The organism is Planctomicrobium mucosum, assembly GCF_051466335.1.
Classification (GTDB): Bacteria; Planctomycetota; Planctomycetia; order Planctomycetales; family Planctomycetaceae; genus Planctomicrobium.
On the sequence record NZ_CP195793.1, the window covers coordinates 3,733,669 to 3,791,339 of the forward strand.

Annotated in this window: 44 protein-coding genes and 1 pseudogene (1 of these 45 running past the window's edge); 20 read left to right on the plus strand and 25 right to left on the minus strand. The window is 52.6% G+C overall.

The features are described 5' to 3' along the window. From SH668x_RS14865 to SH668x_RS14890, 6 genes are all read left to right on the plus strand, one after another. On the plus strand, positions 1-534 hold the 3' portion of the coding sequence (locus SH668x_RS14865) for an MBL fold metallo-hydrolase (protein WP_437185850.1). 267 nt of this gene lie to the left of the window's left edge; only the last 534 of its 801 coding nucleotides appear in the window; the start codon falls outside the window, past its left edge; its stop codon occupies positions 532-534. 336 nt (positions 535-870) lie between these two features. After that, positions 871-1,137 (plus strand): 30S ribosomal protein S20, encoded by a 267-nt coding sequence (gene rpsT, locus SH668x_RS14870; RefSeq protein WP_437185851.1) that lies wholly within the window; start codon positions 871-873, stop codon positions 1,135-1,137. A 174-nt stretch (positions 1,138-1,311) separates the two neighbouring features. Beyond that, positions 1,312-1,785: a hypothetical protein gene (locus SH668x_RS14875; RefSeq protein WP_437185852.1), complete on the plus strand. Its 474-nt coding sequence runs from the start codon at positions 1,312-1,314 to the stop codon at positions 1,783-1,785. A gap of 140 nt (positions 1,786-1,925) precedes the next feature. Next, positions 1,926-3,386: an efflux RND transporter periplasmic adaptor subunit gene (locus tag SH668x_RS14880; protein ID WP_437185853.1), complete on the plus strand. Its 1,461-nt coding sequence runs from the start codon at positions 1,926-1,928 to the stop codon at positions 3,384-3,386. Positions 3,387-3,448: 62 nt separating this feature from the next. Next, the gene (locus tag SH668x_RS14885; RefSeq protein ID WP_437185854.1) at positions 3,449-6,634 is read left to right on the plus strand and encodes an efflux RND transporter permease subunit; all 3,186 of its coding nucleotides are present in this window, start codon (positions 3,449-3,451) and stop codon (positions 6,632-6,634) included. Between the two features lie 223 nt (positions 6,635-6,857). Continuing rightward, positions 6,858-7,844 carry an LLM class flavin-dependent oxidoreductase gene (locus SH668x_RS14890; RefSeq protein WP_437185855.1) on the plus strand — a complete coding sequence of 329 codons (987 nt, stop codon included), beginning with the start codon at positions 6,858-6,860 and terminating at the stop codon, positions 7,842-7,844. A gap of 39 nt (positions 7,845-7,883) precedes the next feature. On the opposite strand, the gene SH668x_RS14895 is transcribed toward SH668x_RS14890, so the two are convergent. The 4 genes from SH668x_RS14895 to SH668x_RS14910 form a co-directional block, all read right to left on the minus strand. Next, a complete protein-coding gene (locus SH668x_RS14895) occupies positions 7,884-9,752 on the minus strand; it encodes a hypothetical protein (protein WP_437185856.1) in 1,869 nt (622 codons plus the stop codon). Positions 9,753-9,875: 123 nt separating this feature from the next. Further along, positions 9,876-10,931 carry a hypothetical protein gene (locus tag SH668x_RS14900; protein WP_437185857.1) on the minus strand — a complete coding sequence of 352 codons (1,056 nt, stop codon included), beginning with the start codon at positions 10,929-10,931 and terminating at the stop codon, positions 9,876-9,878. Positions 10,932-10,956: 25 nt separating this feature from the next. Continuing rightward, the gene (locus SH668x_RS14905; protein WP_437185858.1) at positions 10,957-11,385 is read right to left on the minus strand and encodes a DUF983 domain-containing protein; all 429 of its coding nucleotides are present in this window, start codon (positions 11,383-11,385) and stop codon (positions 10,957-10,959) included. Between the two features lie 32 nt (positions 11,386-11,417). Further along, the gene (locus SH668x_RS14910) at positions 11,418-12,233 is read right to left on the minus strand and encodes a Nif3-like dinuclear metal center hexameric protein (protein WP_437185859.1); all 816 of its coding nucleotides are present in this window, start codon (positions 12,231-12,233) and stop codon (positions 11,418-11,420) included. 165 nt (positions 12,234-12,398) lie between these two features. Between SH668x_RS14910 and SH668x_RS14915 the strand changes: the two genes are divergently transcribed. Further along, the gene (locus tag SH668x_RS14915; protein WP_437185860.1) at positions 12,399-13,199 is read left to right on the plus strand and encodes a sugar phosphate isomerase/epimerase family protein; all 801 of its coding nucleotides are present in this window, start codon (positions 12,399-12,401) and stop codon (positions 13,197-13,199) included. 407 nt (positions 13,200-13,606) lie between these two features. Here SH668x_RS14915 and SH668x_RS14920 read toward each other — a convergent pair whose 3' ends face one another. The 3 genes from SH668x_RS14920 to pyrF all read right to left on the minus strand — a co-directional run bounded on the left by SH668x_RS14920 (position 13,607) and on the right by pyrF (position 16,963). Beyond that, on the minus strand, positions 13,607-14,752 hold the full coding sequence (locus tag SH668x_RS14920; protein WP_437185861.1) for a serine/threonine-protein kinase: 1,146 nt from the start codon (positions 14,750-14,752) through the stop codon (positions 13,607-13,609). A gap of 247 nt (positions 14,753-14,999) precedes the next feature. Further along, positions 15,000-15,800, minus strand: coding sequence for a hypothetical protein (locus SH668x_RS14925; protein ID WP_437185862.1), 801 nt, complete (start codon positions 15,798-15,800; stop codon positions 15,000-15,002). Between the two features lie 218 nt (positions 15,801-16,018). Continuing rightward, on the minus strand, positions 16,019-16,963 hold the full coding sequence (pyrF, locus tag SH668x_RS14930) for an orotidine-5'-phosphate decarboxylase (protein WP_437185863.1): 945 nt from the start codon (positions 16,961-16,963) through the stop codon (positions 16,019-16,021). A gap of 180 nt (positions 16,964-17,143) precedes the next feature. On the opposite strand from pyrF, the gene SH668x_RS14935 reads away from it, so the two are divergent. Next, positions 17,144-19,201: an ABC transporter ATP-binding protein gene (locus tag SH668x_RS14935; protein ID WP_437185864.1), complete on the plus strand. Its 2,058-nt coding sequence runs from the start codon at positions 17,144-17,146 to the stop codon at positions 19,199-19,201. Positions 19,202-19,402: 201 nt separating this feature from the next. Then, positions 19,403-20,944, plus strand: coding sequence for a hypothetical protein (locus SH668x_RS14940; protein ID WP_437185865.1), 1,542 nt, complete (start codon positions 19,403-19,405; stop codon positions 20,942-20,944). A gap of 94 nt (positions 20,945-21,038) precedes the next feature. Here SH668x_RS14940 and aspS read toward each other — a convergent pair whose 3' ends face one another. Next, a complete protein-coding gene (aspS, locus tag SH668x_RS14945) occupies positions 21,039-22,808 on the minus strand; it encodes an aspartate--tRNA ligase (RefSeq protein ID WP_437185866.1) in 1,770 nt (589 codons plus the stop codon). 231 nt (positions 22,809-23,039) lie between these two features. Continuing rightward, a complete protein-coding gene (locus SH668x_RS14950; RefSeq protein ID WP_437185867.1) occupies positions 23,040-23,615 on the minus strand; it encodes a hypothetical protein in 576 nt (191 codons plus the stop codon). Positions 23,616-23,716: 101 nt separating this feature from the next. Between SH668x_RS14950 and SH668x_RS14955 the strand changes: the two genes are divergently transcribed. The 3 genes from SH668x_RS14955 to SH668x_RS14965 all read left to right on the plus strand — a co-directional run bounded on the left by SH668x_RS14955 (position 23,717) and on the right by SH668x_RS14965 (position 27,062). Continuing rightward, positions 23,717-24,595, plus strand: a complete 879-nt coding sequence (locus tag SH668x_RS14955) for an alpha/beta hydrolase (RefSeq protein ID WP_437185868.1) — start codon at positions 23,717-23,719, stop codon at positions 24,593-24,595. A 41-nt stretch (positions 24,596-24,636) separates the two neighbouring features. Then, positions 24,637-25,428 (plus strand): PIG-L family deacetylase, encoded by a 792-nt coding sequence (locus SH668x_RS14960; RefSeq protein WP_437185869.1) that lies wholly within the window; start codon positions 24,637-24,639, stop codon positions 25,426-25,428. 233 nt (positions 25,429-25,661) lie between these two features. Further along, a complete protein-coding gene (locus SH668x_RS14965; RefSeq protein ID WP_437185870.1) occupies positions 25,662-27,062 on the plus strand; it encodes an alpha/beta hydrolase family protein in 1,401 nt (466 codons plus the stop codon). 94 nt (positions 27,063-27,156) lie between these two features. On the opposite strand, the gene SH668x_RS14970 is transcribed toward SH668x_RS14965, so the two are convergent. The 6 genes from SH668x_RS14970 to SH668x_RS14995 all read right to left on the minus strand — a co-directional run bounded on the left by SH668x_RS14970 (position 27,157) and on the right by SH668x_RS14995 (position 35,819). Beyond that, positions 27,157-28,533, minus strand: coding sequence for a tetratricopeptide repeat protein (locus tag SH668x_RS14970; protein WP_437185871.1), 1,377 nt, complete (start codon positions 28,531-28,533; stop codon positions 27,157-27,159). A 144-nt stretch (positions 28,534-28,677) separates the two neighbouring features. Beyond that, positions 28,678-29,793 carry a D-TA family PLP-dependent enzyme gene (locus SH668x_RS14975; RefSeq protein WP_437185872.1) on the minus strand — a complete coding sequence of 372 codons (1,116 nt, stop codon included), beginning with the start codon at positions 29,791-29,793 and terminating at the stop codon, positions 28,678-28,680. 191 nt (positions 29,794-29,984) lie between these two features. Beyond that, positions 29,985-30,683 carry an ABC transporter ATP-binding protein gene (locus tag SH668x_RS14980; RefSeq protein WP_437185873.1) on the minus strand — a complete coding sequence of 233 codons (699 nt, stop codon included), beginning with the start codon at positions 30,681-30,683 and terminating at the stop codon, positions 29,985-29,987. A gap of 252 nt (positions 30,684-30,935) precedes the next feature. Then, entirely contained in the window at positions 30,936-32,558 is a 1,623-nt protein-coding gene (locus SH668x_RS14985) for an HlyD family efflux transporter periplasmic adaptor subunit (protein WP_437185874.1), read from the minus strand. Then, positions 32,545-35,400, minus strand: coding sequence for a TolC family protein (locus SH668x_RS14990; protein ID WP_437185875.1), 2,856 nt, complete (start codon positions 35,398-35,400; stop codon positions 32,545-32,547). The genes SH668x_RS14985 and SH668x_RS14990 overlap by 14 nt, the downstream gene beginning before the upstream one ends. Next, positions 35,400-35,819, minus strand: a complete 420-nt coding sequence (locus SH668x_RS14995) for a MarR family winged helix-turn-helix transcriptional regulator (protein ID WP_437185876.1) — start codon at positions 35,817-35,819, stop codon at positions 35,400-35,402. The genes SH668x_RS14990 and SH668x_RS14995 overlap by 1 nt, the downstream gene beginning before the upstream one ends. 474 nt (positions 35,820-36,293) lie before the next feature. Between SH668x_RS14995 and SH668x_RS15000 the strand changes: the two genes are divergently transcribed. Continuing rightward, positions 36,294-36,641, plus strand: a complete 348-nt coding sequence (locus SH668x_RS15000; protein ID WP_437185877.1) for a hypothetical protein — start codon at positions 36,294-36,296, stop codon at positions 36,639-36,641. Positions 36,642-36,967: 326 nt separating this feature from the next. Here SH668x_RS15000 and SH668x_RS15005 read toward each other — a convergent pair whose 3' ends face one another. Then, complete coding sequence (locus SH668x_RS15005; protein WP_437185878.1) at positions 36,968-38,431, minus strand: FAD-binding oxidoreductase; 1,464 nt, start codon at positions 38,429-38,431, stop codon at positions 36,968-36,970. A 171-nt stretch (positions 38,432-38,602) separates the two neighbouring features. Next, positions 38,603-38,959 carry a 2Fe-2S iron-sulfur cluster-binding protein gene (locus tag SH668x_RS15010; protein ID WP_437185879.1) on the minus strand — a complete coding sequence of 119 codons (357 nt, stop codon included), beginning with the start codon at positions 38,957-38,959 and terminating at the stop codon, positions 38,603-38,605. A gap of 30 nt (positions 38,960-38,989) precedes the next feature. Here SH668x_RS15010 and SH668x_RS15015 point away from each other — a divergent pair, with 30 nt between their 5' ends. Both SH668x_RS15015 and SH668x_RS15020 read left to right on the plus strand, forming a co-directional pair. Continuing rightward, positions 38,990-40,285: an ATP-binding protein gene (locus tag SH668x_RS15015; protein WP_437185880.1), complete on the plus strand. Its 1,296-nt coding sequence runs from the start codon at positions 38,990-38,992 to the stop codon at positions 40,283-40,285. 313 nt (positions 40,286-40,598) lie between these two features. Further along, entirely contained in the window at positions 40,599-41,951 is a 1,353-nt protein-coding gene (locus SH668x_RS15020) for an ABC transporter permease (protein WP_437185881.1), read from the plus strand. Here SH668x_RS15020 and SH668x_RS15025 read toward each other — a convergent pair. The 3 genes from SH668x_RS15025 to SH668x_RS15035 form a co-directional block, all read right to left on the minus strand. Beyond that, a complete protein-coding gene (locus tag SH668x_RS15025) occupies positions 41,926-42,447 on the minus strand; it encodes a thioredoxin family protein (RefSeq protein WP_437185882.1) in 522 nt (173 codons plus the stop codon). The genes SH668x_RS15020 and SH668x_RS15025 overlap by 26 nt on opposite strands. Before the next feature lie 289 nt (positions 42,448-42,736). Beyond that, a complete protein-coding gene (locus tag SH668x_RS15030; protein ID WP_437185883.1) occupies positions 42,737-44,134 on the minus strand; it encodes a serine/threonine protein kinase in 1,398 nt (465 codons plus the stop codon). Positions 44,135-44,353: 219 nt separating this feature from the next. Then, positions 44,354-46,306 carry a hypothetical protein gene (locus SH668x_RS15035; protein WP_437185884.1) on the minus strand — a complete coding sequence of 651 codons (1,953 nt, stop codon included), beginning with the start codon at positions 46,304-46,306 and terminating at the stop codon, positions 44,354-44,356. A 497-nt stretch (positions 46,307-46,803) separates the two neighbouring features. Between SH668x_RS15035 and SH668x_RS15040 the strand changes: the two genes are divergently transcribed. Continuing rightward, positions 46,804-47,808, plus strand: a complete 1,005-nt coding sequence (locus SH668x_RS15040; RefSeq protein WP_437185885.1) for a hypothetical protein — start codon at positions 46,804-46,806, stop codon at positions 47,806-47,808. Positions 47,809-48,026: 218 nt separating this feature from the next. Here SH668x_RS15040 and SH668x_RS15045 read toward each other — a convergent pair whose 3' ends face one another. Further along, positions 48,027-48,692 (minus strand): 3-keto-disaccharide hydrolase, encoded by a 666-nt coding sequence (locus SH668x_RS15045; RefSeq protein ID WP_437185886.1) that lies wholly within the window; start codon positions 48,690-48,692, stop codon positions 48,027-48,029. 255 nt (positions 48,693-48,947) lie between these two features. Here SH668x_RS15045 and SH668x_RS15050 point away from each other — a divergent pair, with 255 nt between their 5' ends. Beyond that, positions 48,948-50,222: an acyltransferase family protein gene (locus SH668x_RS15050; RefSeq protein ID WP_437185887.1), complete on the plus strand. Its 1,275-nt coding sequence runs from the start codon at positions 48,948-48,950 to the stop codon at positions 50,220-50,222. 580 nt (positions 50,223-50,802) lie between these two features. Here SH668x_RS15050 and SH668x_RS15055 read toward each other — a convergent pair. After that, entirely contained in the window at positions 50,803-50,979 is a 177-nt protein-coding gene (locus SH668x_RS15055; RefSeq protein WP_437185888.1) for a hypothetical protein, read from the minus strand. Positions 50,980-51,089: 110 nt separating this feature from the next. Then, positions 51,090-51,233 carry a hypothetical protein gene (locus SH668x_RS15060; protein WP_437185889.1) on the minus strand — a complete coding sequence of 48 codons (144 nt, stop codon included), beginning with the start codon at positions 51,231-51,233 and terminating at the stop codon, positions 51,090-51,092. A gap of 742 nt (positions 51,234-51,975) precedes the next feature. Here SH668x_RS15060 and SH668x_RS15065 point away from each other — a divergent pair. The 3 genes from SH668x_RS15065 (at position 51,976) to SH668x_RS15075 (ending at position 53,620) form a co-directional block, all read left to right on the plus strand. Further along, entirely contained in the window at positions 51,976-52,329 is a 354-nt protein-coding gene (locus SH668x_RS15065; RefSeq protein WP_437185890.1) for a type II secretion system protein, read from the plus strand. Positions 52,330-52,336: 7 nt separating this feature from the next. Continuing rightward, positions 52,337-52,981: a DUF1559 family PulG-like putative transporter gene (locus SH668x_RS15070; protein WP_437185891.1), complete on the plus strand. Its 645-nt coding sequence runs from the start codon at positions 52,337-52,339 to the stop codon at positions 52,979-52,981. A 150-nt stretch (positions 52,982-53,131) separates the two neighbouring features. Next, positions 53,132-53,620 carry a hypothetical protein gene (locus SH668x_RS15075; RefSeq protein ID WP_437185892.1) on the plus strand — a complete coding sequence of 163 codons (489 nt, stop codon included), beginning with the start codon at positions 53,132-53,134 and terminating at the stop codon, positions 53,618-53,620. 304 nt (positions 53,621-53,924) lie between these two features. Here the strand turns inward: SH668x_RS15075 and SH668x_RS15080 are convergent. Both SH668x_RS15080 and SH668x_RS15085 read right to left on the minus strand, forming a co-directional pair. After that, positions 53,925-55,363, minus strand: a pseudogene (locus tag SH668x_RS15080) (cation:proton antiporter domain-containing protein). Positions 55,364-56,042: 679 nt separating this feature from the next. Further along, on the minus strand, positions 56,043-57,500 hold the full coding sequence (locus SH668x_RS15085) for a DUF1501 domain-containing protein (protein WP_437185893.1): 1,458 nt from the start codon (positions 57,498-57,500) through the stop codon (positions 56,043-56,045). Positions 57,501-57,671: the final 171 nt, after the last annotated feature.

The window sequence follows — 57,671 nt, forward strand, 5'->3', positions numbered from 1 at the left end:
ATCATGGGGTTGGATGACCTCAGAATCTTCTGCTTTCGACAGAAGAAACCGATGCCGCTGTACTGTGAAGAAATCGTACAGAAGGCGCTGCGAAACAGCTTTGGCTATGTATTTGAAGCTGGCAACGACTTGCACAATTTCAAGCCGAGCGTCGAATTTCGATCGATCACCGAAGCCCCCTTTGAACTTTGCGGGCTTAATGTGCAGCCAATTCGTCTGATTCACGGCAAACTTCCCATCTTCGGCTACCGGATCGAAGATGTCGCTTTTTGTACTGATGTCAGCGAAATCCCGGAGGGAAGCTGGAAGCATCTGGAGAATCTCCGCGTTCTGATTCTCGGTGCCATCAGGGATGAGCCACATCCAACACACTTCAATGTCGATCAGGCGCTGGAGGTGGTTGCCCGTTGTCGACCCCAGCAAACCTATCTCACTCACATTTCGCATTCGCTCCCGCACGAGGCAACGAATGCTCGCCTCCCCGACCATGTGCAACTCGCGTATGACGGGCTGACAATCGAACTCAGAGACTGATCTGACAAGAAGTTCCAAACCGGTGGACGCCAGCAAACAGGGTCAGATCGGAAGATTTCTCTGAGTTCGAATTGGTTCGATGATAGTGTCAACGAGGCCAGACCAACTCACAACAAACAACACAACACACTGACACAGTTACACTTACAAATACCATCCAAGCCCCTTTGGGTTTGCTGTTTGTCGACCAAATCCGCCTTCCAGCTTTAGCACGAAATCAGTGTATTTTCGCTGGAATCAGTCGCAAAACATGACTATGATCTGCGTTTCCGTTTTGCGGCGGTCGACTTCCGCACGGATGTCCGATTTCAGACTGAACAGAATATCTACAGATCCATGCCCAATACATCCAGCGCTAAAAAAGCTCTTCGTCAAAGCGACAAAAACCGTCTCTTGAACAGAACACAGCGTTCCGCTCTCCGTACGGTCATCAAGAAAGCTCGCGCTGCTGCTGCTGGAACAGATGAAGCGGTAGCTCAAGAAGCATTTCGCCTCGCAACCAAGAAACTGGACCAGGCCGCTGCCAAGAACCTGATTCATAAGAACGCTGCAGCTCGCACCAAATCTCGCTTGTCCAAGCTGATTTCAAAGAAGCCAGCCTAGTTCTGCGAGCGGCTCAAGATCTGGTTTAACGACCTGCTCTAAAGCCATATCAATTCGCAAATTAGAAATACCTCATGCGGTTCTCGATCTTCGAGACACCGCATGATCGCATTTATCGCTGCTTTTTCTGTATTGACTTCCCGGCAGAAAACATCGACCTTAGTGGAAACAACGATGTTCAATCAAACTGCCCACGTGCTGACTCTTCTCGCCTTCGCCTTTCACGTTATTGGCGGATGTTGCTCTCATCATTTGCATGCAGCAGATGCCGTAATAGTCGACGATCACCCGCAGCCCGAACAGCAGAAGCCGACGCGATGCTCCTGCTCCCATTCTTCATCGACAATTCTCGAAGAAGAGCGAACTCGGCAACCGCAAGCTTCACACGATCAGCGCAACGGAACTGCCCCGGACGATGAGAGTCATGGTGAAGAAGCCCCCTGCGAGGGGGGACATTGCCAGTTCATTGGCCAGCACTTTGCATCAGAGTTCCAGTGGCATCCGCTCGTGAAACCTGTTGATTGGCTGCACCTGCAGCAGGACCTCATCCAGGCGTCGGTCGACGTGGAATTGAGGACTCCTCCAATTCTTCAAACGCCCACAACGCCGCAGTTGCGTTGCTCTCTTCTCCAGCTTTGGCTCGTCTAGATCGCTCTCTGATCACCACTGACTTGAAGTCGAATTGTACGTCCCAACAGTGTGCGTACGCGCCCCGACGAGTCGACTCTCAATCGACAGTTTCTCTCTTACTGTCTTCTCCATCAACAGCACGTAAAGCGCAGCAGAACATGTCCACATCCACTCCGACTCGTCGATCGCGTGTTGCCGGTCTCGCACTTGCGGTCGTTGCTATCAGTCTGATCATCCCTGCAGCCATCACCAGTCAGCGCTGGCTTCCCGGAGTGATGCAGCGGCTAGGCATTGCAACCGAAAAAGGAAAGTCCGAGCCAGCAGAACATGATGACCATGATCACGGCCCGGACGACCCAAATTCACTCGAACTCTCTACGCAAGCACGAAAGAATCTTGGGCTGGATGCAACCACGGTTCAGGCAATTCAACCCAGCAACTTTCTTCGCACCATCGCAGTCCCAGCGGTGATTGTTCCTCGCCCCGGTAGGACGATCATCGAAGTCTCGACCCCTCTCACAGGCGTTGTTCAACACGTCCACGCCGTCACCGGTGAAGCGGTCGACACAAACTCGTTGCTGTTCGACATTCGGCTCACCCATGAGGATCTCGTACAAACGCAATCCGTATTCCTGCAAACACTTGGTGAACTTGACGTCGAGAAAAGAGAGATCAAACGACTCGAGTCGATTGCAGATTCCGGTGCAATCGCTGGAAAAACCCTGCTCGAACGCCATTACGCTCACGAAAAGCTGGCAGCGATGCTTGCCGCTCAGCGGGAAGCGCTGAAGTTGCATGGGCTTTCCAGTCGACAGATCGAGGAAATCGAAAAATCCCGCACGCTCCTCAGAGAACTCCACATCAACGCCCCTTCCGTGGATGAGCAAGCTGGAACCGAAGAGTTGCAACTCACGGCCGATATCCTTCAGCCAGTCAACGTGCAATCATCCGACAACTTCGGTGGCAATCAAGCTCCGGCGTTAACGATTGAACAGCTATTCGCCACCAAAGGTCAATCGGTTACTGCCGGCGATCGCCTGTGCACGTTGGCAAATTACGATCGCCTATTCATAGAAGGTCAGGCATTCGAACAGGACCTGGCAGCGATCAATCGCACTATCGCCAGCAACTGGCCCCTCACTGCCCTCTTTGACGATGGATCGCAGAAACGCGAAGTCGCAGACCTGAAATTAGCCTACGTTTCGAATTCGATCGACCCGAATTCGCGGTCGCTCTCGTTCTTCGTCGACCTTCCTAATGAGTTGATCAGCAACACGGTCAACGACAAAAATCAGCGATTTATCTCATGGAAATATCGAGTCGGACAACGATTGCAACTACTCGTCCCCGTTGAGGAATGGAAGAACGAATTCGTCCTCCCGGTAGATGCAGTTGTGCGGGAAGCAGCAGAATCATTCGTGTTTGTAAAAAATGGAGCAAAGTTCACCCGGACCTCTGTCCACGTGAAGTATCGAGACCAACGGTTTGTCGTTGTCGCAAATGATGGATCGATCCAGCCTCGACAACTCGTCGTGATGAAATCTGCACATCAACTTCAGATCGCGTTGAAGAACAAAGCCGGTGGAGGGGTCGATCCTCACGCTGGCCACAACCATTAGTCGTTCATCTCTCGACTTCTAATTAGTTGAACGTTCCTGAAACACTCTGACAGCAGATTCCAATGCTCAATGCCATTATTCGATTTTCTCTCAATCAACGACTGGTTGTGATTGCATTCGCCATCCTCGTCCTGGCTGCCGGCTACTGGCAGGCGACACACATGCCGATCGATGTGTTCCCCGATCTCAATCGCCCACGCGTAGTGATTATGACAGAAGCTCCGGGTCTTGCGCCGGAAGAGGTCGAATCACTCATCACATTTCCGCTGGAAACGGCCCTCAACGGCGCGAACGGCGTTGAGGTCGTCAGAAGCTCATCTGGTGTCGGAATCTCGGTCATCTACGCAGAATTCGGATGGAATACCGAAATCTACACAGCGAGACAGATCGTCACTGAACGCCTGCAAACTGTGCAGGACAGAATGCCCGCTGGCGTCCAACCACAGCTATCACCCGTCTCCTCGATCATGGGGCAAATCCTCATGCTGGCGATGTTCAGGGATTCTGGAGGCGATTCTTCAGACCTTGAACTAAGAACAATTGCAGACTGGGTCGTCCGCCAACGGATTCTCACGATTCCTGGAGTTTCGCAGGTCTACGTGATGGGCGGAGGAAGAAAGCAGTATCAGGTGCTGGTCGATCCAGCCGCGATGCTGCAATACGGAGTCACTCTCGATCAGGTCAAACAAGCAGTCGTCGCGAGTAACGAAAACGGCACCGGCGGCTATCTGGACCAGCAAGGTCCCAATGAACTTCTCGTTCGCTCTCTCGGGCGAATCCAGTCGCTCAATGACCTCAAGAACGTAGTGGTGACGATTCGAAATGGGCGCCCTGTCGCGCTCCAGCAAATTGCCGATGTCATTGAAGCCGCCCAGATTAAGAGGGGGGATAGCTCTGCATTTCTGAGAGACGATCAGGGAGAATTCTATGGTGGCCCTGCTGTCGTTCTCACCATCAACAAACAGCCGACTGCCGATACTCGACTCGTGACACAGGAAATCATGAAGGCGCTGGAAGACCTGAAGGTGTCATTGCCGCAGGGAGTTCACATTGAGCCGGTGTACTCGCAGGAATCGTTCATCGATCGCGCCATCGAAAACGTCGTTGAAGCATTGAGAGACGGCATCATTCTCGTCGTGATCATCCTGTTCCTCTTCCTGATGAACATCCAGACAACCTTCATCAGCCTGACTGCAATTCCGTTATCGCTGGCGATGACCGCTGTTGTTTTTCACTACTTCGGACTGTCCATCAACACCATGACATTGGGCGGTCTAGCGGTTGCAATCGGAGAACTGGTGGACGATGCAATTGTCGACGTTGAAAACATTTTCAGGCGTCTCAAAGAAAACCGTCAGCTCGAAAATCCGCGACCAGCAATCCGGGTCGTATTCGATGCTTCTGTTGAAGTCCGTAATTCGATCGTCTTCAGCACGATGATCGTCATTATGGTTTTCCTGCCCCTGTTTGCATTGGAAGGGATGGAAGGAAAACTCTTCGCGCCTCTCGGTCTGGCTTACATCGTCTCGATTCTGTGTTCGCTTCTGGTCTCATTAACCGTCACTCCTGTTCTTAGCTATTGGCTTCTGGGACGCTCAAAATCGACGCGAGAAGAGCACGATGGTCGATTACTTCGGGGACTGAAATGGATTGCAACGGGGATCATCAATTTCAGTTTGCAACACCCTTGGCTGAACCTTTCCGTAACTGCCATTGGAGTTGGAATTACCGGTTTTTTCTTGATGAATCTGGAACGCGATTTTCTCCCTCCGTTCAATGAGGGGACGGTTCAGCTCAACGTTGTCCTCCCCCCGGGAACGTCATTGGTCACCTCAATCGAGATCAATCAGATCGTCGAAAGGCGACTCTCCGAAGTCAAAGATTTGCAGCGATTTGCCCGCCGCACGGGAAGAGCTGAACTCGATGAACACGCAGAAGGTGTCAACATGACGGAATACCTTCTTGAACTTGATCCACATTCCACGCGAAGTCGCGAACAACAACTCGATGAAATTCGCGAGGCGATGGCGGACATTCCAGGCGTCGTCTCCGCAGTCGAGCAACCAATTGCCCACTTGATTTCGCATATGCTTTCGGGAGTCAAAGCACAAATCGGGATCAAACTCTACGGGGACGATCTCGACATTCTGCGACGTAAAATCCACGAGATGGAAGCGGCGATGAAGTCGGTTCCCGGCGTCAGAGATCTGCTCGTGGAACCACAGGTCATTATCCCTCAACTACGAGTGGAACTGGACCGGGACAAGCTACTTCTCTACGGCCTCACGCCTGCTGAGGTGAATCAATTCGTTGAAACAGCGATGAACGGGGTGGTTGTCTCCGAAGTACTCGAGGGGCAACGCACCTTCGACCTGCTGGTCCGAATGGACAGCGAATACAGAGAAAACATTGATGCTCTGCAACGTCTGACGATTGAATTGCAAGATGGAGGCCGAGTCCCCCTCTCTTCTGTTGCGAAGATCTATGAATCGGGTGGCCCGAATACCGTCAACCGGGAGAACGTCCGACGCCGGATCGTTCTGCAATGCAATGTCTCGGATCGTGGAGTAGTCGATGTCGTCGAAGACATCAAAAAGGCCATCGCCCCGGTCATTCAAACCCTCCCCGTGGGATACTTCGTTGAATACGGTGGACAGTTTGAAAGCCAGCAATCAGCTAGCCGTATGATCGGATTACTGTTCGCACTGACTCTCGTTGGTGTCTTCCTCGTGTTGTACACGATGTTCCGATCAGCAAACCTTTCCTTGCAAGTGATGGCTGCGCTACCAATGGCGTTTATCGGCTCCGTCGCTGCTCTCGTGATCACCGGGCAAACATTGACAATCGCTGCAATGGTGGGATTCATTTCACTGGCGGGAATCGCATCGAGAAACGGAATTCTCCTGATCAATCACTATTTGCACCTCGTCGAACATGAGGGAGAGCAGTTCACCAAACCGATGATCGTGCGTGCTGGTCTCGAGCGTCTCGCCCCGGTGCTGATGACTGCCCTGACTTCCGGGATTGGACTCATTCCGCTTGTCCTTTCAGCAGAAGAACCGGGGAAAGAGATCCTGTACCCTGTAGCAACGGTGATTCTCGGTGGCCTGATCAGTTCGACGCTTCTGGACTTCTTTGTTCACCCTGCTCTGTTTGAACTCTTCGGCCTGAAAGCAGCTGAGCGTGTCGTGAATGAAAACAAGCTGAACGCCGCTGACAGGCCCCCGTCTGTCGAACCAAAACACTGAGACCCGGATCACAAGTTATTGGGCGAGCGTTAGGTGTCCGATCAACGTGACCAAAGCTGTCTCACGAAAACACCTCACGCAACGCAGGAACTTCGCCGCTCGGATCCCCGGCAACCGAGCGGTTTTGTTGCCTTTCGCCCCACATCCATAGCACGCGGAGGCTATAATAAGGATTCAGACTGAAGTTGATGAAGTCTAATCTTGCTGATTGAAGGTCGAGTGCATGGTTCCGCTATCGATACTGGAATTGGGACGTGTCCGCGTCGGGAACGATCGCCGTCTGGCCCTTGATCAGGCTCGCGATCTCGCACAGGCTGCGGAGCAATGGGGATACCGACGTTTCTGGGTCGCCGAACACCATAATATCGGCTCGGTTTCCACAGCGGCCACATCGATCGTCATCGCATATGTCGCTGCTGCGACAAAAACCATTCGAGTGGGAGCGGGAGGAATTATGCTTCCCAACCATGCTCCTTACGTGATCGCAGAGCAATTCGGCACCTTGGCGACACTGTTTCCTGAGCGGATCGATCTCGGCTTAGGTCGTGCTCCTGGGACTGACCAGATGACGCTCCGCGCACTTCGTAGAACACCGATGGCATCAGACTCATTCCCTGAAGACGTTCTCGAGCTTCAGGCGTTTCTCGGACCAGTCCAGCCTGGCCAGCGAATCGAAGCAATTCCTGGATCCAACACGAACATTCCTCTTTGGATTCTGGGATCGAGTCTGTTCGGAGCGCAGCTGGCCGCGAAACTTGGCCTTCCTTATGGCTTCGCCTCGCACTTCGCCCCTCAGGCGCTCGATCAGGCAATGACAATCTATCGCGAGAACTTCCAGCCTTCTGACCAGCTTGCAACATCCTACGCGATGCCCGGGGTCAATATCATCGCGGCGGAAACCGATGAAGAAGCCAAGCATCTGGCAACCTCGCAGCAGATGTCATTTGCAGATCTGGTCAGCGGGCAAAGGTCTCTACTACGCCCGCCAATCGACGACATCGAAACCTATTGGTCAGAGCAAGCGAAATACCAGGCTGGACAAATGCTCGGATGCAGCATCATCGGAAGCCGTGACACTGTTCGACGCCAACTGGATCAATTCATCGATCGGACCGGTGCTGACGAAGTCATCATCGTGTCCGATATCTACGATGCTCAGAAGCGATTTCGCTCGTTCGAGATCATCGCAGAAATCGCAGGACAAACTTGACGCGGATCTTGGTCACCTCCGAAACGCCGCAAACTCGAACTATGCTTTGCGGATAAAATGCTCCGCATAGTTTCGGACCTGCCTCCCATTCAAGACATGAAACATTCGCAATTGCTGAACAGTTTCCTGACTGAAATGTGCGAGGGGAACATGCAACAACCTTTTGCCGAACTTCTTCGCGAGTCGTCTCCAGCCAAGTCCCGGTGGTGCCTGTGACAGCAGGGCGACGTGCTTCTCTTTTGAATGCAGGCAGCCGGCAGCGACCATCCGCTCTTCAATGGTATCTGCAAAATCGAGGCGAGGATCTTCCCAGATGTCCATAATTGGACGTGGCGGGAAGAGGAACATTGCTCCTCCATAGGTTGCCATGGCAATCCCTGGCCCGACCATTTCCTCACCGAGTTGCGTCGCAAAAAAAGCGAGTGTCGATTCATCTTGATGCTCGGCGAACCACGTAATTCTCCAGGGATAATCGCGAGGGTCTGCAGGAGAATCGAAAAGCATAATGACGCAATCGAGCTGCCCGCGGCTGGCTGGCAATTCTTTGACATACAGATTGCCGGTATGCCAGTTCCGGAGTGTCTCACGAACATCCAGACCATCCTTGAGACTCGTTGTAAATTTCTCAGTCTTCGCGAGGTCGTTCCCCAGCATGCTGAGTGCACGGTCTTTGACGTGGGTTCGAAATCGTTCGATCGCCACATCTTCGGGAGGCCAACTACAATGGCTATAAGGATTCCAACGCATTGCCCATTGTTGCTTGTCGATCTCCGGCGGCTTCCGGTTCAAAGAGCAGGTGCGCCATTCAACCGGCGTTCCGGGAAGACGGTTCTTCAACTCGATGACATTTCCATCGGGCAACTGCCCGCGGCCGGTCGACATCTGGAAGTCGCCCAACGGAAGCCATTCATCGAATGGATACTCTCTTGCCACCTCAGCGAGCGACAGTGCAAACTGATCCCCTGCCAATTGCTTGGCTGCCACAATCAATGTGTACAGATCCGGCGTCATCCTCTTTTCGACGAGGCAGAGATTGCGAACGTATCGTAAATACGTCGCGAGGAGATGAGGCGTAATTTTTCGGCCGCGATTCTTCAATTCCTTCCGATAGTGGTCACGAGCCACCAGTAGCATCTCTTTAACACCGTCGACCGAAAGATTTTCATCGCAATCCAGATTGAATCGTGACTGCTCATACAACCCGGTAATGAACGGCAGCTCTCCAAGCAGGAACATCAACGTCTTGGGGTCAACTCGATAGAGTTCTGTTTCGTAAACCTGTGGTTCGGACATCTCATCGAATGAGTTAGTCCGATAAGCATCCCGAATCCAGTGCCACTGCGCGATTGAGCAGATGAAAAGAATTGAGTCATGATTCTTTTCAAGCTCTCGCAATCGCTTCGCCATAAACTGAACTCTGTCGATCTGCTGTTCAGTCGACGGCGAAGAAGTCCGCACCATCACTGCAGCGGCAAACTTCTCGATGGGAACCTGCTTGATGGCGTAGGGATCAGGCATGACGTCGAATTGTTCTTCGAATGACTCCACTTCGACATCAATATAAGACCGAGAAATTCGTTCCTGCATCGCCAGTCGCAACGCTGCAATGACAGGCTGACAAGGATCGATTGGAACATAGCTGCTGATCGCGGGTGCCGGCTCACGTTCTTCCTGAGTCCATTCCGGATTGTGATCAGGAGCAGTTTCAGGCTGGACGGCGATTGTCACATTCGGAAGGTGCAGGATCCCCTCCTCGACCGAACGACGAAACGACTCCGGCAGAGGAACCGCCAGACAGTCGAATTTCTCAGCCAGCATGACCCGACGCACTTCAACAGCGAAGTCACCACTTCCATGCACGACAGGGAGGCAGCTAATGCGTGGACTGAAGCGAAGAATTTCGTGCATAATTTTCATTTCCTCAACGGAAATCTCTGACCGAAAGCGGACAGTCGAAAGGGGCCAACTGTCTCTGATTATTCTAAATGACACTGCCACCAAGGAGGAGAGTCAGGCATAGAGATTGTCCGATTACTGGCAATCGCCCGAGACACTCCGGGCGTTTCGCAGTTGTTCGGAAACATCCGGAAACTGCCGCGACAGATCATTCACTTCCCACTTGTCTTCCGGCTTACGAAACAGCATCACAGTCGGAAAAGGCACTTCTTGACTTACTTTCTGAGAAATCGTGAGCCATTCCGGAGTTCGTAGCGCCTCGACGCGATCGGATTCATATTGAATCTGTTTTCGAGGATGTTTCTCAAACCATTGAGCCGTCGACTCCGGCGTCTCGGACCCAACAATTTCGATCAATGCTGGGAGATCCTCCACAGCGATGAAATTGTCAATGCGATGCTGTTCCTGGTCCCCGACGCGATGAATCATGAGTGGAAGGTGAACGAGCGGTTCGGAGAGAACTTTGAGCCACTCTGGGCGATCGTCACAAAGACGCCGAACATCGCCGGAGGATGCCGTAACGACGATAACGTCCCCCTCTTCCAGAACATTCTCCAGCAACTCCAGCCAGACGCTGAATGCTGCATCGCATTGCCGGACTTGTGCTGAATGAGCGATCAGCGACTGTTGCCATGCGGGTCGACTCGCAAAGCTCTGAACGCTCACTGGTGCGATGGATGCAAGGAGTGCTTCCCCTTCACTTTCAAAATCACAGAAATCATCAGAGACAGAACTCGCAGCGATGTCCCACGCTCCTGCCGTGGCGTCGAGTTCCTCCGGAGTCGGTTCGCCAGCAGTAAAATGAATGAACACATCGGTTCCGGGCAGCTCATTCAAGAACTCGGAAAAATCACTCTCCTCTGGGACCTCTCCCGCACTGATGACGAGTTGGTGAGGAAAGTTGGCGACCTCTTCCGCATCAAGCTGATCACTTCGCACCAAACCCAATTCCGCAGCATCCTCGCGAAACTGCTTCAGCAAGAGTCCAGTCGCCGGGGACATGAAGAAGTTCTCAAAGACATACGAGTGACTTGCGAGAAAGTCAAACTCAGGCGTTTGAATATTCCATTCGCCATAACAGCCAAGTGAACATGCAGGAAGGTTCTCAAAACTCAGGACGATTACTCGCATTCTCGATTCTCAACATCAATGACGGTCAGGATTTCTCAACGTCCGAGTGTTCAACTTCAGTCTCCGCAGTGTCGCTGAGAACATCCGGATCAAGTTGACAATCCAATGCCAACCAATATGCGCGTGCGTGCCTGAAAAATAGCGTGGGGAACACGAGACAGAATGTGCCCATCCCCCACATCAGCGGAACGAGTGGCAATTCGAACCAGATCTTACAAACCACGAACACGATCGTCGTGATCCAAGCTGTCAGACCGTAGTTCACGTACATTGATCCCAGATAGTAGCCCGGTCCGCGATCAAAAAGGAAATTGCACTCTGAACAGCGAGTGTTCATGCGGAACAGTCCAGAGAAGAGTTTTCCCGCTCCGCAACGTGGGCACCTCAGTTGAAATGCACGCCAGAGCAAAGTCTCCGAGGTTGGGCGATCTTCATGTTGTTCGTGAGTCGACAATCAACCAGCCTCCACGCTTCTCAGTTTGTGAATCACAAAACACTCCATTGTACTGGATCTCTCTCCACTTCACTTGCCCAGACGGCCACGCTCGGAAATTGATTTGCGATGATCTTCGCAAGATTTTCAACTGCTGGTCGCTCAGTTCCGTAGTGCCCCCCAAGCACCATCGCGATTCCACGGTCTCGAGCCTCGAGAAACGTATGAAAACGGGCCTCTCCCGTGAAAAAGACCTCGCACCCCAAGTTAGCGGCGTCCTTCAGAAACTCTGCCGCCGATCCACAGGCAACCCCGACGGTTTGAACCATTCGCGAAGGATCACCAGTGAATTGGAGTGGAACTTCACCGAGCGATTGTTCTGACCCACGTAGCACACAGCGAACCTTTTCGATAAACCCTTTCAGAGAAATTGGTTGTGCAAGTTTTCCCCAGCGGCCTGCTCCGACGTCGCTATCCGATACCCCTCTGAGAGGGCTGATTTCGAGCAACTCCAGTGACTCAGCAAGCTGCTGATTTATACCCAACCGCGCACTGTCAAATGCCGTGTGAGGTGAATACACAGAAATTGAATTTTGTATTAATGAAACAATTAGTCTCCCCTCGGATGTTTCACTTGTTAGCTTCTGTATGGGACGAAACAAGATCGGGTGATGTGATATAATGAGGTCGACATCCTTGCTGATCGCCTCCTCTGCCACATCGGCCGTAAGTGTCAAACAAGTCATGACTCGATGGACGTTTCGCGAGGTTTCTCCGACCAGCAATCCCACGTTATCCCATGATTCGCTGATCCCTAACGGAGCAAATTCCGCAAGAAAACCCGAAATCTCATACAATCGAACTTCCATATAAATTTCCTTGCTATCGACCGGAGAAATTGAGCGGCTCCGCAAATCCAAAATGACGTCTACCCTTGATTGACACTCGCAAACTGTGTCATTATGAATCGCCCTCACCCAACAAGAGCTGCATCATTTCAATACACCCTCGCTTTTAAAAGTGGATCGTTTAGCATGCGAGTGAAGATTTCGGTACCAACAAGAACCTTCTCCGTCAACGTACGGTTAGGAATCCGAGCTGCGGTTGAAGCTGGAGCACAGGGCGTACAGTTTGACCTGCGATCTGAACTCCCTCAACATCAGTTCGGCGAATCTGCGCGACGCCAGCTACTGCACCATCTCAGCGAAAATCGACTGACCCTCGCTTCGGTTCACTTTCCGCTGAGAAGTTCTCTGATCCATCCGATCAACCTTCAGGAACGAGTCTACGCGCTCACAGAATCAATTCAGTTCGCTTCCAAGCTGCAAGCCCGAACAATGACACTTCGGATCGGGGCGCTGCCTGATGAAAACGACACTCGCAATCTGGGAACATTGCGCGCGGTTTTGAATGACCTGACAGCAGTTGCCACACGGGTTGGTGTGAATCTCTGCATTTTCACAGGGGCCGAACCTGTGCAGCAGACTCGCGAGTTCTTCACATCCGTGTCATCCGGAAAGCTCATGGTGAACGCTGATGTCGCCGCCTGGGTCATCAATCAGCAATCGATTTCATCACAGATCTCAGAGCTGCACGACATCATCGGGCATTTCGAGGTCCGCGACGCGATCACAGGTGTCGACGGGCGAGGTCGAGAAGTTCCGACGGGCCAAGGGGAAGTGGACTGGAACGAGTTCTTCGCGCTCATCGCGGAGATGGACTACTCTGGATGGCTGAACGTCGATCGAACTGAAGGAAGCGACCGAAGCGGTGATATCGCACGTTCGATCAGCTTCCTCAACTCGCTTCAGCCAAGACCCTCTGCTTCAGTTTAGAGCGACTCTCACAAGAGTGTCACGCACCGGCGGCCATCGACACAGCGTCTGCACGACCTATTGCCTGCATTCGCCGCCACACGTCCCTGAGACTGGGGCGAATCCCAGTCTGCGACGAGCTCCGTAACCGGGGGAATGATGAGTTTGAATCGAATTCGTCTCCCCCTCTTCGACGGAACGTCACTGCTCGAGCCTACCTGCGGCACTCAACAGAGCATACAGGCGGCGAGCTGAGTGGAGGGTGGCTTGCGATCTCGGACACACCATATACCCTGCCTGAACGTCCTACATCAAAGAGGCATTCTCAGACAAAAATGAGCGGAACCGGGACCGAATACATGTCCCAGTTCCACTCATTCGTTTGATTCCGCGACACGTCCCGGCATCTCTCATGGTCAGGCGAACGTTCAACTGACTTTGAGATTGCTGATCGCTGGCTCTGACCGCACCCCTTGTGAAAACTCCTGCATCAGAATTCGCATCTCGTTTTCAACTTCGGTCGTCATGTTCACTTTGACCAGCTGACGTTGAATCTCCGCTGCCCCTGCCGGCGACAAATCGGCATCTTCCAGCGAACCAAATCTGTCGGCAGGATTCGGAGCGATCATCTTGGAAACCAGTTCAACGAGCGTTCCATTCCTGGCCACATCTTTCGGCAGCAAATCCGGAATGCGGTGCCACATCTCTTTCTTCAAGTTAATCAGATCCTGACCATCAGCGACTCCCGCGAATGGGTATTTGCCGGTCAGCAATTCCAGCAGGACGTATCCCAGGCTGGCGAGATCCGACAACGGCGTATGACGTGCTCCTTCCAGCACCTCGACTGCGGCATATCGCGGGGTCCACGTCGGACGAACAGGGAACTCGTCTTTCATAAACGCTGACCCAAGGTCGATGATCTTGCAGTTTCCGGTCTGCTTCACCATCACGTTGGCAGGCTTGAGGTCTGCATGAATGATCCCCTGTCGATGCAGCGCAGCCAACCCAGACAGGCACTCACGGATCAATGCAATCGCCACTCCAGGCTTGAGACGAGACTGAAATCCGGCATCGGTGATGATCACATCGTTGATGTAGTTCCAACGGTCTGGTTCAACGGTCCGCTTCACTTGCTTCAGGAGCTTCGGAGTCGTCAGCTGTCGCAGGTCATAGCCATCGACCCATTCCGAAACCAGAACGAGAATCCCGCCGTACTCGACGACATTGTAGACGTCGACGAGGTGGTCCTGCTGAATTCTGGCCGTCTCCATGATGACGCGGGCCATCCGCGACATCTCAAGTCGATACGTATCGAGATCAGGGTAGCCGTCTGGACGATAGAATTTTAACGCAAGCGGGAAATTGACGCCGAATGCTCCGGAGCGATCAGCAAGAAACACGACCCCCTGCCCCCCTGCCCCGAGACGGGAGAGGAGCCGATAAGTCATTTCCCAAGCAACTTCTTTACTCGTGACAATCTGCTGATATCGATCCATCAATTCCGAAGTGGGATCGATCTTCATCGGCTGGCCGCTGAGCCCTGAGCCGTCGAACAATTGCGTTACATCCAACATAGAGGAGTTGGCATCCCTTTCAATTCCCATCGAGCGTCCATTCGAAAGCAAATTATACAATCCGTGAGACTGAGACACACGGGATCTCAACAAATTGAATGCGCTCCTGCACTCCATTTTCGTAAGCACGGGGCAATCTGCTTACACCTGACTCCCCGGTCAGATTCTAATCCCGTTCACGAGCAGATTGGAGAGCATTTTCGATGAACTTCTGACTTCTTGTCGGAAACGAACTGCGCCAGACACGTTAATTCAGCTCGGGGTCAGAGGCCAAGAGTTGCAAAGAGACCCCAATCCGGCGATCCAACGATCGATACCATTGAACTCGATTCGATTTTTTGAGACGCCCGGCAACCCGGTTTGCGAGACGCAGCGCATTTCTCGCGGGTAACCAATGCTGGAGTTCAAGGAGCCGAGTTGCCAGAACCTCTAAGGACCGCATTGTTTGAAACAAATTTCCAGACCGGCGGAAGTTCCTCCAACATTTGTCCAACCACGCGATCGATTCCTCAGTACTCGCGATCCGAGAGAGTTCAAATTCCACTTTCGCTGCCAGATCTGGATCCGCAATTTGCGACCGCAAATCCACCAAAGCGTTTTGAAGTTCTCGCTGACTAAACTCCGCCCGATGAGCAACGAGGGTCGCAAACTGGAGGGAAAGTGGAATCGATCCGGGCTCAGTTGTTGCAGACTGCTTGAAATAAAGCTTCAGAGCCCGCTGGTAATAATACTTCCCGAGTTCCTGACGCCCGGACCGCGAATGGCACTCCCAAAGCCCCAGAAAAACGCTCAGAAGCTGGCTTGGGTCCAAAACACCCTGGCCGATTTCTACTGCTCGCTCGTAGGCTGAAACGCCCTTTTCAGCATTTCCTTGGCATGCTTGGGACACACCAAGCATCATCCACAGACGAGGATCAGAACTGCGTAAAGCTGCAGACTCGAGAATACGGTCAATCTCGCCAAATCGCGATGAGCGCAAAGCGATCGATGCCAACTCTAAAGTGCGTTCAACACCCTGAGAATTCGCGACTGAAATCTCCAACAACATCCCCAACCCTCTCACCGAGGAGTGACGTACGCGGAGCGATATGTTCATGGACCTGAGAGGTGCCGATTTTAGCGAATGTACCGATTATGTCAATTGTGGCACCCCGGGCAGTTCCTAGAGCATCTCTCACGAGAGTGTGGCGTGCCGGCGGCGATAAACGCGGCCTTGAACGAGTTTTTGCCAACATTGGCTGCCACACACCCCCTAAGACAGTGGGGCTAGAGGTTCAATGCACCTGCTGGAGTATTCTCGGCAAGGTCAGCAATCATGAGCTCAGTCGCTCTCTCGACTGCCGATTCCCAGCGAGATTCGCCAAATTCCTGTGCCAGCGGCCCCTTCTGAAACGCGAACAAAATGCCGCGGGAGCTATTCACCAGTGCGCCGAGTCCTTTGGAATCGAACGCACCGGCGGTGTCCTGTGATGTCCCTCCCTGACTTCCGTATCCCGGTACCAGCAACGGGACATGCGGCATGACATTACGCAGAGTCGACAATTCTTGCGGGTAAGTCGCCCCGACCACTGCGCCGACTAGCCCATATCCCTCCCCTCCAGCAGTTTCTACGGACAGGCGTTCAACGTGGCCAGCGACACTCTCATACAGCGTTTGACCATCCGTCGTCCGATCCTGAAAATCACGCGCCCCCGGATTACTTGTGCGTACGAGAACGTAAAGTCCACCTCCTACGGTCTTTGCACGATCAATAAACGGCTTGAGAGTATCTGTTCCCATGTAAGGGTTGATCGTCAAAGCATCGGCCGCAAACGGGGCAGCTTGGGGATCCTCGCCGGCAAGATAGGCAGCCGCGTACGCCTCCGCTGTGCTTCCGATATCCCCCCGCTTTGCGTCGCAAACAACAATCAGGCCTGCCTTTCGGGCGTACGCAATCACATTTGCCAGCACATGAACTCCCCAATGCCCGCAATCTTCGAAGAAGGCGGATTGTGGTTTCACGGCAGGGACCAACGGAGCGACGACATCAATCACCCGCTTACAAAAATCTTCATAAGCAGCGGCCCGCATTTCAAAGACGTTTGAGTAATTCGCTTCTGCGTTCTTCCGAAGTTCAGACGGTAGCTGTTCCCACCGAGGATCCAACCCGACAAGCGCAGGGGTTCGTTTCTGTCGAATCTTTGTATGGAGTCTTGAAGAGAATGAGGTCATAAGAATCAAACTTCAGAAGTCTTTGAAGTGAACACAGCAATTCGCGGAAACCGGAAATGCAAAGATTAGTCAGTTTCGTTGACACCGACCATTATTCGTCTGGACAGAAAAAGGCGAAACCGAGTTAAATCCCGTCCGGACAACTCAAAATCTGTATTCCTCTCTGTCACGGATGGACACGTGGAAATCTTCCCAAAGCTCTGGCCTTACTTGCAACCGCATCGCACGAAGATTGGCGTTTCGATTGTGCTCGGTTTCATCATCGCTGCTTTGTGGGGAGCGAATCTGACTGTTGCGTTCCCGATCGTGAAGCTCTTGCTTGAAGACACAAGTCTTCATGAATATGTCGATCAGACGATCGCAACCGCCACCGCTGAAAAAGATGAGCTAATCGCAGAGCAGACTGTGATTGCCGGTAAACTCGCTGCTTTGGAAGCAGAGAGTATTGCCAAGAACGATGAGAAAGTCGTGGACCTGCAGCAGTCATTGGCCAAAAAGCAAAATGCGCTGGCAGGGTTTGAGTCAACGATCTACCGGTATAACTACCTCAAGTTGCACCTGATGCCATTCATCCCCAAGGACTCGTTTGAGACCTTTAAATGGCTGGTAATCCTGCTGATTCTGGCGACCGCCGTCAAAGCGGTGCTCATGTACATTCAGGACGTGCTCATCGGGAACGTCGCTGAATCGGCGATTATGGGCTTGCGAAAGGACATGCTCGATCGGACCCTGGATCTCGACTACCAGTCGTTGAGCCACGAAGGGCCAAGTGGCCTGATGTCCCGGTTCACTTACGACGCGGAACAACTTTCACAGGGAATTACTCTCCTTGGCGGAAGAATGATTCGCGAGCCACTGAAGTGCATCGCCTGTATGGTGCTCGCGATTTATTTCAATTGGCGACTGACTCTGTTGTCGCTGATTTTCATTCCATTGCTTGGCCTCTTCCTGAGTCGTGTTGGATGGATGCTCAAACGCGCCAGCCGCCGCATGATGGAAAGCATGTCGCAGATCTACAAAGTTCTGGAAGAAACCTTTGACGGCATTAAAGTCGTCGTTGGATACAACAACGGAAATCACCACCGCAAACTATTCGCCAAACAGTATGACGCGTATTTCGGCAAAGCGATGAAAGTGGTCCGCATCGATGCTGCTGCCAAACCGCTTCTGGAATTGCTGGGAATCATCGCCATGTTCGCGGCGCTTGTTCCCGGGGCCTACCTCGTGATGAGTGGTAAGACTGATATCTGGGGCATCCAGTTGACGAAAAACGTGATGGATGGCGCCGAACTCGGACTCATCTATGCATTACTCGCAGGCCTGCTCGATCCTTGTCGTCGCCTCTCGGGAATTTTCCCGCGCCTGAAGAAATCCGCCGCAGCCCTCGATCGCATCTTTGGCTTAATGAACCAGAAGTCACTGATTGTCGATAGTCCAGAGCCAATCAATCTGGGACGTCACTCAAAGTCCATTGAGTTCCGCGATGTCTCTTTCTGCTATCACCACAAGAATCCGAATTCACAGCGAGGCATGGTCCTTGAACATGTCGATCTGAAAGTGAACTTCGGCGAAGTGGTCGCGATTGTTGGGCAGAATGGCTGCGGAAAATCGACGCTCGTCAACCTGCTCCCCCGATATTACGACCCGGAAGCGGGAGATGTCTTCATTGATGGACACCCAATGAAAGACGTTTCGCTGGATGAATTGCGATCTCAAGTCGGCATCGTCACTCAGGACACCGTTCTGTTTGATGGGACGTTGATGGATAACATTCGCTATGGCAATGAATCAGCGACTCGCGCTGAAGTGGAAGAGGCTGCTCGCCGGGCTCATGTCATGCCCATCGTTCAGTCGCTGCCTCAAGGCTTCGACACCATGCTGGGCGGAAAAGGAAAAGATCTTTCCGGCGGTCAACGACAACGCGTGGCGCTTGCCCGAGTCATACTTCGCAACCCTGCCATTCTCATTCTGGACGAAGCAACATCAGCTGCTGACCCGGAAAGCGAATCCTTGTTACATCAGGCACTCAAAGAGTTCGTTAAGGGACGTACAACGTTCCTGATCTCACACATGATCTCGCAGAGCCTCTTGGATTTCGTGACGCGCATCGTGGTGATGGAGAATGGAAAAGTGGTCGCTTCGGGGAGCCATCAGCAACTGCTGGAAACCTGTCCGCTTTATCATCGGCTGTATCATTCCCCATCTCGTCAGCTCGGAGTGGTCTCCAAGGCTGCCTGAATTGAAAGCTGATTCCAACCAGTTTTTAATCCACACTCAATTCAAAAGCACCGAACAGAGCGATTCTGTTCGGTGCTTTTTTAATGGTTTTATCGCATTTTCGCAAAACAAATAGGGCACTATTGATCTGTCGGGTAGCATCATTCCAGAATTCCGTCATCGCATCATTCAATTCTCCCCATTGAAATCGTGAGGATTCACATGCACACCGTCTCTCCTCTCCTTTTCATCTCGAAGAACTGGATGGTACTCATTCTCGGCCTCGTCTTCGCCGGGTGTCAGAAACAAGCTCCGCCGCACGTAGCCGTTCCCGACGAGTACCATCTGGGAGAGCAAGATGCCGTGATCAGTGCGGAGATACTGAAGATTCCTGTGGACGACCTGAGGAAGTTGGATCTGGTATTGCCGGGATCCGACACTTCAGTGCCGCCCTGGGTCGGAACACGTTCTACAGAGCCATTCGACGTCAAAGCGTTTTTAAAGGAACGTGTTCCTTTTGAGGGAAACGCTGCCCCGATTTATCTCCTCGCCTGCGATGCCGTGACCCCTTTTTTTGTTTACCTGTATCCACCTGAGAAACAAAAGGAGGTTTTCGAGAATCGAAAAGTATTGATGGAACAACGCGAAAATTATTCGAATCTTGACCTGATGTTTGAAGGAGGCTATCCGCTGGAGGAATTAGAAATTCTCCTGCAACAAACCACTCCTGCAATTGCAATGCTTGACTTTGCACAAACGAAGCCGAAGTGCATTTTCATCACCGGGCAATCCGTGCAATCGCTGATTCCGCATGCTCAATCCCAGCGGACGTTTGCACGCTTGGCCGCAACTGAAATTTACGTCGCAATCAAAAAGCATGATTTTGATGATGCCTTCGCTGCTGCCCGACGCATTTTCCGAATGGTTAAAGATTTTCGTCCATACGGTTTCGTCATCGGTGAACTCGTCGGAGTTGCGTGCGAAAATATCGTCTTGAAAGCACTCGCGACTTCGGTGCTCGCAGACGATCAGCTGACCAGTGAGCAATGCGACCAAATCATTAAGTTGCTTCTGGAATCTTCGACTGATTGTCGCGACCGTTTGAGAAACGCGTTGAAGATGGAATATGTCATGTTTGGAAATGTCATTGAAGATGATGCGGCAACTCATCTCATCATTCCGGTCATGAAGTTGTCGGCGACTGAATCCGAACCATTAGCTTCACATCGGGTTAACTTGCCACTTGAACGGCGTACTCTTGACCGGAGATACTCGCTCGCGTTTGCAGAACTTGATCGTCCCGTTCATGAACTAATCCAAGACCTCGCTCACTCTTCGTTATCGAAAGATGTGGAGACGTCGTCGAGCCGATTTCGGAGAGGGAGCGACTACTTCCCCTGGAAGTACTCTGAACCAGTGATCATGAATATTTTGACGCCGGGCATACTTTTGAACCTCCCCAATTTCGCTGAATCAGATGCACTCATGGGGGCGACACTTTGTTTAACTGCGATTCGACGATACCAGATCGTCCACGGTCACTTGCCAGAAACAATTGGTGAGGCCATCAAAGAAGCTGGAATCTTCGAGGCTCCATTGGATCCCTTTTCAGGACAGCCCTTTCTCTATCTGATCCGCGACGGCATGCCAGTCGTCTATTCAATTGGCCCAGACCAAAAGGACGATGGAGGGAGAGACGTTCCCAAGCCAGACCGCGACAGGGATGTCGTTGTGACGTTCAAGCCGATTCAAAAGGCCGAGTAGTGGAATATTCCCTATCAAAAAAGAACGACGAGCCTGTGTGGATGGATTCCATCACTCAGACTCGTCGCATTTCTAGCGAATCAGAATCCGCCGACTATTTGGGAACGTCCACTTTGATATGGAGGTCCCGAAGCTGACGATCGTCCACGTCGGATGGTGCCCCCAACATCAGGTCTGCCGCCTTCTGTGTCTTCGGGAACGCAATTACGTCGCGAATGTTATCACTTCCAGTGAACATCATCACCCAGCGGTCCAATCCCAGTGCGATTCCCGCGTGCGGAGGTGCACCGTATCGAAGAGCCTGCAACAGGAAGCCGAATCGATCTTCTGCCTGCTCAGGGGTAATCTTGAGAAGATCGAAGATCTTCTGCTGAATAGCTGGATCGTGAATACGAACGCTTCCACTCGCTGACTCGTATCCATTGCAGATGAGGTCGTAGGACTGAGCACGAACACGGCCCGGATCGGTCGTGAGGTACTCAACGTCTTCTGGGTGGACGGCGCAGAATGGATGGTGTTCTGCGTCCCAGCGGTTTTCTTCTTCGTTCCATGTACAGAGAGGGAAGTCGAGAACCCATGCGCAGTTGATCTCAAGTGGATCGTACAGCTGAAGGTCTTTTCCAAGGAAGCTTCGCAGGGCAGCGAGTGCCGCTGAAGAAACTTTGAACGTGTCTGCCACGAAGAGCAGCAAGTCGCCGTTCTCGGCTTCCATCCGTTCAATGATGGCCTGATGCTCAGCTTCTGTGAATCGCTTCGCGATTGACGAATCGAGCTTGCCATCGGTCACTTTGAAATAGGCGAGCCCCTTTGCTCCGTAGTCGCCGACGAGATTCTTGAAGTCGTTGTCGAGAATACGGCGGCTGTACTTCTCAGCACATCCCTTCACGCAAAGACCGCGAACTTTATTGCCGGCTTCAATGGTTCCTTTGAACACTGCGAAATCACAGGTGGCTGCGATGTCCGAAATGTCTTTGATCTTCATTCCGAAACGGAGGTCTGGCTTGTCAGACCCGTAGTCTCGCATCACTTCCGCGTGGGTGTAGCGAGGAAGTGGGAGTTTGATCTGCTTGCCCTGTAGGCGTTCCACCAGACGACCGACGAGCCCGTCGACCATGTTCAGAATGTCTTCCTGCTCGACAAACGCCATTTCGAGATCGATCTGTGTGAACTCTGGCTGGCGGTCTGCACGAAGGTCTTCGTCGCGGAAGCAGCGTGCGATCTGCATGTACCGATCGTATCCAGCCACCATCAGAATCTGCTTGAATAGCTGAGGCGACTGTGGCAGTGCGTAGAACGCTCCTTCGTGAACGCGGCTAGGCACTAAATAATCGCGAGCCCCTTCTGGAGTGCTACGACCCAGAATTGGAGTTTCGATGTCGAGGAAGCCATTTTCGTCGAAGTAATCGCGGACAACCTTTGTCAGCTTGTGACGAAGAATAACCTTTTCCTGCAATGCGGGACGGCGGAGATCGATGAATCGATACTGCAGTCGCAATTCTTCGTTCGCCACATGTTCGCTACGTGGCTCGAACGGAGGTGTCTTGCTCTTGTTGAGAATGGTCAGAGACGCAGCACGCAATTCGACATCGCCGGTTGCGAGTTTTGGGTTCTTGTTTTCGTCACCACGAGCAACCACTTCACCAGTGACCTGAATCACGTCTTCGTGGCGCAATCCGCTCGCCTGAAGCTGGATATCGCTCGATTCATCCAATCGGAATGCGATTTGGGTGATTCCGTATCGATCGCGCAAATCGATGAAGACAACCCCGCCGTGATCGCGATACTTGTCGACCCAGCCGCACAGCGTCACTGTCTGGCCTACTAGATCCGAGCGAAGTTCACCACAAGTTCGAGTGCGTAACACGGAACGGATATCCTTATACTGCTTTACTTTAAGAAAGCACGTTCGGCTTTCATTGCTGCCGGTTCACAGATCATTTCTGAAAATGCCCTGCAGCTGAAGGAATTTGAAGCGGGCATTATAGAGAACTCCCGTTCACTCACAACATCTCAGCCTGAATCCTTATTTCAGGTGAGAATGACGAGGTTTCCTCATTCAATCTGAGGAGTGGACGCAATCAGAGGAGTGCACGAGTTACCGGTAGAAGTCTATGAACTGAATCTCAATCGTCGCTGGATTGGATTTCAGGAACGCCGACGGAATTGTGACTTCGAAACACTTACTCATTCGTTCTGCTTCGGGACAACAGCTCTGATTGAGCCGAACCTCGGCGAAAAGAGGGTCTGCCGCAGCAACCTCCGATTCATCCTGACTGGGGAGAAGCCGTTTCCGTGCGCTGAATTCTCCAGTTCCCTCGCCGGCCAATCCGTGCCAACTCCACAGGAGGGAGATTTTCTCTGTCGATAGCTGCAACGACTCCATCCCGTTCAGATGCAGCCGTAAAGTTGTTCGCGGCCGACCCTCCTCCGGACGATGAATCACTCCGCGACCGATTCCGGTTTTGCTCTTGATAGAAATGAGTTGGCCGTCCGTCGCTTCTAGCGTTTCAGCCTGGTCTGAATCCTTCTGAAACTCCACCATCGACAGAACTGATTTCTGGACCGGTTTCGGTGGAAGTGTGGCCTCCTGAATCTCGTCTGCGATGACAGCACTCCTCAGGAGAAGCAAGGCCCCAAAAACGACCGCCAAGTGCAGACGAAACAATTGCATTTCCATTGCCTTTCCGCGAAGCCCACCGCCTCTGTCACTGGATACAGACTTTGGCGATTCCATAAACTGTTGCAGGTTCCATTTTCACCAGAGAGGGCGTCATGTTCAATCACATCAATCTGAAACGTGCGATTTCCGCATTTATCGCATTGCTCGCGTTGTGTGCAACTTCCGCTGATGTCGTTGCAGAGGCCCCAGCGTCAATCAAGGTTGTCCGCAATATCGAATACCGTGAAGGCGCGAACAAAGGGGATGCCTATGCACAGTCACTTTGCAGACTGGACATTGCATTCCCCACCAACCAGAAGGATTTCCCAACAATCATCTGGCTGCACGGCGGAGGATTAACTGGAGGTGCCCGCGAAATTCCACAACCATTCATCGATGCCGGATTCGGTGTCATCGGTGTGAGTTATCGTCTGAGCCCGCATGTGCACGTCGACGACTGTGTCGATGATGCCGCCGCCGCGATCGCGTGGGCAGTTCGCCATCTGAGCGAATACGGGGGATCTCCGGACCGGATCGTCGTCAGCGGGCATTCAGCCGGGGGATATCTCGTCTCACTCGCTGTCCTCGATCAGAGTCGCCTCAAAAAATACGGCGTTGATCCCAATCGAATTGCCGGCGTCGCGCCGCTTAGCGGGCAGGCCATTACTCACTTCACTGCACGCAAAGAGAACGGAATTCCAGAGACGCAGCCAACCATCGATCGTCTTGCTCCGATCTTTCATGTGCGGGCCAACGCTCCACCGATTCTCATTCTCTCTGGCGACCGCGAACTGGAATTGCTCGGGCGATATGAAGAAAACGCGTATTTTGCTCGGATGCTGAAAATTATGAAGAACTCGGACGTTACGCTGATCGAATATCCCGGAACCGATCACGGATCAATGGTATCTGCTGGGTTTCCAGACTGCATCAAATTTGCGAAACGTGTTACAAACTCGTCTTCCGAATCAGAAGTGAAGACGCAAAACTGATTTCAGTGAAACCAGCGGAATCGTTGCCAAGAATCAAGCTCATGTCATCAACTCCCAAGACACTTCCTGAACCACTCGACGTGATAGCTGTTGGAGCACACCCGGACGATGTGGAAATCGCCGTCGGTGGAACTCTGGCGCGGCTCGTGCAACAGGGATATCGAGTAGGAATTGTCGACCTGACCGATGGGGAACCGACTCCGAATTCCCCCGGACCCGAACACCGACTTGAAGAGGCTCGGCTTGCTGCCGAAATCCTGGGAGTTCACGTACGAATCACACTCCCACTGCCGAATCGGCGATTGTTCGACTGCTACGAAGCACGAGTGGCGCTGGCGAAATTCTTTCGAACCTACCGTCCGAAAATCGTCCTGGGCATCGCAGACAAAACTCCGCTTGCATCTCCGGACCATTGGCAAGCGATGCAGATTACCGATGCTGCAGTCTTTTATTCTCGCCTGACGAAATGGGATGGGGAGTTCGATGGACTTCCAGTCCATACAGTCAAGCAGTTGTTATGGTATCCGCTCGGATTCGGAGCATCTCCACATGCTGAGGGCGCGGGAACGATGATTGTGGACATCACAGAATCGTTGCCATTAAAGCTGAAAGCCATTCGAGCCTATCAGTCCCAGTTTCCCACGAGCAAACAGCGTGTCTTTGAACTCGTCGAAAGCCAAGCGAAGGTTCTTGGCCTTTCAGCGGGATTCGGAGCAGGAGAAATCCTGATTTCTCCGCGTCCTGTCGTAGTACGAGATCTGATCGATACCTTCGCAGGTCCAGATTCCCCTGTGACAAATCTCGACCCATCCGGTCAGGCAGCCGGACCCTGATTTCATCAGATCAGCCCCCACGTCAGTTCGATCACATTTGATTGAGTCGTGATCGCTCGCTGCGCCCTCGCACCAAATCCTTGCGAATATTCGTTCAAGAACGGCGGCGACAGGTGAGGTGCCCATCAATTCAATCATGCGACCTTGAATTCACCCGCTGCTACGTCTTCTGCGCCCTATATTGAACGCAGACAAGGTCATCTCCACTGAACTCAGAGAAAGTCGCTGCGGGCATGCAGAATCAACCAAAGCCGATCCGTTGTAAACACCCGGTTTCTAATCCTCATCCGGACGACTGTTCGTCTCTCTCCCGTCGACGCTTCTTAAGCGGACTTGGCGCGGCAACGACTCTAGCTTTCGTCGAACAGTCGGCTTCATCAGCGACGAAAGACTCCAACCGTTCCGCACCCAGTTTTCGATTGGAAGCGAAAGCCAATGTGACCGCAACTCGACTGGATGAAGAGGTCAAAAATGCGTTCCCGCTTTTCAACAAAGTGTCCGTCCTTCCCGACTTCGATTTGAAGTCACAGGGTGGAAAACGCGACGTCACCCTGCATCGAATTGTGACGACAACGACCATTCCGGAGACCAACGAGACTGTCGATGTCACAGGACTCTTGGCAATTCCAAGCGATGCGGTTGGAGACCTGCCAGTCGTTTCCTGGCAACATGGGACGATCCTCTCTTTCGATCAAGTTCCATCAAACCTGACCAAACTTGCTTCCCCGACGTATTCGCTCAGCGACGACGAGGACTCGCTGGAAACGTTGTTCAACATTCACCGATTCGCATCTCACGGATACGCGGTGATCGCCGCGGACTATCTCGGAAAAGGTCCACTCCGAAATGGTCGCGGTGAAGCCTACGTCGTGAAAGACGCGTCGACACAGACCTGCATCGACATGCTAAATGCCGGGCTGGAAGCAATTCGCAGCCTAGACCTCAATCCGACAAAGTTGTTTCTCAATGGCTGGTCACAAGGAGCCATCAATACGCAGTGGCTGCATCAGGCCCTGCGCACATCTGGAGTGGAAATCGCAGCAACTGCAGTTCATAGCCCGTTCAACGATCCCGGTGAAGCGTGGCGTTTCTGGAGCGGACGTGTGACGTTTCCACTTCCAGAAGGAGTCGAACGCTATCCCGACTCTCCGATGTGGTTACCGCTTTGCATGATGGTCGTACTCGGGAGTTACGAACAGTATTACAAACTGGATGGATTGATTGAGGCGGTGGTGAAACCACAATTTCACGACATGACTCGTCGCTATTTAGCCAAATACGATCTCAACGACATTGACCTCAGTGCGCTTCCCGGAAGCAGCGATTTTCTGGTAGAAGGATTCACGGAACGATTCACCGATCAGCGTAACAGCGCGTTCCTTCGCCAACTCTCAACGAACGCGGCGTCCTATTGGAACTACGATCGGGAAATTCGCTTCCACTACGGTCTGGTCGATGAAGCCATTCACCCGGAAATGGTTGGCCGGGCTCTTTCTGCTGGAGGCAAATTCACAACGGGCGTCCCGGTTGCAAACGCCAATCACCGGACGACGTTCCTCGCAGGTCTCTATGGAGATCCATCGACACTTTCGGGACATGAAAATGTTCTGGAATGGTTCACTGCGAAAATCTGACCGCAATCCTCAGCACTCACCTGAAGGCTCAGAGGAAACGCAGTCGGCTGTCGATTCACTTGGAACCGACAACCGAATCAGACCGCATTGAGTCTTAAGCCTTACCGGCCTGGAGTGCTTCCAGTCGCTTGATGGCGTCTTTGTAGTCGTAGTCCAGCACAACGATTTCTCCGTAGTGCTCTTCTGCCTTCGCTGTATCGTTGAGTTCTTCGCAGATGCGACCGAGCAAATAATGACACTCTTTGAATGTTTCCGGTTCGTTTTCCGGGTTGAGTTCAGGCAGGGCCCGTTCGAACTGCCCCCGAGCAAGGCTTGGCTTCTTGTCGTAAACAAAGCACTTGCCCAACGCAACGAATGCTTTCGCCTTCAAGCGGGGATCCTGAGTCGCTCTTTGTAGCAAAGGAATTGCGAGGGACCATTGCTGCAACTGCATTTGCAACGTGGCCAATTCGTACTTGAGAGTCAGATTCGAGGGATAGCGATCAACTCGTTTGGTCAGAACTTCAATCCGACGATCTCTGAACGCCACCGACATTTCGGCAGCTTTCTTGCGATCTTCATCCTGTTCGGTCTTGGTGGCCCGTTGCTTTGCATCATCTAATGAGTACTTCATCAGCAGCAACTCAGCATCTTCCATCTGCTCGCGCACCGCTGGCTCGTTATTCGAGATTTCAACGGCCTTCACGAGTGTTTCGAAAGACTCCTGGAACTTCTTGACCCCTTTGAGATGGGCAGCAAGCTTGAGGTAGTTTTCGATGACCTCTGGGGCTTTGCGAATCGCATGTTTCAGGTCAGTTTCAACAGATTCTCCCGGAGCAGGACCACCGTTGGCTCTGCCTGCAGCGGCGAGATTTCTATTGGCCATCACATCTTTTGTGTTCTCTGCATTTTCGTAACCACCGCGATGAGTCGTTTTCTCTGTCTGCAACTCGGTGATCTTCCTCATCGCGGAGAGATCAGAAGGATCGAGCTTGGAGACACGTTCGAAAATCTTGATGGCGTCGTCATACTCGGCCCGTTCGCGAAGAAGTTCCCCGAGTGCGATAAGATGCGTCTTGTTTTTTGGATCCGCTTTGATCGCTTCCATATAGGACCATTTCGCGATTTCCCCACGGTTCAACTTGATTGAAACTTCGGCCAAATCGACGTTGAACTGAACATCCCACGGATTGAGGTACAGCCCCTCTTCAATCGCCTTTGAGGCATCTTCCCAGTTCTCAGACGCCTTGGCCTTCTTAATGCGACTGCGAATTCCCATCAGTTTGGTCATCGCAAACGTACCGGCACCTTTGCCGTTGTCGTTGTACTTCTTTTTCGCGCTGTTTCGCAAAAATTGGCGGTAGAGGAGGTTATCTGGAACGAATTTCACGCAGGTACTGAACATTTCGAGAGCGAGATCCCAGTTCTGCTTCTGCATCGCGTCGTTTCCACGGCGATAGCAATCTCCAGCCCATCGGTTTTCATCAGCCACAATACAGCTCCTGCAAACTTGATCGCTCCTTCGCGGTCGATTGCGAAGGGAGGCACTTTGCCGTCGTATCCGAATTCAATTGTATGCCAAAGAGTAGCAAACAATGGAGCCCCGGAATATCTACCGTTTGAATCTCGACTGAAATCACACCCGTAAACATCGATCCCGTGCCGTGACTTTCCATTCATCAACGATTTCTCCATTCTCGATGACTGTGGCACTGGAATAGAGAGCACTCGTTGGACAGATATGACGAGGTATGACCAAAGTCCAGTCCCCCGGACGGAATTTTGAAGCCTGACTGGTCTCGATGACCAGATGCTCCTCATTGTGCAAAACCTGAATCGCATCCGGAATTTCAGGAAAAACCACTCGCTGCCCCTGTGCTGGATCACTCGCGACTGCTTTCGTCCCGACATCGAACGTCACTCGCGACTCAGTGGGGCGACTTACCACTCTGGTCAAGACGTAGGCCGCTTGGGCAAACTGCTGCAAATCCTCATAACGCTCACCATACCCGACATCATGGAACAGGCAGGTCCCCGGACACAGTTCAACATGTGGTTCCCGAATCGCAGCGTAGGCGGTGAACGTTGGTGTTCCGCCACACAAAACTCGCGGCACTGAGAGTCCTGCCCGAATCACCGAGTTTCGAAACTCTGACAACTTCTGCCACCCGACGTTCACAGCGGTGGCACGCTCCAGCGGCGACGATGCAGTCAGATGGCCGTCGTAGAAATGAAAGCCATCGACAATCAGCCCGGGTGTCTCTGAAATCCTGCGGTAAAGCGAACCAGCCACGTCACCAGGAGCGACTCCAGTGCGATCGCGACCTGGGTTGATGTCGAGCAAGACTCGCACCGATGTTCCAGCAGCGGAGACGGCCGCTCCAAGCTGATCGATGCAAACCGGATCATCTGCGGTCACACTCAATGTCACTTCCGGATATTGCTGGCGAAATTGAACAATTCGCTGCAGGTTCGGCCCGACCATCGGATACCCGATTGCAATGTCCCGTACCCCGCAGTACGCCAGCATTTCCGCTTCCGCAATGGTCGCAGCTTTATGCTTATGAATTCCTGATGCCAGTTGAAGCTTGATAACCGAAGCCATCTTATGTGTTTTACAATGCGGACGAAGTCGATCGGCGTGACCTGCCACGTGAAGCATTGTCAAAATGTTCTTGCGAACTCTGTCACGGCAGACGATGAGTGCTGGGCTGTAAATTGCTTCTGGGGTGCGAATGCTTGGAATGGACATGTGTGATCAACTGCAAAAGAGAGCGTCTTACAACCAGATCGACCATTCGGAGACAACGAGGAGAATGCGGAAAGCACACTTTCACGCCGGCCCGAACGGAATTGAGTGAGAGTGTAGTGGAATCGACTGGATCACGAGTCTCCTCGGCGGATTAGTTCCACTTGACCCGCAGAAAGTCCGCGCAAATCAAATTAACCCCGAAAAATTCCATGACCAGCAATCACGCCGTCCTTCATGAAAATCTGACGCTTGGTTTGCTCAGCGACATCGGGCTCGTGGGTCACCATTATAATTGTTCGCCCTTCAGCATTCAGTTCTTTCAGCATCTCCATGATCTCTTCCCCGGTTTTTGAATCGAGGTTTCCAGTCGGTTCATCTGCCATGATGATCGCTGGGTCATTAATGAGTGCCCGGGCAATCGCGACGCGCTGTTGTTGTCCCCCGGAAAGCTGATAGGGACGATGATCCAATCGAGTTCCCAGGCCGACTTTTTCAGCCACGATGGCACAGCGTTCCCGATCAACAGCGGTGATCGGCGGATACCCCGGTCGGTACAACAACGGAACTTCGATATTTTCCAAGACGGTATATTGAGGAATCAGGTTGAATGACTGAAAGATGAATCCGATCAATGAATTCCGGGCGATGGAAAGCTGATCGTCATTCATCTTGGAGACATCCTGACCAGCCAGAAAATATTGACCGGAAGTCGGACGATCCAACGCCCCCAGCAAATTCAGCAATGTACTTTTGCCGCTCCCCGACGAACCCATGATTGAGATAAAATCGCCGGTCGGGATATCGAGTGACACGCCTCGCAACGCGTGCACCTGCACTGACCCCAGATCGTATTTCTTGTGCAGGTCAACAATTTTGGCAGCGAGTTCCATCGAGCAATTCTCGTTAGACCCCATCTCCGGGGCGTGTGGCAGCGAATGAAGAAACGATGATGAGTGAAGCGAGAGTGAGTTACTGATAGAAAACCAAACTCTCAGTAGATCGGCGAACAAAACCGGACGCGTTTGTTCGGCTTTGCCGAAATTCACTCACCGCTCCGAGTCGCTTTGATCTGATTGCACAGTACTGATCGACACATAGCCGGGAAGGCGCAAACCGACAGGGAATCGACTTCAGCCAACCCATTAAGGAGTCGCTGGTCGAGGTGGCCCTGCACTCATCAATTCCTCACGAGTCACTTTACCGTCTTTGTCTTTATCCATTCGCCCAAAGCGTTCCGCGTCTCCGACTTCTTCAGCGGTGAGAGATCCATCACCGTCCTTATCCATCCGTGCAAACATCGCGGCTGGATCGCGAGGGCGATTCTCACCACCCGCTTCAGGACCGCCAGCACCTGGCTTCGGGCCAGCTGCTTCGGCTTTCACAACTGGACCTGGAGGTACAGCCGCAAGGGCTCCCGCTTTGGAAGCGAGTTCTTCACTCTCTTTCTCCGAATCTGCTCGCAACTCTGCTTCGATGGCTGCAATCTGATCCGCAAACTGGGTTCGAGGATTCAGGACGATCTTCTCCCCCTCCTTCAACCCTTCGAGAATCTCGAGATATGCATCGTTTGCCTGACCCACCTTGACGTAGCGGAATTCAGAAGCGCCATTCCCGTACACGAACGAGACCTGCTTATCCACGATTGTGACGACAGCCTGCATTGGAACCTGGAGGACGTTGGAGCGGTTATCGACCAACAACTCAACTTGCGTTGTCAGTCCCGGACGAAGTCGACGAACTTTGTCGGCATCGTCGAGCAACAGAACTTCGGTTGCATACTCTCGCAGGTCGAAATTCGGCCAACTTCCGGACATCGGAACCGAAGAGACATGTGAAATCTCTCCGTTGAAAAAGTAATCAGGGAAGGCATCAACCCGGATACGCGCCTTCAGACCTTTTCGAATCGATCCGATGAGTGCCTCGTGCACGCGGCAGTCGACTTTCATGCGAGTCACATCAGGCAGATTGATGATCGGCTGGCGTTCACGAACGCTAGCCCCCGCCTCAATGGTAACGGGCTGCGAGCCGCGTCCACCCCCGCTTTGATTCGTGGCATAGACGACTTCGCCAGATTGAAGCGCTCGTAGCGTGCAAGCCTCGATTTGCTTTCGCAGACGCTGCAATTTTTCGTTCTCAACGTTGTATGTCAGCTGGGCCGCTTCGGCCTGCTTTTCACACTGAGTCCGTGAGGAATTCGCTTTCAGTTCAACACGGGCCAGTTCGCGTTTCGATTCTTCAGCGTTCGCTCCCAACTCGGCAATCGTCCGCTTCTTCGTGAAGTTCTGCAACACGCTCAGGAGTTCTTCCGCTCCCTGAACCTTCAACTTTGCCTGCTTGACCGCAATACGGGCAGCATCGAGTTCATTCTGATTCGCATATCCCTTTTTCACCTGACCGTTGGTGAATGAGAAGGTTTCCTCGGCCCGAATCAGCTCTTCCTGAGCGATCGCCACATTGCCCTGAAGTTGATGCTCCTGCTGCTCGTATTCTCCCCCTTCAGAGACGAATTTTTCGAGGTCGAGCTGTGCCAATTCGGATTTCAATGCGGCAGCAGCGATATCGCTATCGTTCTGGGTCTTCTGAATTTCAAGAGATTCCTGCGCGGCAGCCAGTGCTGCACTTGCCTGTGTCGCAACAATTTCCTGCTGCTGAGCTTTCTCACGAAGTGCAGATGCATCCAGTTCGCAAACCACTTCACCCGCTTCAACCCATGTTCCTTCTGGAACAATGCTGATGATCGTCGTCGTTCCTTCAACGAGACTCATCAAGGTAGAGTTTTTCTGGCTGTCGAGAGAACCTTGTAGATTCAGACTGACCAGAAACGGTCCGGATTTGACCGTCTCCAGCACGAGATTCTTGGGAGCGTTGCGAGACTCGGACTGAGCCGTCAGCGACTGCCACCATTCCTTCGGCAGGCTGCTCCGAGCCAACGCGGCTCCTCCCAACCCCAGAAGAATCACCAAACCGAGGATCCAGATTCTCGTCCGGCCCGAGCGTCTTTTCGTATCGTTCATTACTTAGACTCCGATAGAAAGGATCGACCCACATGCCGTCCTCACCAATCTCCATGATACCCATATCTCGGTAAATGTTAAGCCGGTTACGCTCATAGTTAGTGTACGTTTGAACAAGATTGTTCTGAGCGTTCAGGATAGCATTCAACGCGTTCAGCAAGTTGTTACCTGCCAATCCGCTTCCCGAGGATCGACCAGCCGAGGCTCCGGCGGACGCTGGAGCGTTACTCTGTTCGACTGCGGAATCATATTGTAGCGCTGCGATACGTACGGCGCGTCTTAATGTCTCGAGATTCTGCCGGAGCACAAATAATTGACGCCAGGCGTTACGAACCTCTTGTTTCACCCGATCCTCAGCCAACATGTATTGTCGGCGTTGTCGCTGATAGTTGATTAAAGAGACGCGATACGCATTTCTCTCATCAATCTGATCGAGAGGAGCAGTGAACGAAAACCCTGCTCTCAATTGGGTTTGACTCCCTCGGAAATCCAGCGGCCTGTTGCCTCCAGAGGTACCGACATCCGCTTCAGCCACGATATTGACGTTCGAGAGCAAAGCGTTGGCGGCGATTTCCACTTTTCGCCGCGCATCCATAACATATGCACGTTCGTTCATCAAATCGACTCGATTGTCGATCGCGACCTGAACGGCTTCTTGTAAAGGAATGAAGAACGGCTGAACTTCAATCAATTCCACTCGTAAACTAACCTGAATCACCGTCAGATTTTGCGTCAGACGAACCAAAGATTCTCGGAAGTTCGCCAGTTCTCGATAGGCGTCCTGAACGCTCTCATCGGGAAGATCGTTCGAACGTAGCCCCTGCCCAGTTTCAACGACACTTTCACGAAGCTGCTGTAGCTGAATCCTGGCAGCCTCGAGCAATGCCTCCCCGCGCTCAAGATCGGATAGAAGCACTTTTTGATCGACTTCAGAGACTTCCTGCATTCGCTGCGGTAAGTGAGCCCGCGTTTTTTGCTGGTCCTCGATCACGACGTTCAGACCATCCCGGTCCACATCGTCAACCAACGCCAGAAACTCGACATAGTTTCTCCGAAGTTGATCCAGATCAGGGCGGTCTTCGTCCAATGCGCCCCAACTTTGCACAAAATCGCGGGCACGTTCTTCGAGTTCCGTTAATCTCGGATCGATGAGCTCGAAGATTTTCAACATCGAATCGTCGATCGTGAACACCATGTCGGTCCGGAGACCAAGTAACAATTTGTAACTATCCAGGTCGTCCTGTAATCCCCTCTCGAGGCTTCGCAATTGATTCGTCGAGTTGGCCAGGCTGGATTGAAGATTCAATACGTCCAGCGTAGTGACGTCGGTCTGCAAAGTGTTGATCAACTGGTCGATCGCCAATTGAAAGTTCGGATCTTCTCCCAGGACGCGCAGAGCCTGAATTTCAGCCGCGGTCACATCCTCGAGCGACCTCCATCGCAGACGCCCGAGGTCAGCTTCATAAATCAGCTTTCCTCTCAGAACTGGGGGGAGGTTCTCCGGTTGGGGAGCGTTCGCTGGCCATTCAAAGTTGTCTACACTCGCAAACTGTTTGTTCCGGGCTGACTGCGAAAGCAGTTTTTCAATCTGCTCTTCAAGCCGTCCGATATTTCCTCGCAGGTTGCGGATTTGCTGCACAGAGTAGAGTAGCTGCAGAAATCCGGTCGGTCCCCCCACAACGCTCGTGAAGATCTCCTGACGCAGTCGGGCCAGCACACGTGCTTCGTACAGGAGGTTTCGTTCAGTTTGGGTAAGTCCTTCGAGTCCGACCTTTCGCCCCGCTCCAAACAGCAGTGGCTGCACGATTGAGAACGTCAGATTTGAAACGGATTGCGTCTGGCTTCCACCACTGAATAACCAGACGGTGTTGTTCGCGAACTCAACTGCCCATTGAGTTCCTGCAGGGAGCAGTTGGCTCACGCCCCCCGCGACCCCTCCGATCACGCGGTCGCCTGGACCGTGGGGAACACCGATCCCTGTGACACTTGACGTTGGTTCGACTCCGTTGGAGCCGAGATAACGCACGCCAAACTGAAATCGCTGGAAAGTCACTGCCAATGCAGCGAGATAGACGTTCTCAATTTCAGTCTGATAGTCGCGATTGTTGATCTGCGCGAGTTCGACGGCTTCGGGTAATGAGACGTTCTCCAATGCTGGAAGTGCCCCCATCAACTCGCCGGTTAGCGGGTCGACGTTCTCCGGGCTGATTCCAAAATACTGGAGCCATTGAGGGTTCTCGACAGACATCAGCTGACCAAACTTGTGCCAGCCTTTGTACCCTTTCCAACCATCCACCCAATTCATGTAAACAGACGCTGCCCCGTCGTCTGGCGGGGTCGGTTCGCAATCCGGATTGTACGGGTCGTAAAACCGGCTTCGCGGATCCGGAGTGACGTCAACGCGAGGAAGTTCCCAACGCGGATCAGTCAATTTTTCCGTGATCGCAAGATACGAGTCGCGGTCAGCCTGCTCGCGCCAAAATGTCCGGGAACATCCCGGTGTGGACGTCACGAGCATCGCACCGGCGAGTGCCACTGCTATTTTTCCAGAAACTGTTTTGGAACCGATGGTTTCGAAGAGCTGATTCAACATTACGCGGCTCTCCAGTCGGACTTCACAGTGTTGTCGGCAAGTAATTGTGACTGAAGAGCGGCACCGAGTGCAAAGACAACCTGCGGCACCAGCGGGCGAACTTCATCAGACAATCGAATCAAAAGCTCATGGGCGAAGTCCGAGTGAATCTGCTCGATTGCCAGACAGCGTTGGCGTCCCAGTTCAGTCAGATTCAGTACCGATTTACGGCGATCGACGGTTGACCGGCCTCGGATCAACAATCCTTCTGAATGCATCTGATCAACCAGACTGCACAGGCTCGATTCCGACAAACTCAGTTCCGTCGCCAGATCAGCCTGAGTGAACCGCTGATCCGCATTCATCAGCGCCTGTAATACAGCCGCCTTGGAGCTGGAAAGGTCTTCCGTCGCGTAACGATCCGCCAGTAGGCGCTTCATTTGACGCGAAACCTGATTCCACAGGCTCACCCAACTCGTGGTGTCCAAGGAATTCGCTTGATGTCCGTTCATAGAGCAACCGTCCGGAATAATCGGAATCGTTCAACCCTAAATCATTCGGAACTGAACCATTTGGAACTGCAATGAATCACTGGACTTTGCTGATTAAACAAGATTTTCCTCTTGTTTTTCTTGGCGACCCCCGGGGATTTCGCTGTATTTTTGCAACAGAAAACTCCCTATCTCGTTTCATGCACGCAACCTAATGCAAGAGCGCTCACAACCGTTACAACCAGAATTTGATCTGCAGAGTATGCCGATTACTTACGTATTTTTCTAAACCCATCCCGCACGACGCGAAAACAGAGGGCATTGTTAGGGCGATGGAGTGTTTTTTGAAAAGACCGACTTTGTCCGCCCCAACCTGGACATTGCGGCATGGTTCCCCTCCCAAGCCCCACAGGAGTCTGATTCATGATTGATGAAGTCATCTCAACCAGCGAGATTCGCCCAAGCCGACGCTATAAAGAACGTCGCAGCACCGGTGTCGAGCGCAGAACAACATTGACAGAACAAAAACCTGTCAAGGAAACGCGCGTCAGCGACCGCCGTAAGGTTGAACGTCGCCGCCAGATCGACCCAACGACTTGCGAGCGAGATTACAAACCAGACGAAGTCGAGTTCATGCGAGCAATGGACGATTACAAGCGCCGCAGTGGACGCCAGTTCCCCACATGGAGCGAAGTACTGGAAGTGGTTCGCGATCTGGGCTACCGCAAAGTTGCTCCACCGACCACCACTTTCGAAAATCTGAACAAATAACCCCGTTATCAGTGCCCCAGCAAACGGGCACCGATCGGCCGGGAAACTCACGAGAGTCAATCAGGGACTTCATTGACTCTCACAGAGGACGACGCCAGTGGAGCGATTGGGAGGGAATCTTCGCGAAGCTGACCGCATTCTGGCCGAATGAAACTGGGCTATTGTTTGAGAGTAATGATCAATCCCCTGAATCAGGGGAAAGCCTGCGAGATGAATATCTCGCAGGCTTTTTTATTGGACAGACACTCAATTTCTGGAGACAGCACGCCCTCGCTCGGAGGCAACGTATTCAAGACATCCTGTCATCGCTGCATACTCTTCGCTGCCTACATCGCAGCCTGGCGACCCGGTTTCTTCTTGATGATGTGCTCCATACCGCAGCCTCCAGCAGTCGGCAGCATCTTCCGTGGACTGCAACAATTTTCCGGATTGAACACGTGACGAATTTCTTCCATCACCTTCAAATCCACAGGATTGAATAGCTCCGGCATCAGGCTGACTTTTTCCACGCCGATTCCGTGCTCGCCGGTGACACTTCCCCCCAATTCGATGCACTTCCGGAGAATCTCTTCTCCTGCTTCGATCACACGCTGCATCTGCTCCACGTTTCGCTCATCGAACATGAGAATCGGATGGATATTTCCATCCCCCGCATGGAATATGTTCAGAATGCGCAGGTCGAATTTCTTTTCGGTCTCCTGAATGAAGCTCAGAATGTCCGGCAACTTGGTGCGAGGAACAACCCCGTCCTGAGTGCAGAAACTCGGGGAGAGTCGCCCAATTGCTCCGAAGGCCTGTTTGCGGCATTTCCAAAGAAGAAGTCGTTCTGCTGGCGTGTTTGCAGAACGAATTTCTCTGGCTCCGAAGGATTTGCAGATTTCGACGATATTCTTTGCCTCTTCATCGACACCCACTTCCAAGCCATCAACTTCTATCAGCAGGACAGCGCCGGCATCCAAGGGAAAACCGAAATGAAAAGCGGCTTCAACCGCCCCGATAATTCCCTGATCCATCATCTCTAAAGCGGCCGGGATAATTCCAGCAGCGATAATGCCGCTGATCGCCTCCGTTGCTTGATTGACTGTTTCAAAAATCCCGAGCATCGTGCGGACCGCAGATGTGTCTCGAGTCAATTTGACCCAGATCTTCGTGCAGATCCCAAAGGTCCCTTCACTCCCGACAAACAGCCCCGTCAGGTCGTATCCGGGCTCATCGGCACAAGGCCCCCCCATTACGACCACTTCCCCGGATGGAAGAACTACTTCCAGCCCCAGAATGTGATTCACCGTCACACCGTATTTGAGAGTGTGCGGGCCTCCTGAATTCGTCGCGACATTTCCTCCAAGCGTGCAGGCACCTTGCGACGAGGGGTCTGGGGCAAAATGAAATCCGGTTCCTTTGAGCTTCTGAGTCAGGTGAACATTCACGGTTCCCGGTTGCGTCACCGCGTAGCGATCCGCGACGTTGATCTCAAGGATTTCCTTCATCATCGACGTGCAGATCATGACTCCGCCGCCGACGGGAAGAGTTCCCCCTGCCAGACTGGTCCCCGCTCCCCGAGGAACAAACGGCACCTTGAACTCGTTACAAAGGCGAACGATCTGAACGACATCTTCAGTCGTTTTTGGAAAAACAACGATGTCCGGAACCTGCTTTTCAACGATGTAGCCGTCGCACTCGTAGACCAGCATCTCATCTTGTGTCGACAACACCGCCTCTCGCCCCAACAGATTTGCGAGTCCTTTGATCAAACTGGCTGGTGCTGACACAGAACTGGTTGTAATCGTCATCGCTCACTCGCTCGAAAAGTCAGGGAAGTGAGAAGTGTAAACGATGTTGCGATGAATCACAGCCAAACACATCTGAGGTTTTTTGCGCAAATCGTGCTGAATATAAAAAAGTCCCGGAGAGAAAATCCGGGACTTCGATCGTTCACATTCTGATCAAAAAGCGAACTTAGGCTAAATTTGGGTCCATTCGGGCGCTGGCTGAATGTCGACCGCTGGCTGGCCGCCGCAGTCCTTCCGGCCACTTCCCTCAAAACGGGAAATTGCACGAACACTCATGTCTTCGTTGCAGGCGATCTGACAGCTGAGTCGAACACCAGAAAGTCCTTTGGCCGCCAGAACATTCTTCTCTGCAACTGTGATCTCTACAGGCTCACCGCTGATGAATTCGACTTTGCAGGTTGTGCAACGAGCGCCGCCGCCGCATGCGTGCAGCTGATCAATTCCGGCATCTTCCTTCAATGCGAGAACCAATCGCTTGCCCGCTGGAACGTCAAACTCCCCTACATTTTCTACGGTCAATTTTGGCATCTGTCGTCCTCAAGTTCATCGGGTTTGCGAATGTTTCAAAGTATTTCATGCGCACCTGAAGACGACAAGCAGAGACAGCATGTCGACATTGAGTCTCAGCGGGGAGCGAGTCTCTCCCTCCATTGCATTGCTCCAGAAGGGGCACTCATTCATGATGTTCCTCAGGGAAGTACGCCATTGGTCCCTGAAACGACACTCGAGAAAGTCGATCACTTGAACACTGCAATTCAGACGTCAGCTCAACCCGTACAGGATGTCTTGCGTCAGCACGCGGAGCAGGAGTACGCACACGAGCTTGAAGCTCTCGCTCACAATGACGATCGGCAAAAGCCCAACGGCTGGAAACTCTCCCCTTGGGCAATCAAAACGTACATTTTGGGTGGAACGCTTCCGGATGGAACAGCTATTTCCGCAAAATACGTCGGCCAGCCTCGTCTGATCGAAATCGCCATCGCGACACTGGCGACGGATCGGGCGCTGCTCCTATACGGAGTCCCCGGAACAGCGAAAACCTGGGTCTCCGAACATCTCGCCGCTGCTGTATCGGGAACATCAACACTCCTCATTCAAGGAACTGCCGGGACCGATGAGACCGCCCTACGCTATGGTTGGAACTATGCTCGCCTGATTGCGGAAGGTCCATCTCCAGCAGCACTCGTGGAAAGCCCGATGCTGCATGGAATGCAACATGGCCGTGTCGTTCGAGTCGAAGAACTGACCCGTATTCCGACAGAAGTCCAAGACACACTGATTACCATCCTCTCAGAAAAGACGCTCCCGGTTCCCGAACTCAATACCGAAATTCAGGCGACAAGAGGTTTCAACGTCATCGCCACCGCGAATAATCGTGACAAGGGTGTGAACGAACTTTCAAGTGCGCTGATGCGGCGATTCAACACTGTCGTGCTCCCCCTGCCCGATTCCCTCGAAGATGAGGTGGAAATCGTCCAGTCGAGAGCGGCTCAACTTGGACGAGCACTGGAACTCCCCGCCGAAAAACCAGCACTCGAAGAGATCCGCCGGGTGGTGACAATTTTCAGGGAACTTCGCAATGGTCTGAGCATCGATGGCAAGTCGCGATTGAAAACCCCCAGCGGCACGCTCTCAACAGCGGAAGCAATCTCAGTCATTTCAAGTGGCATGGCAATGGCCGCTTACTATGGCGACGGAACGCTCAACGCCAGCGATCTGGTGCCAGCCCTCGTGACAACGGTTGTGAAAGATCCGGTACAGGACCAAATCGTCTGGCAGGAATATCTGCAGACCATCGTTAAGGAACGGGATGGTTGGAAAGATTTGTATCGAGCCAGTCGTGACTGGTCCTGATTATCCGGATGACTTTTTTATTCAGACCAGAAAACCGCCCAGTCCGGAAGAGATACAAGAGTGTTGATTGATTGAACGTCACACGAAGACTAAGGTCTCATGTGAATCTCGTAAGATCGAAGTGATCTGGCGATGCTCTTCGAACAAACTGACCGACAAAGAGACGAACTGCCTTTAATCCCCCATGAGGCATCGCGTGATTCGCGAAACACTCTGACTTGAACGGGGTTGAATCACTGATCGGACTCGTTCCCGAATTTTTGCAGCAAGCTCCCCAGACTCCCACCGCCCCCTTCAAATTCTGTAGAATTGCATGTCACGCTTCATCCGCACCGTGAGTTTAGCCCTGAAGAGCTTGTTATTACACAAGTTACGCTCCGGGCTGACGATGTTGGGAATCGTCTTCGGGGTTTTCTCCGTAATCGCCATGCTCGCGATCGGGGAAGGTGCAAGCCAACAAGCTCAGGAACAGATTCTGAAGCTCGGGGCAACGAATATCATTGTCACGAGTGTGAAGCCTCCTGACGATGCGGCAGCGGGGAACTCGAATACTCAGATCCTGCGTTACGGACTGACCAGAGAAGATCATCAGATTCTCTCGAAGACACTCTCAACGGTTTCCGCAATCATTCCGGTGCGGGAAGTGGTTCTTGACGTCCGAAATCTCAAATGGACCTTGAACGCCCGCGTTGTCGGATGTACACCCGGCTACAAAGAGATGAATCATCTCGACATGGCGTTCGGACGTTTTATCTCAGAGCAGGATGAACGAACACTTTCGAACGTCGTTGTTCTCGGATCACAGGCTGCCCTCGAATTATTCCCACGTGAACATGCAATCGGAAAGAGCGTGCAGGTCCGTGGAAGTCCCTATCTCGTCGTCGGAATCACCAAGGAGAGAACCGCATCCGCTGCTGTTGGTGGAAGTTTGTCCGGCCAAGATTACAACAACGACGTGTATCTTCCACTTTCTACGTTCCAATCTCGCATCAACACAAATGACAAGATCATCAAAAGAACTTCCGGATCGATGTCGGCCGAGTCAGTGGTCTACGACCAGATCACGTTGAATGTCAGGAGCATCGACGATGTGATTGCGACATCGGAAGTGGTGAACGAGACACTGCAGAAAACACATGGCAGCAAACGGGATTATTCCGTTGTCGTTCCATTGGAACTCAAGAAACAGGCAGACCAACTCAGAAATATTTTCAACGTCGTGCTTGGATCAATTGCTGGCATCAGCCTTCTCGTCGGCGGGATCGGCATTATGAACATCATGTTGGCGACGGTCACCGAACGCACCCGTGAGATCGGAATCCGGCGAGCCCTTGGCGCACGGCGCAAAGACATCACCCAACAGTTCCTGCTCGAGACAATCGTGCTTTCAGGAACAGGCGGATTGATCGGAATGGCACTCGGTTTAAGTACACCATTTGCGTTCTGGGGGATCAAATACTTCGTCATGAATTACATGCTGGAATCTTCTTCGATTGCCAACATGTCTGACATGGGACGGATGTTCTTGGAGATGACACCGAAAATTGCGATCTGGAGCCTCCCCGTCGCATTTGGGTTTTCGGTTTTCACCGGACTGGTCTTCGGTGTTTACCCAGCGCAGGCCGCAGCGAAGCTCGATCCTATTGAAGCTCTACGACATGTGTAACGATTGAAGAATTGCCAGATTCCTGCGAATCCTCCGATGTCTCAGGGGCAGCATCGTCCACACGTTCGGGTCGAATGTGCGGGGCAACCAGTTTTTCAACTTCGTCCTGTGCCATCATTCCGGCAGCAACGCCGACGACCTTACCATTCCGAAAAACCATCATGAGTGGGATTCCGCTCACTTCGTAAGCTGTTGCGACTTTTTGGTGATCATCAACATCGACCTGAATGACATCCAACTGTTCGCTGTACTTATCACCGACCTTCTTAAGAATCGGTTCGAGTTGCCGGCAGTACCCACACCATGTCGCAGTGAAATCGACGAGCACAGTTTTCGGGTTCTTCAGGACGTTTTCCGTGAACCAAGGATCGCGAGCATCCACGGCAGAGAGGTGGTCCAGGCTGGATGTTCTTGATCCTCCCACAGGCTTCAGACTCACATAGATGAGCATCGCCGCGACGCATAAACCTGCAATCACAAGAATCTTGCGTTCCATTTCACACCAATCACAAGTTGTGTCGCCGGCAATACGACGACCAGTCGTCAGGCAGCTGGAGGCCTCGCATATGAATTGTGACCGCAATTACCGAAGCAGGTCAACGACATGTCCGGGAATCCGCAGAGAAACTCGGAATTCATTCGCCTACGACAAATCCGCCGAATCGTGAATACCAAGCCTGATTGCAGAATGGAGCAGTACTCGACTTCCGACGAACCAGAACATGGCCCGCACGAAAGGCTGGGATCGAAAAGCGAGATCCCACGCCGAATCGCGTCTGCACGCGTTACTCAGCGACACCCTCGGCGGCGGGCCGTGAATCCGATTGCAGCTTAGAAGACTGAACGGAAGAAGTGTCAGTTGACCCCTGAATCGGATCGACATATGGAATGTACGGATCGCCCCCAGCAGGGATCACGCTATAAGATCGCACGACGAATCGCAGAACCAGTGCCAGTACAATCACAATCGCCCCTAAAGAAATCAGCCCCCACGGGACGTTTCTTGCGCCATCACTCGAACTGCCGTTGCGATTGAGCCGTGGAAGAGGTTTTTTGAACTCAGCCGACAGAGACTCACCGCGTTGCGCCGCTTCCGGACGAGCGGGCAATTCGCGGGTCTTTTGCTGCGGGAGTTTTGATTTTTTCCTTGGAGCGGACGTACTTCTTTTTTGACCAGCGACAGGCTCAATAGCTGGAACAACCGCCAGGTTCTTGGTCTCCAACGTGGGAGACAAAAAGTTCCCCTCTTCATCGCCGATCACATCATCCCCAAACATGTCGAGCAGATTAGGAAGGCCCTGTGTGTTTCGAAGCGTGGGGTTGTTGAGATCCTCAAGCAACTCCGCCGGCGTCTGATACCGTTGCTCTTTTTTCTTTGCCATCATGCGATGGATGATGGCCACGACCGCTTCGGTCACATTCGGATTGAGCGAGGATGGGTCGGGAATAGGACTCGAGATGTGTGCGGAAATCTTGTTCGTAACGCTTCCTTCAGGATAAGGAGGTCGCCCAACAAGAAGGTGAAACCAAGTGCATCCCAATGAATAGATGTCGCTGCGAATATCAGCGGCTTTGCTGTTACTCGCCTGTTCCGGAGCCATGTAGTCGACGGTTCCAACAGTCGTCCCATCCCGGGTGATCGTCGTGTCGAGGGTTTCATCGATCGAGCGAGCAAGCCCCATGTCGGTCAGTTTGACGGTTCCATCCTTCGAAATCATCAGATTGGATGGCTTGATATCACGATGGACAATGTTGCGTTCATAGGCATGCTGCAACGCTTCGGCAGCCTGTCGGATAATCTCGATCGATCGCTTCACTGAAATGGGTCCGCGCCGATTGACCCATTCCAATAGGTCAATTCCCTCGACGAATTCGAGGGCGAGAAACAAATATCCGTTATCCTGTCCAGCCTCGTAAACGCTGACGATGTTCTTGTGCTGCAGCAACGCAGCCGCCTGACCTTCGGACTTAAAGCGTCTGACCAGAATCGGATTATTGGCTCGATCCTTTGCAAGAACCTTGAGAGCCACATCCCGCTTCAACTCAGAATCAACGGCGAGATAAACAATTCCCATCCCCCCTGCACCAAGCCGCTTGGAAATGGTGTAACGTCCAATGCGACTCAGGTCTCCAGTCGGACTCTCGCCGGTCGATTGATCTGGAGGTGAGAAATCAGCACTCATATTTTTTTGGGGGTGCAGTGAGAATAGGCAAAGCGTGCTCGCGACACATATCGGTCTGTACAGCACTGCGAACCACTGACACCGGTCGGAGTTGATTGCTGTACAGTTGAATATAGGTCGAATCATCCCCAAGCGTCAAAGGTGATCGCCGAGAGAACAGAGTAAATGATAGCACATTTTCGACAGACTACTGCAGTATCGAGCGCTCCCGAAATCGAATTATTCGACTTGGTTTGTAGAGTAGACCTCGGGTTCAATTGGTTCAAAATCTGCATGTTTCACTTGCGAAAAGTTTGGCATGACACCTTTGACAGGCACAATCTGCCCAGTCTTCTTATTCGCTGGCCCCAACTGCCCCGCAGCGATCATCTGCCGCAACGATTGAAGCAGGTAGAACTGTTGTTGCGAATCTGAAGCAGACGTCAGGCAGACATCGTGGACAACGTAGCTCGTTCCTTCTCGCACGAGTTTTACCTCAGCGATCACATCGCCATTGCTTGTTTTCACGGTTGTCATGGTGTCCTGAACATCCAGAGACACAACCTCGCTCAGCAAGGGTCGAACCACTTGCTGCGTGAGATCCGGTACTTCAGCGAGTTGCCTCCAGACAATGCGATCCAACCCATCCGCCGAGAAGCGGAGCAAGCCGTTCATATCACGTTTGTGGACCGACGTAGCGAAAGCATGAACCGTTAAGAACGCTTCGAGATTTGTCTTCAAGGAAGTCGGTCGATCCAGTGCCGGCAGGAGAACGTCATCGACGACCATCCAGCCATTGGCCTGATTCAGCACCAGAGTCATCGGGGTTTCACCGAGAATCAAGGTCACCTCGGAAACATCCCCACGGAAATTGGTTGAGATAATTTCAGGGTCGGCTTTCTCCAGGTGCGGGTCACGCATGACCGCAAAGTGAGAGGACTCTGCCCGATTCCAGACACGATCATTGAAATCGGTCGAGGAGATTTCACGAAGCCGCTGGCAGTTTCGCTGAATCAATGCATCGAGATATGCATGCACAATGGCATGCGACAGGAAGACGCTCGACATGCGTTTGACGTCTTTGGAGCCCTGTTCAAAAATCGTGACTTCATCGACACGCATTTCGGTCTTGGACCGGCCAGCTTCGTCTTTGGGAAGCTCTTCTTCACGCAGGGTCAGCATGAACGTCTCGGAGTTGTGATTCAACAACAACTCCACGCGCTTAATTGAATTCGTTCCATCGGTATATTGCCGTGCTTCGTACCCGCCCGCGATGAGTTCTTCGACGGGCAGTGAGATTTCGGAGTACTCCGCTCCGGACAGGCAATTCGTAAAGAAGTGCTTTGTAGAGAACGTTTCAAGGGCCGCTCGATCTTCGCCTTGATACGCTTTGAGGAACTTGGCCGATTGGTCCAAGGCTGTGACCATGTTATTCAGGCTGCGAATTCCGGTCGACTCTTTGGACTTGGGCTCGATTCCCAAATCACTCAGCATCCATTTGTCATCCCGCAACTTCATCGACAGGAAAAGATTTCCCTGTGGATGCGGAACAACGACCGTTGCTGCATCTCCCTTGAGACGGGCCTCTGGCTTGAATGAACTCTGCGTCCCTGGCCCTGCAATCTCCTTAAACATCTGATTCAGCCATTCAGCAGGCAATGGCGTCAGGGTGGCTTTCATGGACGGATCGCAATAGGCGAGTTTCTCCTCCATCTCCTTACCTCGCCAACTGATGAGCATCTCGCGGCAGGTCAACAGGAGATCCATTTGTTCCGTGACTGATCGCTCGACGATCTCCCCGTTGCCAGAGTCCTGAATCATGATCACGTCGTCAACGACCCAGCCTTTACCGGTGGTATCTTTGACGAGGATATACTCCAGCTCCTTTGCTTTCTCCTTTTCGCCCACTTTAACGATGGCTTTGCGCCTGCCGTCCCCCATTTCCGTGACGGATATGATCTCAACCTTTCCGACCGGGAGCTTCAATAATTTGAGTCCCTTGGCGGAATCATCCTGGCGTAACGCTCGCTGCCCGAAAGAGTCGGACGTCGACACCTTGAGCTTGTCGAGATCCTGCGCTTCCATGCTTTGGGAGAATCGTTCGATCGCACGTTTCGTGAATAAGCCTGAGCAACCCGGAGTAATAGAAACGCCGAATGCGAGAGCTACGATCAAATGAGAGCGACGGCTCATGGTGAATCCGAGACTGTTCAATGTTGCATCAGTGAACCAGGACGGCTGCACTGCAACGAGAGGGAAGGTGATGAAAATTCCAGGATGGGACGTAGCTTCTCCCATAGAGATGTCCCACGGTCAAGACTCATTCGAGCCCGGAAATCCCGGCTTCAACGGCAGATAAGACCTCATTTTCCGCGGATTTTCGCACGAAACGCGGTACTTGACCGCAAAAACAGACCTTTACACATCCTGCCACATCCTTATACTCCCCGCGCTTGCACGATCGGCACGTTCTGCCGACCACGAGCAAATCCCGCATACAGAGTGCAATTTGTGCCGGTCGATTTCGGAGGTTCAAAACTCCAGATCGTCCTCGCAGAGTCATCCCTGTGCTGTTGGATTCCATGACCCTCGATGTTTCGAAATTCGTAGATCGGGTGCATGAAACTTAAATTGCCTACTCCCCTGGGATCACCTCCAGTGTTCCCTTTCCTGTAAGACCGAGGTTGGTCATGTTTCGACCGGTCGCATGTACCTATGTCATGTTGACAGCCTGCTACCTGACGGTGGCGTCTGGCTGCTATCACATGTATTCGCAGCCATATGGATACTCCGGAGCTCCGTCTGCGACTCCATACCCCGGAACGATTCAGTACCAACAGGCTCCAATCTCAACATTACAGCCGGGACAGCCCTACACTCCGGGCGTCTATCCTCAGGGGGGCACAACAACCTACCCTCAAGGTGGCCTCACCCCGATTCCGGACAATGGAAGCAACGCTCCAACGTATAACCCGAATCCAACTCCCGGAACGACGAATCCGCAGACTCCAAACCCTTATTATCCACCGGGTTCCACCTATAACATTCCACAGAATAAAGGGCTGTATTCAAGTCAGCCGACGAGCATTCAGCAGGCAGCTTATAATCAGCCGACGCCGTCCAAGCAGCTTATGGAAACATCCCGGGCGCTTCGATCTTCGGATATTGACCTGACGTCAGAGTCAGAACTCGAGTCTCAAGAAACCGAGTTCGCAACTCCACTCGTGGGGTCCGCTCCCGTCCTAAGCACCACACCTGCTCCGATCAGCAGCTTCGCGCCAGAAGAGTCGACGACCTTCGAGCTTCCAGTGGTGCAAGAAGGTCCAGCGAAGTCCTCTACGAGCAACACCAATCCGTTTGAAACACCTGCCCCTGCTGAGCCAAGCTGGGACGTGGAAACAAACAAAGTTGTCAGCGACCAAGAATCCACCTTCGGAAATGATGGCCATTTTCAATGGTTGAGAGGAATCGTCAGCAAAGATCCGATCGAAGGGACCTGGAGCATCACTTACAACGACAAGCCTAGTGAAGATGATCGCTGGGGCGGACACTTCTCACTCGCAGAAAACTCACAGCTTTATTCCCTGAAAGACGGGGATACCGTTGTGATTCACGGGCAGGTTGACAACGTTGTCAAAGACCAGTTCGGAAAGCCAGTTTATCAGATTTCGACTGTCAAAAAGACGTCCCTCTAATTCACTTGTCGTGAAACATGTGGCGATTCTATGAACAGAATCGGAACTCGCTCACGCATCAACGCTTCAGTGTCCCTGCGACGTACCTCCGAGAGAGTGAGTGTTCGCCTGGCTACACTGGATGGCGCCTCGAACAGGTCACGCGGTAGATCATCCTGCGTTCTTTCTGACCTGCTGTACCGCATTCTCGCCGGTGGCACCTCTTCACTCGCAGACCGCTAAGGCGCCGGCGAATCAACGAGAATTTGCACATTGCGAATGTTCACTGGATTGCCCTCGGCCTGAAACCCAATTGCCCCAGTCAAAATGTAAGTTGGCTCGCTTCTGCAGATCACGCTTCCATTGAGCGACGCGACAACGGCCCCCTCTTTCACATTGATTTCAAATGCATTCCACTCTCCAACCGGTTTTCGGATCGCTTCGCGCACGTCTGGTTTGTCAGAGATGGTCAGCGCAGGGACGCCGCCGTTGGCAACGATCGATCCGATCGAGTCCACTCTCCCTTGAACTTCGATCGACGCTGGCCAGACCTTGTGCGGTTCCTGAATCCCCAACAGGACCCCAGTGTTGTATTTCACTGGCTTCACGCCATCGGTTTCTGCGACTGGAAACTGGATTTCACACTTCAGCGTGTAATTTCGATAGCTGCTTTTGGAATACAGGTACCCTTTGGGGATTCCTGTACAGTGAATTTCTCCTTCCTCTTCTCCCCAAGTCCCCTCATCAGCCATGAACGGAGTAAAGTCCTTCAGAGTCAGCACTTCGAATTTTGGTTCCGTCTTTTCGACTGTTGGTGCAGGAGCAGGCGGAGCGGGCGGTTGACCGCCTCCACAGCCTGACATCACGAACACCAATAACGACAAGCTCAGACTGAAAATTTTCATTGACATAAACTCCGTCGTACGAGAAGAAAACTTCTCATCGAAACTCTCCATCATTCACAGCTGAACTCTCTAGGAGCTTTTGCAATTTCATTGTGGGAACAGCTTTGAGCTGATTCCAGCTACAGAGAGATCCCTTTAGGAAAATTCGCTTCGATTCACTGGGAAATCCCTCACAACTCGTCACATGGTAACCGATTCGCTATAGTATCGCGTTTGTGGACGATCTCATTGGATGGGAATCGCAATAGGTTTTGCATGCTAAACGGAACTCAACAGGGGGTCGTTTCACTCCCCAGCTCTGATTCGACCCAGCGTGGCCCCAGAATTCTGGGACTCGACTACCTCCGTGCATGTGCCGCTGTTCTTGTCGTCGCCTTACACGCTGCGATTCCCTACATGTCCGACCCGATGCCACTCTTGCGGTGGGCCATCGAACCGAGCGAAAAATCGGATCTCGTGAATTTGATCGGCTGGAGCGTGGATGGCTTCATCATGCCGATTTTCTTTCTGATGAGCGGATACTTTGGGGCTCAACTTTATTCCCAGAGGGGTCCTAACAAGTTTCTCAAAAATCGATTGGCGAGAGTGGGGCTCCCCTTTCTCTTCGCCTGCGCCTTCGTGTTACCACTCTCATTGTATACGTGGATGTTAGGCTGGGTTTCGAGTGACCTGATCAGAATGAAGGATCTCCTCGCTGTAAAAATCGACGGGGAGCTCGGGGATGCACTGCATGGATTCTCACACTTGTGGTACCTCCAGTATGTTTTGCTTTACAGCGCTCTCGCATGTGTGATCCTGGCATTTGCCAAGCGATCACCCCGGCAGCAGTACCGGACTCCAAACAGGGCGATCCAGTCGCTCAATGGATCTAGCACCGTGGTGCTCGTGGCTGGGATTTTGTTTATTGGGAGCGTGCTCTACATCGAACCGACAATCGTCATCGGATTTCGGCACGGTTGGCTTCCATTCTGGGAAAACGTTCTCTTCTACGCTGTCCCGTTCACTATGGGTTGGTTTTGGCCACAGGTTGAACACTCCAAGCAAAAAACCAAGGCCGCGCTGCGCAAGGCAGCGATGCGAATCGTTTTGGCGTGCGGGGTGTTCTTCTTAATGTGGCCACAGCTGCGATATCACCTGCAGACATCCCCGACAGAAGTCGAAAACGCCGCACTTCCCTATCTGTTTGCGAGCTACAACTTGCTGATGTCGACGGGGCTGTTTGGCGGGGCACTGATGCTCCACCTGACGAGAATCCCAGCTACAGTGAAGTACTTAGCTGAAGCGTCATTCTGGATCTATCTGTTCCATCACCCAGCCGTGGCGATCATTCAGGTCGATTTGTTATTCAGCCCGATTTCTCCGGCACTGAAGTTTCTCATCACCACGACTGGTGGCCTCGCGATCTGTCTGGTGACATACGAGTTCCTCGTTCGCCGCACTTGGATCGGTCGAATGCTGAATGGCTCGACGAAGGTTCGCGGTACCACCGCCGATCGTCAGTTCGCACCGCCCGCTGAAAAAGCAGCCTAAGGAGAGTTCGCTGCTAGCAGCCCGTTGAAAATCTCTCAGAGTACTTGACGGGGCTCGTAGACTGCTGGCAGTTACGGAACGAGGATTCCGGGTGGGGAGTTCGATGGCGAGGGGAAGCGGGAACAATCGCGGCAGCAGGTGTTCTGGATGCCGACAGCCAGCCCCTTCCGTTACTGCCGATTAAAACTTCGGACCGCCCACACCCAATCCAACCGATCAGCAATAATGAACCGTATTTCAACAGGCTGTTAGCATCTTACAGAAGATCTGAAGACGTTGGAGACGGGTCAAACCAAACAGTCTTTAAATCGCATCGGAAGTCGTGAACAGGGACTCAAAGTGCCTTTCGCGCACAACTCGAATAGAAGGCCGCTCTGCCTTAATTCCTGCCATTGACGCCTTGGTGTGTCTTCCGACTTGAAAGAGATCAAGCGACGGGAGAGGATCTCCAGGAAGACCTCCGAAAAACAAATATTGAAGCTTCATGCGATGAGTGACAGGATCTTCATCGCGTATCAGCCAGACGACACACCGCCTTGGTTCTTCTCGAAATCCCGTGTTCACCTTCTGCAATGTTGTCTTACCGTTGAACAGAACGCAGGAGATTCTGGCATTCCAGCACAAGATGGCACCCAAAGGCATCGACCTCGCTGGTCGTTCCATGTGGACCCCAGGCTTTCTGCAGAACCTCGGCAATGAACACATGCTCCACTCGCTGCTCGTAGAGTGAGGATTTCAAGAATAGTTGTTCTCGCATGGTTCAATTCAGCTTGCTTCGGCACGTTCTCTGTGGAGACTCTGTCCACAAATGGAAGCCCCCTCAGAAGTGGGTTTAAGAAGACTTTCGAAGTCCACTCTGTTGACGACCTAAACTCCATCTTGAGGAGTGAAGTCTCGCAGGCCACTCGCATCAAGTACCGCAGAATGACCGACGCGGCAATGACCCTTGGATGTATTTCGTGGAGCAGCCTGTTCTTCACGATAAGAAAGTCGTCCGAGAAAATTCCACACTCGTTTACGACCTCGTCACTCCACCGATCTTGATGGAGGAAACAGAGTTTCCTTAGCGAACGTCACCCGGATTCCGTTGCGACACTAACGGTCGAACCGCTTCTACGCTGCACCAGGCTCACCGACACGAACAGGTTGGTCCGCCGAAGCGATGCCGACCTCCACTACGTCGAGTAGGGCATCCGGAACCATCTGACTTGTTGGCCGCAGTGCGTCTCGGATGAATTGGAGTGAAGGTGAGGCGCTGTCGTTTTAAGACTTCGGGCTCCCCCTCGACTGTCAGGCTGACTTCAGAGAATGGCAACAAAGGAATGTCGTTCATAAAGGATTAGTTTGCCATCAATGGCAGCTACTGAACGGGTGCGTGACCACTCCTGGAGGCTTCGGCGCACGCCACCGGAAAATACACGTCACCAAAAAGAAAACCCAGCGAACAGATCAGAATTCGAAAATGCATTTGACAAAGTTACAGATTCGCTTACCTTGATGAGATTCGCATTCACAGATGCCGATATCGTGGTGGACGTAAGTCACTAGGGATGATTGAGTTTATCGTTCAGGTTCGTCGCACCTCCGTTCGATCAGTTGCGAAAATCGAGTCATTTCTTCAATTCCATTCAGTGCAATTTACTATTGAGTTCACACAGCGTGCGTGAACTTATCGAGTTGTTCGCTAGCCCATTTTCTGATCCATCTCAAGTTCATTTCATTCTGAACGTAACCGTCCCCAAGGAAGCTTCTCATGACATCGATTCGCCGTAGGAGATCAGCATTCACACTTATTGAGCTGCTGGTCGTCATCGCCATCATTGCAGTCCTCGTCTCTCTGCTCCTGCCAGCTGTTCAGCAGGCCCGTGAGGCTGCCCGCCGCACACAGTGCAAAAACAATTTGAAACAGATCGGGCTTGCGCTCCACAACTACCATGACAATTCCCTCATGTTCCCTCAGGGGGCGATTTACGGCTTCTGGAATGGCACCGCCAATCAGGCTTACCATCACACATGGGTTGGTGCGATCCTCCCTTTCATGGATCAGGCACCTCATCTACAACACAATCAACTTCTCCCTACCTGCCTGGGGGCAATCGTTTATTGACAAAGCAGTGCCAGGGCTCATCTGCCCATCCGATCCGCAACAACTCGTTGCGCCCGGCCAGTCTCATGGTTGTGCGATCACCTGCTATGCCTCGGCATCAGGTAATGACTGGTGGTCTCGTGGAGGAACGAACAACGCTGACGTCTACGCAGGAGGCGTGTTTGCACCGCAGCGGAACGCCAGAATCGCCAGCATCACAGACGGTACGTCGAATACGATTGCTGTCGCAGAAGTGAACTCCACCGGATATGCCAATAATCCCGGAATCGGAATTCGCATCAACGGTGCAGGTAAGCCACGTGGAGGTGGTGGAGACGCCGTGTTCCGTGCAGCGTTCATCGCTGGTTCCTTCCACAAAGTCCAGCATCAGGGTGGGATGGACCTGCAGGGGCGCGATTTCGTGTGGCCAGACGGCAGCACTCCGACATCACCTGATGCCTGGTTCCGAGCAGCACCGCACCTCTTGGCTCCCTACTTTACTGCAGAGTACGGCATCAATACGAATTGGCCCGGAGCAACCAGCTTGCACGTTGGCGGTGTTCAGGTGCTGATGGCAGATGGAGCTGTCCGCTTCGTCAATCAGAATCTCGACTGGATGGTTTGGAACGCTCTCAACACACACCAAAACGGTGAAGTTGTTGGTGAATTCTAAGAGCGGATTTCTCGTTCACTCCACAAATAGTCGGACCGGAGAAGTGAGGCTGCCTCATATTGAAGGGAGTCCACTTCTCCGCCGATCCATCAGGGTCTAATTCGTCTGCCGTAACAACAGGTCGAGTTGTAGTTCAATATTGAGGGTTCGATGCGAAAATTTATCTTCACAGCTTTCGGCATGGCGATTCTGAGCCTCGCCGTTGGATGTGGTGGCGATGGTAAAGTCAAGGTTTACAAGGCTGATGGAACACTGACGATGGGTGGGACTCCGTTTGGCCCAACCACGCTTCAACTGATTGCTCTTGAACAGGGAAAGCGTTCCGCTATGGGGAACGTTGACGAGAGCGGGAAAGTGACGTTCACGACTTACGCCCCCGGTGATGGTCTACCAAGTGGACAGTACCGCGTGGCGGTTGGTGTGGACCTTGGAAAGCCGCCCCGCCCATTCCCACGCATTTATCGCGACATCAGCAAGTCTCCACTCAAGATCAACGTCGATGCTCTTGATGGAAATCAGGTATCGATGGCCTTGGACCCCAAAGCAGGTCCGCTGACCACGACATCGAAGATGGAGGAAACGATGAACGCAGCGAAAGCTGGCGACGCAATCAAAGCTGGTCGCTCCGACGAAGAGTAGCCGAATAAACTCTCAAAATTGCGAGATCCCTGCTGCGGCTTATCCATGCCTGGCAGGGATTTTTTGTTTCGCCTGCTACCAACGGCACTAAGCGTGTCGTAATGCTGTCATCGTGCCCGTGACAATCCCCGAACTCAGCTCAATACTCGTGACGCACAGGCCTTACTTTGAATGGGAAACATGCCCTGGCTGAGGAAGAGAATGGGCGTTTTCGCGAAGAATTTCATCTGATGTTCGCATGTGCGGGCGCCCCAAGTCTCTCATATTCGTCCTACTGAATCGCAAGAAACCCAACAAGTAGGGATCAGGTTGAATACGTAGAAGCGACTGAGGTATTGGGTGTCATCAACCGGGCGAGGATGGGTGACGTTGCGGCTGTGGTGACCAGCGCCATGAGAACCATCATCGCGAAGAGTTCCGGACTGAGCACGCCTAGATCGAGTCCGATATTCAGGACGATCAGTTCCATCAATCCCCTCGTATTCATGAGCGTCCCAAGTACTGCCGAGTCACCCCAGTTCAAGCCGGTTAGCCTCGCAGCGATGAACGTTCCTCCGAACTTTCCAAGTGTCGCTGCGAGGATGATGACTCCGCACCACGACCAGCTTTCGTAGCCACTCACGAGTTGAATTTGCGTCCGCATCCCGCTGAATGCGAAGAACGCAGGGAGCAGCAGCGTTGTGATCAAGTCCTGCGTTTTACTTGAGAATTCTCTGGCAACCTGACCATCGTGGGGAATCAGCACGCCGAGCAGAAATGCGCCAAAGATGGCATGAATTCCGATCATTTCGGTCATCATCGAGGCGACCAGAACACCCAACGTCACGATTGGAAGTAACGAGGCGGAATTTTCAGTTCCGCTTTGACAAGATCTTCGAACCAATGCGTCAATGATTGGTCGCACGACAAGAAACATTGCGGCGATGAACACGATGGCTCCTCCGATGACCCAGATCGCGGCTGTTATATTTGACCGCGCGATGCCAATGACGATCGCGAGTAAGCACCATGCTGTGACATCATCCGCGGCAGCACAGCCGAGAGCCACGCTGCCGATTTCTAATTTACGATCTGTCAGGATGCGAGCAAGAACGGGAAAGCGGTAATCGACATCGCGATCCCCTTGAATAGAGCGAAACTTGTGAAGGGAACTTCCTCACAAGAGAATATCGGATACAACCAGAGAGCGAGTGCTGACCCGAGGACGAACGGGAACAAGATGCTCGCGTATGATACGGCGACTGCTGCATGGAATTTTCGCGCAATCCGATTCGCATCAAGGTGCAACCCCACGACAAACATGTAGAGGAAAACACCGAGTTGTGAAATTGCCCGAATCGCAGCAGACACCTGACCGGAGGGATCGTCGACTGGCGACGGGATCAATGTGTGCATCGCTGTGGGTGAGATCGCACCTAACACCGACGGGCCGAGAACAATCCCGGCGATGATTTCGCCGATTACCGGCGGTTGCCCGACGTAACGGCAACATCGTGCGAGGACAATTCCCAGACAAATCACTGAAATGAGTGTCATTAAAACGTGGAGTACGACATCCACTTTTTGCGTGCTGGCATGCCCGAATCGAATCGCTTCTTCCGGGGTAGGAGGAGCACTCAAGCCGAGGCCAATCGATCTGACCCAGAGGACGATTCCCACGCCGCCCGCAATGAGAAGCAGATACAACGCGATTCCGCAGTACTGCCCCCACCGCGATTTTTGATGAGTAAGATGATCCGACATCGCGGATATTCCTCAGTCCGATTTGGCCCAGATGGACGTCGGCACTCCCGCAGTTCGGTGGGCTGATACCATCGCGTGTTGAATTTCTCCAGTCACAGCTGAATGACATTACCCGTTCCGACAACTAACGTTCACCCATTAGACGTTGCGACGCCTAAAATCAAGAGCATAACAAATCTGTAATCATTGAGAATAACATCATACGAATTGTTCAGCCCATTGAATCGAAATGTTTCGTCGCACAGTCCGCTCTGACCGGAAGAACATTGAAAATCAATAGCGATCTCTGACTGCGATACGTGCTGCGAATCTCATCGACAGGTCTTCGCGAAATGGCTTCCGCCATAACCCGTCAGGTGTCGCCGCTTGCGCACAAAGCGCGGTCCGCAGCGGAGAGTATTCGGACTGATCGGACAGAACCGATCGTCTCGAACACCCCAATTTCGGCCACGTAATCATGCCGAGAAACGGAATTCATTTTCTTCTGATCGGGGTCCAGTCGACGTGAGATGGTGACTCAGAACTGGGAATTCTCATCGCAGCACGCGACGGAGGCGTCGACAGCATTCGAGGAACGATTGCTGCATTCCAAGTTGATCGCCGCAGCGCAGTCAGACCTTTCGATCGTCGCGATGCGGCGTTCAATTATGAATACACCTGCGGGGCCCAGTAGGAAGAATCACGCTCGTTGAAGAATCTCTTTCACGACCTGTCCGGGCTGTCCATCGATCAATGTTTGATTTCGTCGAGCCCACTCATAACTCAGCTCGTTCACATTGATGCCAAACTGGTGCATCACAGTAGCGTGGTAATCATAGTTACGCACAATGCCCTCGACTGCGTGATGTCCCCATTCATCCGTCGCGCCGTGGACATGCCCTGCTTTAAACCCGCCGCCAGCCACCCATGAACTGAATCCGTACGTGTTATGATCGCGTCCGACAGCGTCTCTTCCAGCGTCGTTCTGAATCACCGGGAGTCGCCCCATTTCCCCGCCCCAGTGCACAATCGTTGTCTCCAGTAACCCTCGTGCCTTTAGGTCGCTCACTAATGCGGCGGATGGTTGATCGACTTTCGCACAAACTGCTGGAAGGCTGTGAACGATCCCGGTGTGACTGTCCCACGCTTGGTCAGAGCAGTAGATCTGTACGAATCGGACTCCGCGTTCGATAAACCGACGAGCGAGGAGGCAGCGGGACGCGTATTCGCGCGTGGCAGGGTTTTCGGAGAACATGCCGTACATCTCCTGCGTGCTTTTGCTTTCCTTGCTCAGGTCGAGTGCTTCCGTAGCAGCGACTTGCATCTTGGCTGCCAGTTCATAGCTGGCGATACGCGCTTCCAGATCATTGCATGTCGGATGACTGGCAGCGTGCCGCCGATTGAGTTCATTGAGAAACTGCAACGAACGTTTTTGCGGTTCGCCAGCAATATGAACGGGCGGGGTTAAATTCAGGATTCGGGGTTCCTGCGGACGCACCACCGTGCCCTGATAGACCGAGGGAAGAAAACCGCTTTGCCAGTTATCAACTCCAAGCACCGGTAAAATCCCCGGATCTGTCAGTGCAAGATAGGCTGGAAGATTGTCCGTCTCACACCCCAGCCCGTATGTCACCCAACTCCCCAGACTCGGTCGTCCCTCTCCCACTCTCCCTGCCTGAAGAGCCTGAATCGACTGAACATGATTGTTCAGCCCGGTGTACATCGAACGAATGAGGCAAATGTCATCGGCGACCTGCGCTGTGTGCGGAATAAGCTCAGAGAGTTCCATTCCGCATTCGCCATGACGCTTGAACTTCCATGGTGACGCAAAAACTTTAGAGCTGGCCTGAGCCGCATTGTCGTAAACAACTGTCCCCGGATATGGCTTGCCGTCATGTTCATCCAGCAATGGCTTTGGATCGAAGAGGTCGTGATGACTTGGCCCTCCCTGCATCCAAAGCGAGATCATCGCTTTCGCCTGAGGCTCATGCATCGGCGTCTTGGGCAACGTGTTATAGACAACGGGTTCCAGCGGAGGCTTGGCCGGATTGGCGAACGCATTGTCATGCTGCAGCAGCCAGTTCAGGGCAACTGAACCGATTCCCATTGCACTTCCCGCGAGGAAATGACGTCGGTTTCCACATGTCGACTGGTTCATGAGAATCTTTCTCCTTGAGCAATGTGCTCTCTGCTAAGGTTGCAGCAAAATCACCGTGAAAGGAACATCGCTGGTTCCCGAAAGGATGACTCTCCTGCAATGCACTCGCGGCGCGACACGAAATCTGCTGAATCAAGGACCGATTTAATTCAATTGGTAGGGATCTATGTC

Coding starts and splice junctions, on each gene's coding strand:
- SH668x_RS14915 (WP_437185860.1), top strand. CDS start 12,399: ATGCGAGTGAAGATTTCGGTACCAACAAGAACCTTCTCCGTCAACGTA.
- SH668x_RS15005 (WP_437185878.1), bottom strand. CDS start 38,431: ATGACGATTACAACCAGTTCTGTGTCAGCACCAGCCAGTTTGATCAAA.
- SH668x_RS15015 (WP_437185880.1), top strand. CDS start 38,990: ATGTTTCAAAGTATTTCATGCGCACCTGAAGACGACAAGCAGAGACAG.
- SH668x_RS14940 (WP_437185865.1), top strand. CDS start 19,403: ATGCACACCGTCTCTCCTCTCCTTTTCATCTCGAAGAACTGGATGGTA.
- SH668x_RS14895 (WP_437185856.1), bottom strand. CDS start 9,752: ATGCACGAAATTCTTCGCTTCAGTCCACGCATTAGCTGCCTCCCTGTC.
- rpsT (WP_437185851.1), top strand. CDS start 871: ATGCCCAATACATCCAGCGCTAAAAAAGCTCTTCGTCAAAGCGACAAA.
- SH668x_RS14990 (WP_437185875.1), bottom strand. CDS start 35,400: ATGTTGAATCAGCTCTTCGAAACCATCGGTTCCAAAACAGTTTCTGGA.
- SH668x_RS14955 (WP_437185868.1), top strand. CDS start 23,717: ATGTTCAATCACATCAATCTGAAACGTGCGATTTCCGCATTTATCGCA.
- SH668x_RS15055 (WP_437185888.1), bottom strand. CDS start 50,979: ATGCGAGAACAACTATTCTTGAAATCCTCACTCTACGAGCAGCGAGTG.
- SH668x_RS14950 (WP_437185867.1), bottom strand. CDS start 23,615: ATGCAATTGTTTCGTCTGCACTTGGCGGTCGTTTTTGGGGCCTTGCTT.
- SH668x_RS15040 (WP_437185885.1), top strand. CDS start 46,804: ATGTTTCGACCGGTCGCATGTACCTATGTCATGTTGACAGCCTGCTAC.
- SH668x_RS14885 (WP_437185854.1), top strand. CDS start 3,449: ATGCTCAATGCCATTATTCGATTTTCTCTCAATCAACGACTGGTTGTG.
- SH668x_RS15045 (WP_437185886.1), bottom strand. CDS start 48,692: ATGAAAATTTTCAGTCTGAGCTTGTCGTTATTGGTGTTCGTGATGTCA.
- SH668x_RS14975 (WP_437185872.1), bottom strand. CDS start 29,793: ATGTCCATTCCAAGCATTCGCACCCCAGAAGCAATTTACAGCCCAGCA.
- SH668x_RS14995 (WP_437185876.1), bottom strand. CDS start 35,819: ATGAAGCGCCTACTGGCGGATCGTTACGCGACGGAAGACCTTTCCAGC.
- SH668x_RS14925 (WP_437185862.1), bottom strand. CDS start 15,800: ATGTTGTTGGAGATTTCAGTCGCGAATTCTCAGGGTGTTGAACGCACT.
- SH668x_RS15000 (WP_437185877.1), top strand. CDS start 36,294: ATGATTGATGAAGTCATCTCAACCAGCGAGATTCGCCCAAGCCGACGC.
- SH668x_RS15075 (WP_437185892.1), top strand. CDS start 53,132: ATGCGAAAATTTATCTTCACAGCTTTCGGCATGGCGATTCTGAGCCTC.
- SH668x_RS14890 (WP_437185855.1), top strand. CDS start 6,858: ATGGTTCCGCTATCGATACTGGAATTGGGACGTGTCCGCGTCGGGAAC.
- SH668x_RS14875 (WP_437185852.1), top strand. CDS start 1,312: ATGTTCAATCAAACTGCCCACGTGCTGACTCTTCTCGCCTTCGCCTTT.
- SH668x_RS14965 (WP_437185870.1), top strand. CDS start 25,662: ATGCAGAATCAACCAAAGCCGATCCGTTGTAAACACCCGGTTTCTAAT.
- pyrF (WP_437185863.1), bottom strand. CDS start 16,963: ATGACCTCATTCTCTTCAAGACTCCATACAAAGATTCGACAGAAACGA.
- SH668x_RS14880 (WP_437185853.1), top strand. CDS start 1,926: ATGTCCACATCCACTCCGACTCGTCGATCGCGTGTTGCCGGTCTCGCA.
- SH668x_RS15025 (WP_437185882.1), bottom strand. CDS start 42,447: ATGGAACGCAAGATTCTTGTGATTGCAGGTTTATGCGTCGCGGCGATG.
- SH668x_RS15065 (WP_437185890.1), top strand. CDS start 51,976: ATGACATCGATTCGCCGTAGGAGATCAGCATTCACACTTATTGAGCTG.
- SH668x_RS14920 (WP_437185861.1), bottom strand. CDS start 14,752: ATGTTGGATGTAACGCAATTGTTCGACGGCTCAGGGCTCAGCGGCCAG.
- SH668x_RS15020 (WP_437185881.1), top strand. CDS start 40,599: ATGTCACGCTTCATCCGCACCGTGAGTTTAGCCCTGAAGAGCTTGTTA.
- SH668x_RS14985 (WP_437185874.1), bottom strand. CDS start 32,558: ATGAGTCTCGTTGAAGGAACGACGACGATCATCAGCATTGTTCCAGAA.
- SH668x_RS15030 (WP_437185883.1), bottom strand. CDS start 44,134: ATGAGTGCTGATTTCTCACCTCCAGATCAATCGACCGGCGAGAGTCCG.
- SH668x_RS14910 (WP_437185859.1), bottom strand. CDS start 12,233: ATGGAAGTTCGATTGTATGAGATTTCGGGTTTTCTTGCGGAATTTGCT.
- SH668x_RS15050 (WP_437185887.1), top strand. CDS start 48,948: ATGCTAAACGGAACTCAACAGGGGGTCGTTTCACTCCCCAGCTCTGAT.
- SH668x_RS15035 (WP_437185884.1), bottom strand. CDS start 46,306: ATGAGCCGTCGCTCTCATTTGATCGTAGCTCTCGCATTCGGCGTTTCT.
- SH668x_RS15085 (WP_437185893.1), bottom strand. CDS start 57,500: ATGAACCAGTCGACATGTGGAAACCGACGTCATTTCCTCGCGGGAAGT.
- SH668x_RS14960 (WP_437185869.1), top strand. CDS start 24,637: ATGTCATCAACTCCCAAGACACTTCCTGAACCACTCGACGTGATAGCT.
- SH668x_RS14900 (WP_437185857.1), bottom strand. CDS start 10,931: ATGCGAGTAATCGTCCTGAGTTTTGAGAACCTTCCTGCATGTTCACTT.
- SH668x_RS15010 (WP_437185879.1), bottom strand. CDS start 38,959: ATGCCAAAATTGACCGTAGAAAATGTAGGGGAGTTTGACGTTCCAGCG.
- SH668x_RS14980 (WP_437185873.1), bottom strand. CDS start 30,683: ATGGAACTCGCTGCCAAAATTGTTGACCTGCACAAGAAATACGATCTG.